Source organism: Mangrovibrevibacter kandeliae, assembly GCF_024519155.1.
GTDB classification, from domain to species: Bacteria; Pseudomonadota; Alphaproteobacteria; order Rhizobiales; family Rhizobiaceae; genus Mangrovibrevibacter; species Mangrovibrevibacter kandeliae.
Window position 1 is genome coordinate 1 of record NZ_JANIFJ010000006.1, and the last position, 56680, is coordinate 56680.

The following is a 56680-nucleotide window of genomic DNA, read 5'->3' on the forward strand; positions in this document are numbered from 1 at the left end:
TGCTCCCTATCAGGGCCGTGGAAGACCACCACGTCGATAGGCCGGGGGTGGACGTGCAGCAATGCATGAAGCTGACCGGTACTAATCGCCCGATCGACTTGATCATTCTCATTCGCCAATGTTCATCGGCTGAGCCGATGACCATTGTCTCATTCTTCTTTCTTTGGCTTCAGTCGCCAGCGCCCGCCTCCGCGGGCTCGGCTCGGCGCCAATGTTCATCACCCCGCGACAGCGCACGCTGTCGTCGGGTCGGCGCGACAGGCGGTTCAAACGAACCGCCGAGAGCGCCCCGGAGCCGAACAGCGCTCCAGAGCAGCGAACATCGTCTCATTCTTCTCCTCGCAATCGCGCCCCGCGCGATTGCGAGACGGCGCGACAGTGGGATCGCACTGCGATCCCGCGAGAGCGCCCCGGAGCCGGACAGCGCTCCTCCTGCCGCGACGGCCCTTGCCCTCGCGCCGAACCAGCTTCTCGAACGCTTGCGATTGGCCGACCTGGTGGTAACAGCGGGGCGGCCGCACCCGATCCCATTCCGAACTCGGCCGTGAAACGCCCCAGCGCCCATGATACTTCGTCTCAAGACGCGGGAAAGTCGGTCGCTGCCAGGTCTGCCAATCGCAAGCCCGCTTCTCTCCAAACCAACACCCCACACCCCCACACAAAACACCGCGCGATGCCGTGTTGTCTTCACGCAGCAGAGCGCACGAGGCAGCGTCAACGCGCCCATCCGCACGCACGCCGGCCGCGCCGATGCATGCCGCACGCTTGCCCGCCCGCCGCAGCGGGCCAGCCCGCCGCGATGGCCGGCCATCTCCGCAGACGCGCGCCTCACGCGGCCCGCTTGCCGCAATGACAGGCAGACACCTCCGCAGACGCGCGCCTCACGCCGCGCGCCCGCCGCAATGGCAGGCCAGTCATCTCCGCAGACGCGCGCCTCACGCCGCGCGGCCACGTGCGGGCCTCCTCGCGTCGCGTCGCAAAGCCCCGACGAGGTTGCCGAAGGGCACATGCCAGACATGCGCGGCAGCCTCTATCCTCCCGCCTTCCTGCGCGTCATCCCATGCCTGCCACAGGACGGACCGGCTGCAGGCCAAAAGGGACGCCATGACCGATCACAACGAGACGACGCAGCTGCTCGAAGCGCTCGAATATCGGCGCGTCGCCGCGCTCGTCGCCGGTGACGGCGCTGCGCTGGATCTCCTGCTGCACGATGGCCTGGTCTTCAGCCATACGGACGGACGCGTCGACGACAAGCCGGCTTATCTGGCAAGGATACGGTCGGGTGCCGTTCGCTACTTCGATGCCGTCCATGTCGTGCGGCAGGTGCGCGTCGTCTCCGATGCGGCGGTGGTTCTGGCGCATCTGACCATGCGCGCGGAGCTCGCGGATGGTCCGCGGCAGCTGAACGTCGTCACGCTCACAGTCTGGGCGCACGCCGAGGGGCGGTGGCAGATGATGGCGCACCAGCCGACCGTGGTCGACGTCCGACCCGATGACGCGTGAAGTGTGGGACGTTCTCGTCGGATCGAAGCCCTCGATCCGACGACGGCGCAGTGGAAGTGCGGTGCGCCAGTCCCGCTGCCTGCGGCCTGTGCAGGTCGATGACCTGCATGGATTGACGGCAGTTCGCTTCGGTGATCGTATCGATCGCGGCGTGTGCCCGGAGATCCGACCATGGCAGAGGACAGAAGCATCGCGTACCGCACGGCCGAGGCCGGCTACTTCGAGAAGCGCGGCCTGAAGGCCTATGCCGGCGTCTGGTCGCTCTGGGCGCTCGGCGTCGGGGCGGTCATCTCCGGCCACTATTCCGGCTGGAATCTCGGGCTCGCCTCGGGTGGCTGGGGCGGCCTCTTCATCGCAACCGTGCTGATCGCGATCATGTATCTCGGCCTCACCTTCTCGATCGCGGAGATGTCCCCGGCGCTGCCGCACACCGGCGCGGCCTACTCCTTCGCCCGCACCGCGATGGGACCGTGGGGCGGCTTCGTCACGGGCCTCTGCGAGAACGTCGAGTACGTGCTGACGCCCGCCGTCATCGTCTTCTTCATCGGCTCCTATCTCGGCGCCATTTTCGAGACACCCGCCGCGTTCCAGCCGGTCTGGTGGGTGCTCGGCTACGTCCTCTTCGTCGGGCTCAACATCATCGGCGTCGAGCTGTCGTTCAAGGTGACGGTGGTGGTGACGCTGATGGCGCTCGCCGTCCTCGTGATCTTCTGGATCTCGGCCTTTCCGTCGATCGACTTCGCCGCCAACGCTCTGAACATCGGCGCGGACGGGGCGCCGCTGCCCGGCGGCCACGGGCCGTTCCTGCCCTTCGGCATCACCGGCATCTTCACCGCGCTGCCCTTTGCGGTGTGGCTGTTCCTGGCGATCGAACAGCTGCCGCTCGCGGCCGAGGAGTCGGTCGATCCGAAGCGCGACATGCCCCGGGGCATCATCCTCGGCATGGCGACGCTGATCCTCTCCGCCTTCATGATCCTGTTCCTCAACCCGTCGTTGCCGGGCGTCGGTTCGGCCGAGCTCGGCGCATCCGGCGAGCCGCTGCTCGACGGCTTCAAGGCGATCTACGGCGAGGGGCTCGCCAAGCTCCTCGCCTTCGTCGCCATCATCGGCCTCGTCGCCTCCTTCCACACGATCATCTTCGCGCAGGGGCGGCAGATCTACTCGCTGTCGCGCGCCGGCTACTTCCCGCCGGCCCTCTCGGTCACGCACGACACGCGCAAGACGCCGCACGTGGCGATGATCGTCGGGGCGCTGGTGGGCCTTGCGATCATGCTCGTCCTCTTCGTCGGCCTCGGCGCCGAGGCCGGCTCGGCGGTGATCGGCGGCACGCTCCTCAACATGGCGGTGTTCGGGGCGATGTGCTCCTACATCGCGCAGGCCGCCTCCTTCATCCTCCTGCGGAGGAACAAGGCGCACATCGCGCGACCCTTCCGCAGCCCCTTCGGCGTCCCGGGCGCGGCGGTGACCATCGTGATCGCCGTGGTGACGCTGGTGTTCCAGCTGTCCGACCCAACCTACCGGGTGGGCGTCGTCGGCGTCGCGATCTGGTTCGCGCTCGGCATCGCCTATTTCGCACTCGTGGGACGCCACCGGCTGATCCTGTCGCCGGAGGAGGAGTTCGCGCTGGAGCATGCGGAGAAGCGCGAGGGGATCGTCGGCGGCCCTGCGACGGCCTGACGGTCTCGCGCGGCGCGCGGCCGTCCGGTCGGGTCTTCGTCATGCGCTACGGCGTGATCGAGCGCCCGCCGGAGACGTCGAGGATGGCGCCGGTGGAATAGGCGGCCGCGTCCGAGGCGAGCCACAGGATCGCCTCCGCCACCTCCTCGGCAGTCCCGGCGCGCCGCATCGGCAAGGTGCCGGCGATCTCGGCAACCCGGCCGGGCTCGCCGCCGCTCGCATGAATCTCGGTGTCGATGATCCCCGGCCGCACGGCGGTCACCCGAATGGCCTCGTCCGCGACCTCCCGGGCAAGGCCGACCGTGAAGCTGTCGATGGCGCCCTTGGCTGCGGCATATTCGATCCGCCCGCCCGGCGCCCCGAGCTTGGCCGCGGCGGAGGAGAGGTTGACGATGGCACCGCCGGCACCGCCGCGGCTGCGCGCCATGCGCCGCACCGCCTCGCGGGCGCAGAGGAGGCTGCCCGTGACGTTGATGCGCATGACGCGCTCGATGCGCGCCGCGCTCATGTCGGCGAGGACGCCGGGGGCGTCGACGACGCCGGCATTGTTGACGAGGACGGCCAGCGGGCCGAGGCGATCGGCCGCCTCGAACAGCGCCACGACGTCGGCCTCGACGCCGACGTCGCCCGCGACCGCGAGGCCGCGACCGCCCGCCGCTTCCACCTCGGCAACGACGGCGGCGGCCGCTTGCGCGTCGCTCCGGTAGCCGACGACGACGTCGTAGCCCCTCCGGGCCGCCAGACGGGCGGTCGCCGCCCCAATGCCGCGCGAGCCGCCGGTGACGAGCATGATGGGGCGCATGGCCGATCTCCTGGAGATGGGTGGAAACGACACCGCCCGCGGATCGTGTCGATGCGCGGGCGGCCGGGATCGCTGACTTCGCCCGAAGGCGTCGGGGTCAGAGGTCGAGGACGAGGCGCTCCGGATCCTCCAGGCTGTCCTTGACCCGCACCAGGAAGGTCACGGCCTCCTTGCCGTCGACGATGCGGTGGTCGTAGGAGAGCGCCAAATACATCATCGGGCGGATCACCACCTGGCCCCCGATCGCCATCGGCCGCTCCTGGATCTTGTGCATGCCGAGGATGCCGGACTGCGGGGCGTTGATGATCGGGGTCGACATCAAGGAGCCGTAGACGCCGCCATTGGTGATGGTGAAGGTGCCGCCCTGCATGTCCGACATCGCGAGCTTTCCGTCACGGGCTGCGAGCGCCAGGCGCGACAGCTCCTTCTCGACCTCGGCGATGGTCATCTGGTCGGCGTCGCGGATCACCGGGACGACGAGGCCCTTGTCGGTGCCGACGGCCATGCCGATGTGGCAGAAGTTCTTGTAGACGATGTCGGTGCCGTCGATCTCGGCATTGACCGCCGGGATCTCCTTCAGCGCGTGGCAGACGGCCTTGGTGAAGAAGCCCATGAAGCCGAGCTTGACCCCGTGCTTCTTCTCGAAGAGGTCCTTGTACTTCTTGCGCAGGTCCATCACCGCGCTCATGTCCACCTCGTTGAAGGTGGTCAGCATGGCGGCCGTGTCCTGCGCGTCCTTGAGGCGCTTGGCGATGGTCTGGCGCAGGCGGGTCATCTTCACCCGCTCCTCGCGGGCCGCATCGCCCGCAGACGAAGGCGCGCGTGCCACCTGCGGCGCCGACTTCTCCTGCGGGCTCGACGGGGCGCCGCGGGCGACGGCGGCGAGGACGTCGCCCTTCAGCACCTGGCCACGCTTGCCCGAGCCTTCGACGTCGCCGTCGGCCAGACCCTTCTCGGTCATCAGCTTCTGCGCCGAGGGCGCCGCCGGCATCGCGCCGCCGGACGGGGCTTCCGCCTTGGCCGGGGCCGTGCCGTTGCTACCGTAGCCGGCCGAGGCCGCCGCGGCGGTCTCCTCGCGGGCGCTCTGCTGGGCGGTGGAGGCGGCGGCCGAGGCGGAGGCCGAGGCCTGCGGCTTGGCGGCGCCGGCGCCGGACCCGGCGCCCTCGCCGATGGTGCCGAGCACGGCGCCCGGCTCCACCGTCTCGCCCTCCTTGAAGGCGACCTCCTGCAGCACGCCGGCGGCGGGTGCGGGGACCTCGACGGTCACCTTGTCGGTCTCGAGCTCGGCGATCGTCTCGTCCTGCTCGACCCGGTCGCCCGGCTTCTTGAACCACTGGCCGATCGTGGCCTCGGTGACGGATTCGCCGAGCGTCGGAACTTTGATTTCGGTGGCCATCTGTTGCGTCTGTCCGTGTCGCGTGGGCCGGCGAAGCCGGCGGAAGGGAGAGAGGGAGCCCGGCGTCAGCCGCCGAGCGCGTCGTTGAGGAAGGCCTCGAGCTGCGCGAGGTGCTTGCCCATCTCGCCGACCGCAGGCGAAGCCGCGGCCTGGCGTCCGGTGTAGCGCACCCGCCGCTTCTCGGCGCCGATGTGGTCGAGCACCCACTCCAGGTAAGGGTCGATGAAGGACCAGGCGCCCATGTTCTTGGGCTCCTCCTGGCACCAGACCATCTCCGCCTGCTTGAAGCGCGACAGCTCGTTGATCAGCGCCTTGGCCGGGAACGGGTAGAGCTGCTCGAGGCGCAGGAGGTAGACGTCGTCGACCCCGCGCTTCTCGCGCTCCTCCAGAAGGTCGTAGTAGACCTTGCCCGAGCACATCACGACCCGCCGCATCTTGGCGTCCTTGACGAGCTTGATCGGGCCGTCCTTCTTCAGCTCCGCGTCATCCCACAGCAGCCGGTGGAAGCTCGTCTCGCCAGCCATCTCCGACAGCTCCGAGACCGCCCGCTTGTGGCGCAGCAGCGACTTCGGCGTCATCAGGACGAGCGGCTTGCGGAAGTCGCGCTTCAGCTGGCGGCGCAGGATGTGGAAGTAGTTCGCCGGCGTCGTGACGTTGGCGACCTGCATGTTGTCCTGCGCGCACTGCTGGAGGTAGCGCTCGAGGCGGGCGGAGGAGTGCTCCGGACCCTGGCCCTCGTAGCCGTGCGGCAGGAGCATCACCAGGCCCGACATGCGCAGCCACTTGGCCTCGCCGGACGAGATGAACTGGTCGACCACGACCTGCGCGCCGTTGGCGAAGTCGCCGAACTGCGCCTCCCAGAGCGTCAGGGCGTTCGGCTCGGCGAGCGAATAGCCATACTCGTAGCCGAGCACGGCCTCTTCCGAGAGCATCGAGTTGATGACCTCGTAGACGGCCTGCCCCTTGGCGATGTTCTGCAGCGGGATGTAGCGGTTCTCGGTCTCCTGGTCGTAGAGCACCGAGTGGCGCTGCGAGAAGGTGCCGCGCTCGGAGTCCTGCCCCGAGAGCCGCACCGGGTGGCCCTCGCCGACGAGGGTGCCGAAGGCAAGGGCCTCGCCGGTCGCCCAGTCAATGCCTTCGCCGCTCTCGATCATCTTGGCGCGGTTGTCCATGAAGCGGCCGATGGTGCGATGGACGTTGAAGCCCTCCGGCACCTCGGTCAGCTTCTTGCCGATCTCCTTCAGCGTCTTCAGGGGCACGCCGGTGACGCCGCGGCGCGGCTCGTCGCCCTCGTCGGCGCGGCGCAGGCCCGACCATGCCCCGTCCAGCCAGTCGGCCTTGTTCGGCTTGTAGGCCTGGCCCGTGTCGAACTCCTCGTCGAGCGTCTTGCGCCACTCCGCCTTGCGCGCCTCGACCTCGTCCGCCGTGACGACGCCCTCGGCGACGAGCTTTCTGGCGTAGATTTCCAGCGTCGTCTCGTGCGCGCGGATGGTCTTGTACATCAGCGGCTGGGTGAAGGCCGGCTCGTCGCCCTCGTTGTGGCCGAAGCGGCGATAGCAGAACATGTCCACCACCACCGGCTTGTGGAAGGTCATGCGGAACTCGGTCGCCACCTTGGCGGCATAGACCACCGCCTCCGGATCGTCGCCGTTGACGTGGAAGATCGGCGCCTCGACGGTCTTGGCGACGTCGGACGGATAGGGCGAGGAGCGCGAGAAGCGCGGATTGGTGGTGAAGCCGATCTGGTTGTTGATGATGAAGTGCACCGTGCCGGCGACGCGGTGGCCGCGCAGCTGCGACAGGCCGAAGCACTCCGCCACGACCCCCTGGCCGGCGAACGCGGCATCGCCGTGAATGAGCAGCGGCAGGATGTTCTTGCGCACCTCGAGCGGCACCACCTCGTTGCGGGTGCGGCCGACAAGCTGGTCCTGCTTGGCGCGGGCCTTGCCCATCACGACCGGGTTGACGATCTCCAGGTGCGAGGGGTTGGCGGTCAGCGACAGGTGGACCTTGTTGCCGTCGAACTCGCGGTCGGACGAGGCGCCGAGATGGTACTTGACGTCGCCCGAGCCCTCGACGTCCTCCGGCTTGTAGGAGCCGCCCTTGAACTCGTGGAAGATCGCCCGGTGCGGCTTGGCCATCACCTGGGAGAGCACGTTCAGGCGGCCGCGATGGGCCATGCCGAGCACGATCTCCTTGAGCCCCATCGAGCCGCCGCGCTTGATGATCTGCTCGAGCGCCGGGATCAGCGCCTCGCCGCCGTCGAGGCCGAAGCGCTTGGTGCCCTTGTACTTGACGTCGAGGAACTTCTCGAAGCCCTCGGCCTCGATCAGCTTGTTAAGGATCGCGCGCTTGCCCTGCTCGGTGAAGAAGACGCCCTTGTCCGGCCCCTCGATCCGCTCCTGCAGCCAGGTCTTCTCCTCGGGATTGGAGATGTGCATGAACTCGACCCCGATGGTCGAGCAGTAGGTGCGCTCCAGGATCTCGACCATCTCGCGGATGGTTGCGAACTCCATGCCGAGCATGTTGTCGATGAAGATCTTGCGGTCGTAGTCGGCCGCGGTGAAGCCGTAGCCCTCCGGCGACAGCTCGTTGTAGTCGTTGTCGGCGGGCGTCGCGATGCCGAGCGGATCGAGCTTGGCGTGCAGGTGACCACGCACCCGGTAGGCGCGGATCAGCATGATGGCGCGCACGGAATCGCGCGCCGCCTGCATCACGTCGGCCGGGTTGAGGTCGACGCCGGCCTTCTGCGCCTTCTCCTTGAGCTTGGTCTCGACGCGCTTCTCGACCTGGCCCCAGTTGCCGTCGAGGGCGGACACGAGTTCGCCATTGGCCTCGATCGGCCAGTTGGCCCGCTTCCAGGACGGCCCCTCGGCATTCTTCAGGACGATGCGCTTCTCGTCCTTCAGCTCCTTGAAGAAGTCGGCCCACTCGCCCTCGACCGACGCCGGGTCGGTCTCATAGCGGGCGTAGAGCTCCTCGATGTAGTCGGCATTGCCGCCATAGAGGAAGGAGGTGCTGGCGAAGAGGTCGTTGGCCTGGTTGCGTGCCATCTGGGGTCTTGCGGCGCCACGTGCGGGTCGCCGCCTCCGTATGAGTGTCGACGAGGGCGCCGCGCCCCCGCCAGTGTGCGTGTTGCCGCTCGAAGGCGGCGCGCCTCAGCCCTTCAGGACCTCGACGAGCGTCTTGCCGAGCTGGGCCGGCGAGGGCGACACGCGGATGCCCGCCGCCTCCATCGCCGCGATCTTGTCCTCGGCGCCGCCGGTGCCGCCCGACACGACCGCGCCGGCATGGCCCATGGTGCGGCCCTTGGGCGCCGTGCGACCGGCGATGAAGCCAACCATCGGCTTCTTGCGGCCCTTGGCGGCTTCGTCCTTGAGGAACTGCGCCGCCGCTTCTTCGGCCGAGCCGCCGATCTCGCCGATCATGATGATCGACTTGGTCGCCTCGTCGGCGAGGAACATCTCGAGGACGTCGATGAACTCGGTGCCCTTGACCGGATCGCCGCCGATGCCGACCGCGGTGGTCTGGCCGAGGCCCTCGTTCGAGGTCTGGAAGACCGCCTCATATGTAAGCGTTCCAGAGCGCGATACGATGCCGACATTGCCCTTCTTGAAGATCGAGCCGGGCATGATGCCGATCTTGCACTCTTCCGGCGTCAGGACGCCGGGGCAGTTCGGGCCGAGGAGGCGCGACTTCGAGCGGTCGAGCTTGGCCTTGACGCGGACCATGTCGAGCACCGGGATGCCTTCGGTGATGCAGACGATGAGGCCGATCTCGGCGTCGATCGCCTCCTCGATCGCGGCGGCGGCGCCCGCCGGCGGCACGTAGATCACGCTGGCGTCGGCGCCGGTGCGGTCCTTGGCCTCGGCGACCGAGGTGTAGATCGGCAGCGCGGCGGCGCCGTCGAGGCCGCTCGTCCAGGTCTCGCCCCCCTTCTTCGGGTGGACGCCCGCGACCATCTGCGTGCCGTAGTAGGCGAGCGCCTGCTCGGTGTGGAAGGTGCCGGTCTTGCCGGTCAGGCCCTGCACGATGACCTTGGTGTTCTTGTCGACGAGAATGGACATGGGATCGCTCCGGCTTCGCTCGGCCCTGGCAGCCGCTACTTGAATGGATTGATGACGCGGACCGAGCCGTAGCTCTGCCCGTGGCTGAGGTCTTCGGTGTACACCGTGTGGGCGCCGAGCCGTTCGGCTGCCGCGAGAATGGCTCCGTCCCAGTAGGAAATCTGGTAGCGGCGGGAGAGGGCGACTCCCGACCTCACCACCTCGGCATCGACGGGCTGGCAAGGCTTCCTGGCCAGCACGCGGACCCATTCGGCGGCGCGCTCGGCCGTCAGTGGCGGTGTCCCCTTCTTCTGGACGTTGACATAGAACTCGGCGAGCACCTGACTGGACGTGCAGTAGTCTTCCATCAGCACGATTCTTCGAGCGGTCTCGAAGCGATGCTGCTCGTCCTCCTGACCAAGGGCTGCATAAATGAGGATGTTGGTGTCGAGGAAGACATCAGCGCCAACGGTCAAAGCGGGGCTCGCCGGAATACGTCTCCTCTCGAGACGGACGCCAGTCGCCAAGGCGACCTTCTGACTCGTCCATCAGCCGCAGCAGCTCCTCGCGCGCCTCGTCCCGGCCCTTCTCCTCTTCGATCGTGCGGCGCAGAAACTCGCGCACCATCTCGTTGACGCTCGTGCGCCGCATCGCGGCAAGCACGCGCGCCTTGTCGAGCAAATCGTCGTCGATGGAGAGGGTCAGGTTCTTGGCCATGAGAAGCCTACACGGATTACGTGAAGCACATATCCTGTGTGGATTGGTGGGTCAATGCCGAGTACAACGGGCCCGCCGTCCGACGCATGCCGGAGTCGTTCCGGCACGCGCGGACAGAATGGCCGGCGGTCCTCACCCGATCGCGGCGACGATCTTCTTGGCCGCGTCGTCGAGGTCGTCCGCCGCGGTGATGGCGAGGCCGCTCTGGTTGAGGATGGCCTTGCCCTTGTCGACGTTGGTGCCTTCGAGGCGCACCACCAGCGGAACCTTGAGGCCGACCTCCTTCACCGCGGCGACGACGCCCTCGGCGATGACGTCGCAGCGCATGATGCCGCCGAAGATGTTGACGAGGATCCCCTGCACCGCCGGATCGGCGGTGATGATCTTGAAGGCCGCCGCGACCTTTTCCTTCGATGCGCCGCCGCCGACGTCGCAGAAGTTCGCCGGCTCCTTGCCGTAGAGCTTGATGATGTCCATCGTCGCCATGGCGAGGCCGGCGCCGTTGACCATGCAGCCGATGTTGCCGTCGAGTGCGACATAGGCGAGGTCCCACTTCGAGGCCTCGATCTCCTTGGCGTCCTCCTCGGTCTCGTCGCGCAGCGCCTTGATGTCGTCGTGGCGGAACATCGCGTTGCCGTCGAAGGAGACCTTGGCGTCGAGCACGCGCAGGCGACCGTCGGTCATGACGATCAGCGGGTTGATCTCGAGCAGGCTCATGTCCGTCTCGGTGAACGCCTTGTAGAGGATCGGGAAGAGCTTGAGCCCGTCCTCGCGCGCCGCGCCGTCGAGCTTCAGCGCGTCGCAGAGCTTGCCCGCCGCCTCGGCGGTGACGCCGGCCAGCGGGTCGATCGGCAGCGTCAGGATCTTCTCGGGCGTGTCGTGCGCCACGGTCTCGATGTCCATGCCGCCTTCGGTCGAGGCGACGAAGGCGATCTGGCCGACCGAGCGGTCGACGAGCAGCGACAGGTAGAGCTCCCGGTCGATGTCGGCGCCGTCCTCGATGTAGAGGCGGTTGACCTGCTTGCCGGCGTCACCGGTCTGCGCGGTGACCAGCGTGTTGCCGAGCATCTCCTTGACGTTGGCGACGACCTCGTCGATCGAGCGGGCGAGGCGCACGCCGCCCTTGGCCTCCGGACCGAGCTCCTTGAACTTGCCCTTGCCGCGGCCGCCGGCATGGATCTGGCTCTTCACGACGTAGAGCGGGCCGGGCAGCCGCTTCGCCGCAGCCTCCGCTTCGTCCGCCGACGTGATCGCGACGCCTTCGGCCACGGGTGCGCCGTAACCCTTCAGGACTTGCTTGGCCTGATATTCGTGGATGTTCATCGGATGTCTCTCAGTTGGCGGGAGCTCGGCATGAAAAAGGGCCGGGTCGCCCCGGCCCGTCGGCTCATTTCAAATTCGGGGCGATGGCGGCGCAGGCTTCCATCAGGCCGCGCACGGCGCCGACCGACTTCTCGAACTGCGCCTTCTCCTCGCTGTCGAGGTCGATCTCGATGACGCGCTCGACGCCGTCCGCGCCGATGACGCAGGGCACGCCGACATAGAGGTCCTTGAGGCCGTACTCGCCCTTCAGGTTGGCGGCGCAGGGCAGCACGCGCTTCTTGTCCTTCAGGTAGCTGTCGGCCATCGCGATCGCCGAGGCGGCCGGGGCGTAGTAGGCCGAGCCCGTCTTGAGGAGACCGACGATCTCGGCGCCGCCGTCGCGGGTGCGCTGGACGATCTCCTCGAGCCGTTCCTTGGTGACCCAGCCCATCTTGACGAGGTCGGTGAGAGGGATGCCGGCGACGGTCGAGTAGCGGGCGAGCGGCACCATCGTGTCGCCGTGACCGCCGAGAACGAAGGCGGTGACGTCCTCCACCGAGACCTTGAATTCGTCGGCGAGGAAGTGGCGGAAGCGCGAGGAGTCGAGCACGCCGGCCATGCCGACGACCTTGGACTTCGGCAGGCCCGAGAACTTCTGCAGCGCCCAGACCATCGCGTCGAGCGGGTTGGTGATGCAGATGACGAAGGCGTTCGGCGCGTACTTGGCGATGCCGGCGCCGACCTGTTCCATCACCTTGAGATTGATGCCGAGCAGGTCGTCGCGGCTCATGCCGGGCTTGCGCGGCACGCCGGCGGTGACGATGCACACGTCCGCGCCTTCGATCGCGGCATAGTCGTTGGCGCCCGACAGGTGCGCGTCGAAGCCCTCGACCGGACCGGACTGCGCGATGTCCAGCGCCTTGCCCTGCGGGGTGCCTTCCGCGATGTCGAACAGGACGACGTCGCCGAGCTCCTTCAGGCTGGCGAGGTGCGCCAGGGTGCCGCCGATCATGCCGGAGCCGATGAGTGCGATCTTGTTGCGAGCCATGAGCCTTGTGGTCCTTCCTCAGCGCCGCGGCACCTGAACGCAGCGGCAACTCCCGGTTCTCGAACGGCGCGCGCCGCCGCTCGGGCTCGGGACATCCGGTTGCGCCGGCGCAAAGCAAGTGCAGCAAATGGCCCGTGTCGCAGCGGGCTTAGACTCGACCGGTAAAAAATTCAATACGTCGAAGCACCGCCCCAATATGTTCAAACGGTTAGTATGTTTTGCACTTACGTAAACGTAAGAGATATTCCACTTGCAGATCAACGCATAGGTGCGAGGTCGCATGCAGCGCGCTTCGTTCGCATGTCGATCCGGTGACGGACGTCCTCGACTTTGACGGGTGAGGACGCAGGGGCCGGCGAGCGCTCAGGCCAGCTGTTCGGGACGGGCGGCCGCCTCAGCCGCTTCGAGGTAGGCGTCGGAGCGCATCTCCACGAGACGCGACGCCGTCCTGTCGAACTCGAAGGCCTCGGCACCGGAGCGCCCGCGATAGAGGCTCTCGGCCGGCGCCTCGGCCGAAACCAGGATGCGCCGGCCCGCATCGTAGAGCGTGTCGACGAGGGCGATGAATCGCTTGGCCTCGTTGCGTTCGGCCTCCGCCATCACCGGCACGTCTTCCAGAAGGATCGTGTGGAAGCGTTGCGCCAGCGCGAGGAAGTCCTGCGCACCGAGCGGCCGGCGGAGCAACTGCTCGAATCCGAACCGCGCCGCGCCGTTGCCGGCGCGCGGCACCTGGACGATGTGCCCCTTCACCGAAAGCGAGGCCGGCCGCTCCTTCTCCGTGCCGAGCAGAAGCTGCCAGGCCTCGTCCATGCGCGCTCGCGCCTCGGCGCCGAGCGGCGTCAGGTAGAGGTGCTCGCGGCCGAGACGGATCAGCCGGTAGTCGGTCGCCGCGTCGAGGCGGACGACGTCCGCGTGGTCCTTCAGCGTCGCGACGAAGGGGAGGAAGAGCGGCCGGTTGAGGCCGTCCTTGTAGAGCCCGTCGGGCGCCACGTTCGAGGTCGCGACCAGCACGACGCCCTCAGCGAACAGGGCACTGAACAGGCGCGACAGGATCATCGCGTCGGCGACGTCGGTCACCGCGAACTCGTCGAAGCAGAGCAGGCGCGCGCTCTGCGCGATGTCGGCCGCCACCGGCGGCATCGGGTCGTCGCCCCGCGCCGTGCCGGCCTTCACCGCGGCGCGATGCGCGCCGATCCGCTCGTGCACCTCGGCCATGAAGGCGTGGAAGTGCACGCGGCGCTTGGCCGGCACGCTGCTCGCGCGGAAGAACATGTCCATCAGCATGGTCTTGCCGCGGCCGACCGAGCCCCAGATGTACAACCCGCGCACGGCCTCGGGCCTCTTCGCCCGGCCGAAGAGCCAGCCGAGCGAGCTGTTCTTGACGCCGAGGCTGGCGGCAGACAGCGCCGCCTCGAGCCAGTCGAGACGGCTGGCGAGGTCGAGCTGCGCGCCGTCCGCCTCGATGTCGCCGGCCGCGATCATCCGGTCGAGCGCGGCGCGCACGTGCCCGGGACGCGCCCGCCCCGGTTTCGGTTCGGGCGTCATGCGGGTGCGCGCTCGTGCGGTCGAACGCCGCTCAACGGTAGAGGCTGATCGCCTGGCCGGCGCTGGTGGAGCCGTCGTAGCGCGTGCCGCCGGACGAGTTCAGCGTGGCAACGGTGGTCCCGCCGGAGTCCTTCAGCACGACCTGGCTGCCGGAGACATCCCAGGCTGCGACGTCGGCGACCTGCCCCGGGCAGCCGCGGGAGGCGGCGCGATAGCCGCCGGTCCACTTGGTCAGCGCCATGAAGATCTGACAGCTGCCGCCGCCGGAGGTCACCTTCCACGCGCCGACGAGGCTTTCGCGCGTCACCGGGGCGGCCGAGGCGGTCTGGGTCGGGGCACTCGAGCTGGGCGCGCCGGCGCCGGGCTGGTCGATGATCGGCGAGCCCGCGGGCTGCGCGTAGGGATCGTTCGCAGCGACCTCGGCAGAGGGCGGCGGGGGAGGCGGTGGCGGTGGCGGCAGGCTGCTCGACGCCACGCGGCCGGAGGGCGCTGCCGCGATGGGCGACGCGGCCCGGTCGCTGATCGTGGGCATACTGCGCGTGCATCCTGCCGCCGCAAGCAGCAGGGCCAGCACCAGGCCCGTCTTCGCTGTCCGCATCATTCGTGAAATCCCCAACGCCTCGTTCACCATGTTGCTTCGCGTGCGGCTGCGCAGAACACGCATCCGCAGTGCGAAGTGCCCGCTTCGGGTCACACGATGGCGGTCGAGACACATTCGTCAAGCCGGTTCGGGTCCGGAACGGCCCGAAAGGTGTGAACCGTTGCAACGAGGCCAGCGGCGGCGCCGCGGTCCGGCCGAACCCCGCGGCGTCGTCCGTGGGCGGGCGGAACCGCCGGCATGCGCCGCAGGCGAGGGGCTGCGTCCGTTCCGGTCCTCGGCTTTTCAGGGCCGCTCGAAGTCGCCGGTCTCCGGGTCGAGCGTCCAGAGTTCTCCGGTCGAGATGTCGAACCAGGCGCCGTGCAGCTGCAGTTCGCCGGAGGCCTCGCGCGCGGCGATGTAGGGGAAGCTGCGCAGATTGGCGACGGAGTAGCGGATGGAGATGCGCTCGAGCGAGGTCTGCCGCTCGCCGTTGGTCATGTGGCCGTTGGCGGCGACCGCCTTGGCGGCCGGATTGATCAGGCTCATCCACTTGCCGATGAAATCGTCCGCCTCGAGCGGCTTTGCGTCCGGCGAGAGCGCAGCCTTGATGCCGCCGCAGCGGCCGTGGCCGAGGACCAGGACGTTCTTCACCTTCAGGCCGAGAACGCCGAACTCGATCGCCGCCGAGGTCGAATGGTAGTCGCCATCGGGCTGGTAGGGAGGCACGAGATTGGCGACGTTGCGCACCACGAACATTTCGCCGGGCAGCGTGTCGAAGATGGTCTCCGGGGCGGCGCGGGAGTCGCAGCAGGCGATGACCATCACCTCCGGCGTCTGGCCTTCGCGCGCCAGCTGTCGATAGCGCTGCTCCTCGGCCTGGTAGCGGCCGTTCATGAACGAGCCGTAGCCCTTGAGAAGATGGTCGGGAAAGCCCGTCACACAAACCTCCAGAAGATCGTCCGTCTGCCTCTGCAGAGGGTGTTCACAGAGCTAAAGCAGAGCTCTTAGATTCCCCTGAACAAGGCTGGTTCACTCTCGGTTGAAATATGTCCGCAAAACATCCGCGATCGTGCCCGCCGCCGTGGGTGGATCGGTCAGGCTCGCCGGTCGCCGGAGGGATAGGCGAGGCGGCGCATCTGCACCATGGCCATCGGATGCTTCAGGCTTTCCGCATCGGTTTCGAGCGTCAGTTCGTCGGCGCCCCGTTTGGTGGAGCGGGCGAGGATCTCGTAGACGGCCGCGGTGGCGGTCTGCAGCGCCTTCTCTCCCGCCATGCCGGACAGCATGCGGGCGAGGAAGACCGCGCCCGTCAGGTCGCCGAGACCCTGCGGCGCCCGTTCGATCAGCCGGTGCTCGGCCAGCAGCGCCTTGTAGTCGGCGACGAGGAGGTTGCCGGTGCCGCCTCGCAGCAGCGGGAAGGCCGAGGTCACGAGCACGCTCTCGGGACCCAGTGCGACGGCGGCCTCGATGAGATGCGTGTTGTCGGAGAACTCGAGGCCGGTGAGGAGTTCGAGCTCGAAGCGGTTGGGCGTGACGATGTCGGCGAGCGGCAGCAGCCGGTCGCGGATTGCCGCGACCAGCGCCTCCGGCTGGTAGAGGCGGCCGCCGTCGCCGAGGATCGGATCGCAGAGATAGACCGCGCCGGGGTTCGTCCGTTTCACGGCTTCGATCAGGCGCGCCACGGGCTCGATCTGCTCGGTCGTGCCGAAATAGCCGGTGATGACCGCCCCGACCTCGGGCAGCCAGCGCGCACCGGCAAGGTCATCGACGAGCGCGGCGAATTCGCCGTCTGCGGGCGCGATGCGCGTGCCCGGCCCGTGTCCCGGGTGCCAGGGCAGCATGACGGTCGGCACGGACCAGACGGGAAAGCCGAGCGACTCCAGCGCCAGCACGACGGCGCGGTTGCCGACCGTCCCGCGCGCAACGTGGCTCGAGATCGCGATCACGGCAGGCTTGTCGCCCCTGGCGGAAGAGGTCGTTTCGGTCATTCGGCCGTCAGCTGCGGGTGAGGAAGGCGAACAGCGAAGCCGCAAGCAGGACGAATGCGACGAAGCCGAGGAGGCGGCCGATGCGGGTGCCGGCGACCTCGACGCGGTCGTCCTGGTCGACGTCGCTCGCCGAGAAGTGGTCGCGGGTCCGCAGGATCACGCGGGTGAGGTCGCCACCGATCTGCGGCTCCGTTTCCTGGCGCACACGCTCCAGGATCGCCCGCGCCTCGCGCTGATTGTCGTCGTCTCGATCATGCCGCTGCATCGCCTCGAAGCCTTACCGAAAACCCCGCGAAGGGCAATACGGAAGCGGAGCTCGGGAGGACCGGCGCCGGCTTCGCACGGTCGAGAGAGGCGATCGGCAAGGCGCCGCGCAGCCGGAGGAAGCGCGTACCCTGTGTCGTGCTGTGGCGCTGCGGCTCCGCCGCGCTGTCGTCTACCTGTCGCCTTGCCCTGCGCTAGATGAGCGCATGCCGCCGCTTCGGGCCGGCCGCATCGGGGGATGCCATGCCAAAGTCTCGTGTCGCACGCCTGGGTACCGCGCCATTTGTCCACGCGCTTTGTCTTCTGGCGCTGCTGGTGCCGCTTCTGTCCGGCTGCGGCGTCAATTCGATCCCGACCTACGAGGAGCAGGCCAAGGCCGCCTGGTCGCAGGTCGAGAACCAGTATCAGCGCCGGGCCGATCTCATCCCCAACCTCGTCGAGACGGTGAAGGGCTATGCGGCGCAGGAAAAGGACGTGCTCACCGCCGTCGTCGAGGCGCGGGCCAAGGCGACACAGGTGAACGTCTCGGCCGACCAGCTGACCGACCCGGCGGCGGTGCAGAAGTTCCAGGCGGCGCAGGACAGTCTGTCCGGCGCACTGTCGCGCCTGCTCGTCACCGTCGAGCGCTACCCGGACCTCAAGTCCAACCAGAACTTCCTGGCGCTGCAGAGCCAGCTGGAGGGCACCGAGAACCGGATTGCGGTGGCGCGGCGCGACTACATCGAGGCCGTGCGGGTCTACAACACCGAGCTGAAGACCATACCGGGCCGCTGGTGGGCGAGCTGGTTCTATCCGGAAGCCGAGCCGATGCAGCCCTTCACCGCGACGGCCGGAAGCTCGACACCGCCGACCGTCGATTTCGGCAAATGAGACGCGTCCGGTTGCCGCCCGTTCCGCCAGCCCGGCCGGCCTCCAAGGCGGGTGTCGGGCTGCTTCTCGGCGTCCTGGCGCTGCTCCTCGTCGCCGGGATGGCGCCGGTTCGGGCGCAGCAGTTCCCGCAGCTCACCGGGCGCGTCGTCGACACGGCCGACCTCCTGTCGCCGGCCGCGGAAGCCGCGCTGACACAGAAGCTCGAAGCATTCGAGACGGCCTCCTCCGATCAGGTGGTGGTGGCGACCGTGCCCGACCTGCAGGGCTATGCGGTGGAGGACTACGCCAATCGGCTGGCGCGTCAGTGGGCGCTCGGCCAGGCGAAGGAGGACAACGGCGTCCTGCTGCTGGTCGCGCGCGACGACCGCAAGGTGCGGATCGAGGTCGGCTACGGCCTCGAGGGCACGCTGACCGACGCGCTGTCGCGCACGATCATCGACGGCGACATCCTGCCGGCCTTTCGAGGCGGCGATTTCGCCGGCGGCATCGCGCGTGGGGTCGACGGCATCCTCGCCGTCCTCTCCGGCAACGCGGCCGAGCTGAAGGCGCGGGCCGAACGCAACAGGCAGTGGAGCGGCGACGAGATGCCGTCCTGGCTGTTCTTCACGATCTTCGCCGCCGTCTTCCTGTTCGTCGCCGGGACGTTCGTGCTCACCCAGATGGCACGCCTGCGCGGCCGGCGGGTCGGCCCCAACCGCTACCGGTGGCTCGGCACCACCTGGGTGCTCGGCGGCGGCTATCCCGGCTCGCGCGGCTCCTCGGGCGGCGGCTTCTCCGGTGGCGGCAGCTTTTCGGGCGGCGGCGGATCCTTCGGAGGCGGCGGCGCCTCGGGGAGCTGGTAGATGGCCGGCGTCGCCTTCACCCCCGAGGAACACCGCCGTATCGCGCAGGCCATCCGGACGGCCGAGGCGACGACGCGCGGCGAGATCTACTGCGTCTTCGCGCGCCGCAGCGACCGCTACGGCTTCGTCTCGGCCTGCGTGGTGCTGGCTCTGGCTCTCGCCGCCGGCTGGCTCGCGGTTCTGGTCGCCGCCCTCGCCGGACTGCCTGTCACCGCGCTCGAGGTCGTGGCGGGCCAGACCCTCGCGGGGGCTTTGCTCTACGCGGTCGCGGCCGCATCGCCGTCGTTGCGCATGATGCTGGTGCCGCGCGCGGGGGGCGCGCCCCCCGCGGGCCAGCTGGCGCGGGTGCAGTGCCAGTCGCCCCGCATCCACCCGACGAGCGAACGGACCGGCGTCCTCATCTTCGTCTCGGCCGAAGAGCACCATGCCGAGATCGTCGCTGACGAGGGCATTGATGCGAAGGTCCCTCAGGAGGACTGGAACGCAATCGTCGAGGCGCTGGTCGAGGCCGCGCGCGGCGGCCGCTTCGCCGAAGGCTACGAGGACGCCATCGCGCGGGCAGGGGCGCTCCTGTCGCGGCACTTTCCCGGCGGGAGCGACAACCCGAACGAGCTGCCCGATCGCCTCGTCGAGCTCTGAGCGCGGCAAAGGCGCAGGCACGCGCCGTTGCGTCAGCCGCGCGCCACGTGTCACAAGAGCCGCCGCGTCGCCCCGTGCCGCACGCGGTCTGAAGGTTGGGGAAGCCGGACCTGACACCGGGGAAGCGGCGGCCGGTTCCAGGTCGAGCGAAACCGCACGGGGGAGTGCGGCGCGAGGAGGGCAGTCATGGACGCCGACGTGAGTTCGAAGAAGCCGATCATCCGTGCCGTGGTGGCCGAGCTCGGAGACGGAGCCGCCGCCGCATTGGCGCCGCTGCTTCTCGCTCGTCCGCCGGCGGACGATCTCGACGCCTTCGAGCCGGCCGCGCTGACCGCGGCCATCCGCCGGGGTGTCGCAGCGCTCGAGGAGCACAAGAGCGGCGAGCCGCTGGTGCGGGTCGAGCAGCCGGAGGGCTTCACGCTCGACGGTGCGCCCCTGACCCTGGTGTCCGTCGTCAACGACGACATGCCCTTCCTGTTCGATTCGGTGATGGGCGAGATCGCCGAGACCGCGGCGACGATCCGCTTCATCTCCCACCCGATCCTCGACGTCACCCGCGACGCGGCGGGCGCGCTCGACGGCTTCGCCGCGACGACGACGCCGGGCGGGCGGGGCGGCGAGCGCCTCAGCCTGATCCAGGTCGCGCTCGACCGGCCGGCGAATGCCGGGGCGTCGCTGGAGGCGCGGCTGCTCACCGTCCTGACGCAGGTGGTGCGGGCCAATCTCGACTTCGATGCCATGCGCAGCCGCGTCGGCGAGGCGGTCGAGGGGCTGCGCCGCTATGCCGCCGAGGCGGAGGACGTGGAGGGCGTGGTCGCCGTCGGCGAGGCGGCCCAGTTCGTGGAATGGCTGCGCGACGAGAACTTCACCTTCCTCGGGTGCCGCGAATTCGACTATGCGGGGCCGGACGCCGACGAGGTGCTGGTGCCACGCGAGGAGGTGGGGCTCGGCATCCTGCGCGACCCCGACATGCGCATCCTGCGGCGGGCCGGTCAGGCGACGACGACGACGCCGGAGCTGCGCGCCTTCCTGGAGGGGCCGGACCCGCTGATCGTCACCAAGGCGAACACCCGGTCGGTGGTGCATCGCCGCGCCTACATGGATTACATCGGCATCAAGCGCTATGAGGACGGCCGCTTCGTCGGCGAATTGCGCATCGTCGGCCTCTTCACCTCAACCGCCTACACGCGCTCGATCCTGGCGATCCCCTATCTCCGGCTGAAGGCCGAGACGGTGATCGGCCGCTTCGACCTGCGGCCAGGCTCCCATTCGGCCAAGGCGCTCCTCAACGCGCTCGAATCCTATCCGCGCGACGAGCTCTTCCAGATCGACGTCGACACCCTGGAGGGTTTCATCGGCACCGTGATGGAGCTCGGCGAGCGGCCGCGCGTGCGTGTCCTGCCGCGCATCGACCGCTTCGACCGGTTCGTGTCAGTCCTCGTCTTCGTGCCGCGCGAGCGCTACGATTCCCGCCTGCGCGAGCGGATCGGCCTGCTTCTCGCCGAGCGCTACGACGGCCACGTCTCGGCTTACTATCCGGCCTTTCCGGAAGGGCTCCTGACCCGCGTCCACTTCATCATCGGACGCACCGAGGGCAAGACGCCCGAGGTCGATGCGCGCGCGCTCGAGGCGCGAATCGCGGCGATGGCCCGCAACTGGGAGGACGCCTACGGCGCCGCCGCGACGCAGACGCCGGAGCTCATGCGCTATGCGCCGGGCATGCCGGAGGGCTACCGCGACGCCGTCGACCCGCGCGAGGCGGTGGCGGACGCCGGCGCGATGGCCCGGCTCGGCGACGACCGCCGGCTGATCGCCGACTTCTACCGCCGGCCGGGCGATGCCGACACGCTCCTGCGCCTGAAGCTCTTCCATCTCGGCCCGGCCGTCGCGCTCTCGACCCGCGTGCCGATCCTGGAAAACATGGGCTTCGACGTGTTGTTCGAGCGGACCCACCGGCTGACCCGGCCAGACGGCACGACGGTCCACATCCACGACATGGATCTCGCCGACCGCAAGGGCGCGGCCATCCCGCTCGCCGACGAGGGCGCCGCGCTGGAATCGACCTTCGGCGCGGTCTGCGCCGGGCTGATCGAGAGCGACGGCTTCAACGCGCTGACGCTGGAGGCGGGGCTCGACCACCGCCAGGCCAACGTCCTGCGCGCCTATGCGATGTACCTGCGCCAGACCGGCCTTGCCTACTCGCCCGACTACTTCGCCGCGGTGATGGCGCGCCAGCCGGCGATCGCGCGGCTGCTGTGGCAGCTCTTCGACGACTCGTTCAACCCGCGGAAGGCCGACCGGCGCGACCTGCCGGAGGCGGGGTCGACCGACAGCTTCGAGCCGGAGGACCGCCAGCGCCGCGCCGCCGCCGAGCGTGGCAGCCTGGAGACGCTGCAGGCGATCCTCTCGGCGCTCGACGCCGTCGAGAGCCTCGACGACGACCGCATCCTGCGGCGCTACCTCGCGGTGATCCTGGCGACGCTGCGCACCAACTACTACGCCGTGCCGACGCTCTCGGCCGCGCCGCGCTCGACGCCGGACGAGGTGCATCCGGCGCTCGCCTTCAAGCTCGATTCCGCCCGCGTCGAGGGCCTGCCGGAGCCGGTGCCCTTCCGCGAGATCTTCGTGTTCGACGCACGGGTGGAGGGCGTCCACCTGCGCTTCGGCACGGTGGCGCGCGGCGGGCTGCGCTGGTCCGACCGCGCCCAGGACTACCGCACCGAGGTGCTCGGCCTCGTCAAGGCGCAGCAGGTCAAGAACGCCGTGATCGTGCCGGTTGGCGCCAAGGGCGGGTTCTACCCGAAGCGCCTGCCGCCGGCCGCCGCCGACCGCGACGCCTGGTTCGAGGCCGGGCGCTCGGCCTACATCGTCTTCGTCGCCTCGCTCTTGTCGATCACCGACACGCTCGCGGGCGACTCGGTCGTGACGCCCGCGGACGTCGTGCGCTTCGACGGCGAGGACCCCTATTTCGTCGTCGCCGCCGACAAGGGCACGGCGACCTTCTCCGACACCGCCAACGCCATCGCGCAGGCCGAGGGCTTCTGGCTGGACGACGCCTTCGCCTCCGGCGGCTCGGCCGGCTATGACCACAAGGCGATGGGCATCACTGCCCGCGGCGCCTGGGAGGCGGTGAAGCGCCACTTCCGCGAGATCGACCACGACATCCAGGCGGTCCCCTTCACGACCGTCGGCTGCGGTGACATGTCGGGCGACGTCTTCGGCAACGGCATGCTCCTGTCGCAGGAAACCAGGCTCGTCGCCGCCTTCGACCACCGCGACATCTTCATCGACCCGAACCCGGACACGGCGGCCTCCTTCGCCGAGCGCAAGCGGCTGTTCGACCTGCCGCGTTCGTCATGGGCGGACTACGACCGGGCGAAGATTTCCGCCGGCGGCGGCGTCTTCTCGCGGCGCGAGAAGCTGATCCGGCTGTCGCCGGAGGCAGCCGCGGCGATCGGCTGGGACCGCACCAGCGGCACGCCCGCGGAGATCATCTCGGCGATCCTGAAGGCGCCGGTCGACCTTCTCTGGTTCGGCGGCATCGGCACCTATGTGCGCGCCTCGAGCGAGCAGAACGCCGAGGTCGGGGACCGTGCCAACGATGCGCTGCGCATCACCGGGGCGCAGGTCCGCGCGAAGGTGGTGGGCGAGGGCGCCAATCTCGGCGTCACCCAGAAGGGCCGCATCGAATATGCCCGGGCCGGCGGGCGCATCAATTCGGACGCCATCGACAACTCGGCCGGCGTCAACACCTCCGACGTCGAGGTCAACATCAAGATCGCCCTGAAGGGCGCGATGCAGGACGACCGCCTGACGCGGCCGGACCGCAACGTGCTGCTCGCCTCGATGACGGCGGAGGTCGCCGACCTCGTTCTCGCCAACAACTACGAGCAGACGCTGGCGCTGTCGCTCGACACGGCGGAGGGCCCGGCGGCTCTGCCGCTGCAGGCGCGCTTCATGGCGACGCTCGAGGCGCGCGGCATCCTCAACCGTGAGGTCGAGACCCTGCCGGGCGAGGCGGCGCTGACGGCGCTGCGCGGCGCCGGCAACGGCCTCACCCGGCCGGAGAACGGCGTGCTCCTCGCCTATTCGAAGATCACGCTGTTCGACGAGATCCTGGCGAGCGGCCTGCCGGACGACCCCTACTTCGCCGGGCGGCTGTTCGGCTATTTTCCGAGCGCCATGCGCGAGGCCTTCGCCGTCGACATCGAGCGGCACCGGCTGCACCGCGAGATCGTCTCGACCGTCCTCGCCAACGAGGCGGTCAATCATCTGGGCGCGACCTTTGCCACTGCCGTGCGCGACGCCACCGGAGCCTCGGCGGGCGAGGTGGTGCAGGCCTTCGTCGCCGCCAAGGACGGGCTCGGCGCTGCCGAACTCTACGCGGCCGTCGATGCGCTCGACGGCAGGATTCATGGCGAGACGCAGAACCGGCTTTATGCCAGCCTGCGCGGCTTCCTGCGCCAGGGCACCCGCTGGTTCGTGCAGAACGCGCGCTCCGGCCAGCCGCTCGGCGAGACGGTCGAGCGCTTCGCCGCCGCCCGCACCGAGCTGAAGCCGCGGCTGCTCGACCTGTCGAGCGAGGAGTCGCGCGCGGCCTTCGAGCGCCGCCGCGACGCGCTGACGGCCGAAGGGGTGCCGGAGGGCCTTGCGGGCGACATGGCGCTGCTGCCGCTCGTCGCGCTGGTCCCGGACATCGCGGCGATCGCGCGCGACACGGTGATGCCGCTGGATCAGGTGATGGCCTGCTACTTCGCGGTGACGCGGCTGTTGCGGATCGGCCGGCTGGAGGCGGCGCTCGGCGCGGTGACGCCCGCCGACTACTACGAGAACCTCGCACTGGAGCGGGCCGGCACCCAGATCGCCGGCGCCCGCCGCCAGCTGACGCGCGACGCGCTCACCGGCTTCGGCGGCGAGAGCGACCCGGCTGCGGCCTGGGCCGAGAGCCGAGTGACGGCGGTGGAGCGGGTCGGCGGGCAGCTCGAGAGCCTGGTCGCCTCGGGCGAGACCTCGGTGGCGCGGCTGACGGTGGCCGGCGGTCTCCTGGCAGATCTGACGGGCTGACTGACGGCCGACTCCGCCGCCGGGAACCCGCTTTCGCGCCGAGGCTTCCTCCTTCTCAACGAGAAGGAGGGGCAGATGATCGTCGTCACTGGCGCGACCGGCCAACTCGGCACCGCCGTCGTGCGGCATCTTCTGGAACGCCTGCCCGCCGGCGACCTCATTGCCAGCGTGCGCGATCCGGCAAAGGCGACGGCGCTCGCCGAACGGGGCGTCACGATTCGCGCCGGCGACTTCGACGATCCGCAGAGCTTGCGGTCGGCCTTCGCGGGCGCGACGCAGGTGCTGATCGTTTCGGCTGACAAGCTCGGCACGGAGGCGCTGCGAATGCATCGCAACGCGATCCAGGCGGCCGCGGCGGCCGGCGCCCGCCGCGTGCTCTACACCAGCCATGCGGGCGCCCGCGCGGATTCGCCGTTCGCCCCGGCCGAACAGCATGCCGGCACCGAGGCCGACCTCCAGGCCGGCGAACTCGCCTTCACCGCGCTGCGGCACGGCTTTTATGCCGAAAGCTGTCTCCACATGATTGGCGATGCCCTGAGGTCGGGCGAACTGCGCGTGCCGGAGGACGGTCCGGTTGCCTGGACCGCGCGCGACGATCTCGCCGCCGCCGATGCCGCGATCCTTGCCGAGGAGGGCCGGATCGACGGCATCTCGCCGCCCATGACTGCCGCCGAGGCGCTGACCATGGCCGACATTGCGGCGCTCGCTTCCGAAGCGAGCGGGCGCCCGATCCGCCACGTCACGGTGTCGGACGAGGCGTGGCGCGCCGCCAAGGTGACGGCCGGCATGCCGGCGATCTACGCCGGCATGCTGCTCGGCACCTTCCGCGCCGCCCGTCGCGGCGATTTCGCGCGCGTCGACCCGACCCTGCAATCGCTCATCGGCCGCCCGCCCCGCGGGATGCGCGCGATATTGACGGCGTTCTTCGAGAAGAGGTGAGGGCGGTGTAAGCTGCTGAGTCCGCAGGCGCTGATCCTCTCCCGGCAAGGGAGAGGGGGAATGCAAGCGTCAGCTCGCGGTTGGGTGAGAGTTTGGGGGCACGACGAGAGGAGCGGCGCCCTCACGCCCGCGCCGCCTTCCGGCATGTTCCCTCGGTGGGGGAGAAGACCGCCGCGGCGTCGCGACCTTCCCCCGCGAGGCCTCGCTCGCGCCGTCAGTCCGCGAGGTACGCCGCCACCACCGCGTCGCCCATGGCCGCGGTCGTCACCGTCGCCGCGCCTTCGGGCGCGAGATCCGGCGTACGCAGGCCGCTGGCGAGGACGCGCGCGATCGCCCGCTCCAGTCGGTCGGCCTCCTCGATCATGTTGAACGAGTAGCGCAGGCACATGCCGAAGGAGGCGAACATGGCGATCGGGTTGGCGACGCCTTTGCCGGCGATGTCCGGCGCCGAGCCGTGTACCGGCTCGTACATGGCGCGGCGCATCCCGGTGGTCGCGTCAGGCGCGCCGAGCGAGGCCGAAGGCAGCATGCCGAGCGAGCCGGTCAGCATGGCGGCGATGTCCGACAGAAGGTCGCCGAACAGGTTGTCGGTCAGGATGACGTCGAACTGCTTCGGCCGGCGCACCAGCTGCATGCCGCCGGCGTCGGCCAGCATGTGCTCGAGCTGGACGTCCGGATACTCCTCGCGATGGATGCGCGTCACGACCTCGTTCCAGTAGAGGCCGGACTTCATGACGTTGCGCTTCTCCATCGACGTCACCTTGTTGCGGCGCGTGCGGGCGAAGTCGAAGCCGGCGCGGGCGATGCGCTCGATCTCGTAGGTGTCGTAGACTTGGGTGTCGATCGCGCGCTTCTGGCCGTTGCCGAGATCGCGGATCTCCTTCGGCTCGCCGAAATAGACGCCGCCGGTGAGTTCGCGCACGATCAGGATGTCGAGCCCGTCGACCAGCTCGCGCTTCAGCGACGAGGCGTCGGCGAGCGCGGGGTAGCAGATCGCGGGGCGCAGGTTGGCGAAGAGCTGCAGCTCTTTGCGCAGGCGCAGGAGGCCGGCCTCGGGCCTGTGTTCGTAGGGAATGCCGTCCCACCGGGGGCCGCCGACCGCGCCGAACAGGATCGCGTCCGCGGCATGCGCGAGCGCCATGTCCGCGTCGCGCAGGGACACCTTGTGGGCCTCCCAGGCTGCACCGCCGACGAGCGCGGTCTCGGTCTCGAAGCCGGTGGCGTGCTCCCGGTTCATCGCCGCGATCAGCTTCTCGACCTCGGTCATCGTCTCCGGACCGATGCCGTCTCCGGGCAGAAGCAGGAGCTTGCGCGTCGCCATGTGTTTGTCCTCCGTCGTCAGTCGGGCATGGCTTTACACGATCGGACCCGCACGAACAGGCCCCGGCGCATCGCGAGGCCGTCGGTGCCGGGAGGCGTGGCATGGCGCCGCAGCGTCAACGGCTCGTTAAGCGCTCTCGCCTTAGCTTGAGCGAAGCTGACCTATGAAGGGTGAGGGGACCACGAGCGGGCAGGACGGCAGGGCATGAACGGCAACCAGATCATCGGCGCGCTGCGGCAGGGCGCAGCTCTGGAGATCCTGCAGGACGGCAGGACGCGGTTGCGCAATTCGAGCTCGCTCGCCCGCACCGGCGCGACAGGCACGGTCTACAAGCTGCAGCCCGGCCAGGCCGAGACGCCGCGTCCGGTGACCCCGGTTCGTCCGCGCGCCGAGGAGCGGCCGGACTTCTCCAGGCGGGTGCGCTTCGACGCGCTGTTCTCGGTCGATTTCGCGACGGCGATGGGCGAGGAGCCGACACGGCTCGACGAACTCGCCGGCCAGATCGCCTACGGGCAGGCCGCCAAGGACCAGCGCTACTGAGACGGTCGCACGGATCGTGAGCGCGTGGATCCGGAAGCGCTCCAGGCGCCACGGGTAATCAAGATCAGATCGGCTGCAACGGCCCCGAGGCGACCACCGGCCCCGTCGGCTGGCCGGTCGGCGAGCCCCCCTTCGGCTCCAGCGAGATCGCGAGCGCCATTGCGCTCCCGCTGAGCGAGGCGAAGTCGTCGGGCAGCTGCACCTGTTGGGCCTTGTCGGTGGCGACCACGCCGAGCGAGATCGGCTTGTCGCCTTGCGGCAGCAGCCAGAGTTCGGTGACGCGCCCTTGCGCGTCGGGGCTCACCCCGGCGGGGACCAGCGTCGCCGAGTTCGATCCGGGATCGATCACCGCGGTGAACAGCGGCGCGCCGCCATCGGGGCCGAGGCGCACGGCGGCGAGCCGCGGCAGGTTTTCGGTCGCCACGAGATTGTAGACGACGAGCGCGAGGCAGGCGGCCGTGATCGTCATCGATCCGATCGCCAGCCAGCGCCACAACCGCCCCGCGTCCCGGCGTGGAGCCGCCCCGGCCGACGGGCGCGCCTGGCCATGCTGCGCGGACCGTTCGGCTGCCCGGCGCTGCATCCGGTCGAGGTCGCCCTCGATCGCCTCCCACACGGCCGCCGGCGGGGCCACCGGCTCGACGACCGTCAGCATCGGCGCCAGTCGCTCTTCCCAGGCTGCGACATCGGCGTCGAAGGCCGGATCGCGATCGCGCCGGCGCTCCACCGAGCGCCGGTCTGCGGCGCCCAGCAGGCCGAGCGCATACTCGGCGGCGAGATCTTCGCCGGGTTCGTTGGGGCTCTCGCTCATGTCTCGAGGCATCCCTTGAGCTTGGCCAGTCCGCGCCGGATCAGGCTCTTCATCGTGCCGAGCGGCACGGCGGCCCGGCTCGCGACCTCCTCGTAGGTGAGCCCGCCGAAGAAGGCCGCAGCGATCGAGTGGCGGGCGCGTTCGTCGAGCGTGCCGAGGCATTCGCGCAACCGGCGCGTCTCGTCGGCGCTCTCCAGCCGCTGCAGGGCATCCGGGCTCTGATCCGGCACCGTGTCGGCCTCGGCCAGTTCACCGCCCGCGACCCGGCTGCCCAGCGCGCGCCGGCGATCGATCGCGCGGTTGCGCGCGATCGCGGCGAGCCAGGTGATCGGGCTCGCGATCGCCGGGTCGAACCGGTCGGCCTTGTTCCAGATGGTCAGATACACGTCCTGCAGCACGTCCTCGCTGTCCTGCCTGTCGGACAAGATACGCAGGCAGATGCCGAATAGCTTCGCCGCGGTGCGATCGTAGAGCGCACGGTGCGCGGCGCGGTCGCCGGCGGCGACCGCGCGCAGCAGCCGGACGAGCTCGGCGCGAGCCTCTTCGTCGTGCAGGACAGCCTCCCTCTCTCGTCCGGCGCCCGTCGGACGAGCGCAGGCGACAATAGTCGATCTCGCGCGCTGCTCAAGCGGCGCCCGGACGAACGCCGCTCAAGCGAGTCAGATCCCGATCGGCGCCGCCCCCGGCAGAGCGAGGGCGCGCTCGTCCAGGTCGTAGTCGAACAGCGGGTTCGGATAGGCGGCCAGCTGCGGCAGGACCACGCGCCAATCGACATCCCGCGTCGCCTCGACGAGCCAGGCGATGGTCGGCGCGATGCCGTCGGCATACGTCCGCAGCCGCGGAACGGAGGAGGCGCAGACCATCGGCTTGGCGACGGACCAGGGCGTCATGCCGAGTCCCGGCGGATGCGTGGGGGTATCGGGCAAGCCGACGAGCTCCGCCTGCCGATCCATCAGGTCCATGATCGTGCGGCCGATCTCCGCGACCGTCGGCGCGTCGGCATCGACTGCGTTCAGCACCTGACAGCCGCGTCCGTCCAGCCCGTGGAGCAGCGCATCGACGACGCCTTCGGTCGAAGTCGTCTGGAACCGGCTGAGGCCGCGATAGGCGAGGGGGATGCGCTTGCGCCCGTCGAGGAGGCGCTTGACGAACCACCATTCGCGCGTGTCGCGGCCATACGGGCCGTGGATCGCTCCAGGGCGCAGGATCGTCACCGGCACGCGCGCGCGATCCCGGAGCCGGCGCTCGAGCGCCACCTTGCCGGCCGCGTAGCCCTCGGGGCCGGGCTCGACCGTCGGATGGTCCTCGGGGATGGGCACGGGAAAGTCCGGAAAGCCGCGCTCTGCAGCCGTTCCGAGGCTGCGACCTGCCGCGTCGCGGTAGACGCCCATGCTGGAGACGACGGCGAGGCGTCCGATCCGGTCCTCGAGCGCGAGGAGCTGGTCGGCATGGGTGTCGTCGAAGGCGATGCAGTCGAGGACGAGATCCGCGCCGTCGCCGAGCCCCTGCTGCAGCGAATCCTCCTCGTTGCGCTCCACCCGGATCTGCCGCCAGGGACCATCCGGAGCCGCGGTCGACCGGCTGGCCAGCGTCACGCTCCAGCCGTCGCCGGCCAGCCGTGCGGCTGCCGCACGGCCGATCTGGCCGGTTCCGCCGAGGATGAACGCTGTGGGCATCGGTGCCTCCCGTCTCGCTCAGGCGGTGCGACTCAGCGCAGCTGCCGAAAAGCTTAGAAATAAATCGTCCGCCTTTGCATCCGTATCCCGCCCGCATCCGTAGCTCCGGCCAGCTTCGCCAATCCGAAGCCTAGACGGGAAGGAGAATTCACGATGCTGAAGCTCACCAAGACCGCGTTCGCGCTCGCTGCCGCCTGCAGCCTGTCCGCCGGCGTAATGACGCTGCCGGCTTACGCCCAGGACCAGGTGATGGTCGGCGGGGCGCCGATGTACTCGAACAAGACGATTGCCGAGAACGCGCCGAACGCGCCGAACCTGACGACGCTCGTGGCTGCCGTGAAGGCCGCCGGTCTCGTCGACACGCTCGCCGGCAAGGGCCCGTTCACGGTCTTCGCGCCGACCAATGCTGCGTTCGAGAAGCTGCCGGCCGGCACGGTCGACGGGCTCCTGAAGCCCGAGGCGAAGAAGCAGCTGACTGCCGTCCTGACCTATCATGTGGTCGCCGGCGACTACACCGCCGAGAAGCTGATGGCGATGGTCAAGAAGGACGGCAGCGCCACGCTGACGACCGTCGAGGGCGCGCCGATCACCGTCAAGATGGACGGCGACAAGCTCGTGGTGATCGATCAGTCCGGCGGCGGCGCGGTGATCCAGACGCCCGACGTCATGCAGTCGAACGGCGTCGTGCACGTCATCGGCAGCGTGCTGATGCCGAAGATGGGCTGACCCCAGTCTTCGATCTGGCTCGACGAGGCCCGGTGCAGACGACGCTGCACCGGGCCTTTTCGCGCGGGTCCTCCGGGAGTTCCGGATTGTCAGTCGGACTTATCTGCGGAATCCTCGCCCTCCGCGGTGCCGGCCGCCGAGTCGTCCGGACTGCCCGACCCGAACAGGATCCCGCCCGCCATGACCACGCTTCCGCCCTTCCGCACCGGCGCCCGTCGCGCCGAGACCGGTACGGTCACACCCATCGAGGGGATCGAGATCCCCTACGCCGTCATCGAGGGCGCCGAGCCGGGCCCGTGCCTGCTTGTGACCGCCGGCGTGCACGGCTCGGAATTCTGCTCGATCGAGGCAGCGTTGCGGCTGATGCGCACCTCGCCGGATGCCATCCGAGGCTCGCTCGTCGTCCTGCCGACGCTCAACGTCGAGGCGTTCTTCAAGCGCGCCATCTACGTGATGCCGCAGGACGGCAAGAACCTGAACCGCCAGTTCCCGGGCCGCGCCGACGGCACCTTGAGCGAGCGTCTGGCGCACTGGCTGACGGGCGAGGTCTTCCCGCAGGCCGACGCCTATATCGACATGCATGGCGGCGATCTCGACGAGTCGCTCGCGCCCTTCACGATCTTCCCGCACAACTGCGAGCGCTCCCGCAGGATGGCCGAGGTCTTCGGCCTCGACATCGCCATCGCCTCCAGGGGCGGCGGCTACAGCGTGGCGGCGGCGCACGAAGCGGGGGTGCCGGCGATCCTGCCGGAGGTCAGCGGCAACGGCCTGTGGGACGACGCTCTCGTCACCCGGCTGACCGACGGCGTGGCGCAGGTGATGGCACTGCTCGGCATGACGAACGGGGAGCCGAAGCCGACGCCCGCGCCCGACTATGTGACGATGTGGGTGCCCGCCGCGCCGGTGGCAGGGCTCTGGTATCCGGCGAAGGGGCTGCGCGAGCCGGTCGCCGCCGGCGAGACGCTCGGCGTGATCCGCGACTTCTTCGGCGCCGATCTCGCGACCGTCACGTCGGAGAAGGAGGGTTACGTCCTCTACACGCTGACGAGCCTCTCGGTGAATGCCGGCGAGGCCCTGCTCGGTGTCGGCTCGCTTTGGGAAGGCGCCCCGGCCTGATCTCGTGGCGATCGGCTCACTGAGGTAACTTACGAATTTGTAAGGCGTTTCCCTCTGGTGCCGGCGTCGGCGGCGCTATCTCAGGAGACGGCGCCGCGCGATGGCGTCGTCCCGGAGCCGCGTTCCATGAACCGCCGTGAGTTCCTTCGCACCAGCGCCGCCGGCGCGCTCGCCACCGCCGCGCTGCCCACGGTCGGGCGCGCCGACCGACGCCCCAACATCCTCTACGTCTTCAGCGACCAGCATCGCGCCGTGTCGCTGCCGGGCGAACCGCACAACGAGGCGCAGGCGCCCCATCTCGCCCGGTTCCGCAGCGAGAACCTCTCGATGGAGCGCTGCGTTTCCAACTATCCGCTCTGCACGCCCTATCGCGGCATCCTGATGAGCGGGCGCTGGCCGCAGCAGACCGGGCTCCTGCACAACAACATCGCGCTCGGCACCGACGAGTATTCGCTCGGCCGCGCCTTCCGCGATGCCGGCTACCGCACCGCCTATGTCGGCAAGTGGCACCTGCAGGGCGGTCATATCGACTTCATCCCGCCCGGCCCGGGGCGCCAGGGCTTCGACGACTGGCACGTCTGGGTGAAGACCAACGCGCATTATCGCAGCTGGACCTTCGATCCGGTCACCGGCGAGACGATCCGCCCGCGCGGCTGGAACTGCACGCTGATGACCGACCAGGCGATCGGCTTCCTCAAGCGCCAGCGGGGCGCCGACACGCCCTTCTTCCTGGCGCTCTCGTGGAACCCGCCGCATCCGCCCTTCAACCCGCCGCCGCGCGTCGCCAAGCGCTATCGCACCGGCCGGCTCGGCACGCGCCCGAACGTCCACCTCAACGCCGTGGCGCATCCGGCCGGCGAGGAGAAGGCGCTGCAGTCCGATGCGGCGCTGCAGACGGCGATGGCCGGCTATTACGGCGGCATCACGGGGGTGGACGTCGAGTTCGGGCGGCTGCTCGATGCGCTCGACGCGACCGGGCTCGCAGAGGACACGATCGTCGTCTACACCTCCGACCACGGCGAGATGCTCGGCTCGCACGGCCGCATGGCCAAGCAGGTGCCCTTCGAAGAGTCCTGCCGGGTGCCGTTCTTCGTGCGCTGGCCAGGCCGCACCGTCGCCGGCGGCGCGCCGCAGCAGCTCTTCGCCACGGTGGACATCTATCCGACGCTGTGCGGCCTTGCCGGCGTGCCGGTGCCGGAGCATTGCGTCGGCCGCGACCATTCGGCCGTCATGCGCGGCGACAGCGTTGCACCGAGCCCGCACGCCTTCCTGATGAACCAGGTCGGCACGCTCGAAGGGATCGAGGACGACGGGCTCGTCGACGCGATCGAGGGCACGGGCAAGCGCGGCAAGGCCGGCCGGCGCCGGCCGCGGCGCCACAGCGGTCATGCCGCGGCGCGCCAGTTCATGAACGAGCCGACCTATCGCGGCGTGCGCACCGACACCCACACCTATGCCGTTGCCGAAAGCGGGCGCTGGTGCCTCTTCGACAACCGGGCCGATCCGTTCCAGACGAACAATCTCGTCGGCGACCCGGCGCAGAAGCCCCTGATGGACGAGCTGGACAAGGCGATTTCCGCTTGGCTGACGTCGGCGGGTGACGCCTTTCTCTATGCCGAGGCGATCGGCAAGACCTCGGGCTTTCCGACCTGAGGCCGGCGCCCGGACGCTGCGCTCGTCGTCAGCTCGCCGCGCGCCGGCGTGCCGTGATCTCGATCTCGACCTTCATCTCGGGCGTCAGGAGGCCGCAGATCATCAACGTGGCGGCCGGCCGAATCTCGCCGAAGGCGCGGCCGGTGGCGGCGAAGAGGCCCTGTGCATGGGCGGCGTCGGTGACGAGGTAGCGCGCCCGCACGACGTCGGCGAGCGCGAATCCGGCCTCCTCCAAGGCCTTGGCGATGGTGCCGAGCGCGCGCTCGGCCTGCGCCTCCGCGCTCTCGGGCATCGTCATCGTCGCATAGTCGTAGCCGGTGGTGCCGGACACGAAGCACCAGTCGCCATCGACGACGGCGCGCGAATAGCCCGCCTGCCGCTCGAAGGGCGAGCCGGTCGAGATCAACTGGCGCGTCATGCGGTCGTCCTCGGTCGGGCGCGTCAGGCCCAGGGCCGGCTTTCGGCGAGCCTGGCCTCGTAGGCGTCGATCGCGCCGCGCTTTTCCATCGTCAGGCCGATGTCGTCGAGGCCTTTGAGGAGGCAGTGCTTGCGGAAGGGGTCGATGTCGAAGCGGATCGTGCCGCCGTCGGGGCCCTGGATCGTCTGCGCCTCGAGATCGACGGTCAGCGTCGCATTGGCACCGCGTTCCGCGTCGTCCATCAGCATCGCCAGTTCCTCGGGCGAGACGCGGATCGGCAGAATGCCGTTCTTGAAGCAGTTGTTGTAGAAGATGTCGGCGAAGGACGTGGAGATCACGCAGCGGATGCCGAAGTCGAGCAGCGCCCAGGGGGCGTGCTCGCGCGAGGAGCCGCAGCCGAAATTGTCGCCGGCAACGATGACCTGAGCCTTTCGGTACGCCGGCTTATTCAGAACGAAGTCGGGATTTTCGCTGCCGTCCTCACGATAGCGGATGTCGGCGAAGAGGCCCTTGCCGAGGCCGGTGCGCTCGATCGTCTTCAGGTAGTCCTTCGGGATGATCATGTCGGTGTCGACATTGACCACCGGCAGCGGCGCGGCGACGCCGGTGAGCGTGGTGAACTTCTCCATGATCGAGCCTCGCGGATTGCGGATGAGCGAAGGACGTCGATTAACACCTTCGACGCAGGCGGGCAAAGCCGAGGACGCGTTGCGCCGGACCCCGATTTGCGGCACCCATCGGCGATGCCGCACGCCCCGCTCCTCTGCCGCTCCGCCCTCTTCGTCCCGGCCGCCAATCCACGGGCGCTCGAGAAGTCGGCCAGCCTTGCGGCCGATGCGCTGATCTTCGACCTCGAGGATTCGGCTGCGCCGGAGGCGAAGGCGGCGGCGCGGGCGCGGCTCGTCGCCCATCTCGGCACCGCGCGCCCGTCCGGGCTGCGGGTGGTGCGCATCAACGCGCTCGACGGCGAGGACGGCCAGGCCGATCTCGCGGCGATCGGCGAGGTCGCGCTCGACGCGATCCTGCTGCCGAAGGTGGAGCGGCCGGATACGGTGGCCGACGCCGCGGCGGCGCTGTTCTACGGGGCGCGCAAGCCGGCCTTCTGGGCGATGATCGAGACGCCGCGCGGCATCCTGGAGGCGCCGCGGATCGCCGAAGCCGGGCTCGCGCACGGCCTTTCGACGCTGGTGGTCGGCCCGAACGACATCGCGCTGGCGACCGGCGTGTCGGTGTCACCCGGGCGCCCGGAGCTGGTGCCCTGGCTCATGCAGATCCTGCTGGCCGCGCGCAGCACAGGGCTTGCGGTGCTCGACGGCGTCTACAACGACTTTCGCGACACCGAGGGCTTTGCGGCCGAGTGCCGGCAGGCGCGCCGGCTCGGCTTGGACGGCAAGACGCTGATCCATCCGACGCAACTCGAGCCGGCCAACGCCACCTTCGCCCCGTCGCCGGAGGAGGTGGCCGGTGCCCAGCGCATCGCCGACGCCTTCGCCGCGCCCGAAAACGCCGGCCGCGGCGTCATCGAGATCGACGGCCGCATGGTCGAGCGCTTGCATCTTGTCGCCGCCGAACAAATCTTGGCGCGGCACGACGCCATCACCAACCGCGAAGACCCCGCATGAAACTCTACCGCCTCCTCACCGGACCCGACGACGCCAGCTTCTGCCACAAGGTCAGCGCCGCCCTGAACAAGGGCTGGGTGCTGCACGGCGATCCGACCTACGCCTTCGACGAAGCCAATCAGACCATGCGCTGCGGCCAGGCCGTGGTGAAGGAGGTCGAGGGCCGGGACTACGATCCCGAGATGAAGCTCGGGGAGCAGTGAGGCGTCGACCGCGCCAGCGGCGGCTGCGCCGGTTCGGGCTCGCCGTCCTGGCCGTTCTGGCCGCGGCGGCTCTCGCCGTCGGGCTCGGCACCCTCCTCCCCCGGCAGGGCGATCGCCTTGCTGGGGCTCGCGCTGAAGCCGGACCCGAGCCTGTCCGCCACATTCTGGTGCTGGCCAACCCGATCCACACCGACATTGCCTTGCCGCTCGACGCGGCGACGCGCGCGCGCTTTTCGTTCCTGCGCGATGCCGGCCTGCTGCTCGACCATCCGCAGGCGCGCTGGCTGGTCATCGGCTGGGGCGGCCGCAGCTTCTACATTGAAACCCCGACCTGGGCCGAACTGAAGCCGCTGCCGCTCCTGCGGGCACTGGCCGGCGATCGCTCGGTGCTGCATCTGGCGCTGGCCGGCGTCATCGACATGGACGATCCCACCCTGCGGGGCATCGATCTTGGCGACGCGGCCTATGAGCGCCTCCTCGATGCCGTCACAGCCACCTTCGCGCGCGGTGCCGACGGGCGCTACCAGCCGATCGCCGACGCCGGATACGGGCCGTTCGACCGCTTCTACGAAGCCGAGGGGCGCTTCCAGGCCCTGCTTGGATGCAACACCTGGACGGCCGCCGTGCTGCGCCGGGCCGGCGTGACCACCGGATGGTGGACGCCGCTGCCGCAACTGCTGTTCCTGTCGCTCGACCTGCATGCCGGCGGTGCAACGGGCTGACGGCGGCACCGCTCAGTCGGCGCTTGCCTCCAGCGCCTCCATGTCGGCGTCGGACAGGCCGAAATGGTGGCCGATCTCGTGCACCAGCACATGGGTGACGATGTCGCCGAGGCTGTCCTCGGTCTCGGCCCAGTGGTCGAGAATCGGCCGCCGGTAGAGGAGGATGCGGTTCGGCAACTGGCCTGTGAAGCCGCCGGCTCCGGCGCTGAGCCCGATCGGTGCGCCTTCGAACAGGCCGAGGATCTCGAAATTGTCCTCGAGCGCCATCTCCTCCATCACCGCATCGTCGGGAAAGTCGGCGACGTGGAAGCGGATCTCGCCGGTGAGGGCACGAAAGCTTTCGGGCAGGGAGGCGTAGGCCTCGATCGCCAGAGAGGTGATCTCGTCGAGGCTGGGGGCCAGCCTGTCCTTCCAGTCGCCGCTCTGGTCGAGCTGTGCCATCCCGTGCCTCCCGCCGATCACGCCGGACGATCTTAGCCCTCGCGGCGCCCCGTGTCCCTCCCGACGGATCCATGCGCGGTGAAAGACGGGGTTCCTCATTGTGGTGTCGAAGCCGGACTTGGTTCCTGCACGACGGAAAAATATCTCTTCGGCGAGTCCGCTTGACTCCTCCGGAGGGCTCTGGAATCCATTAGAACATATCAGGAACAAGGCCTCCGGGAGAGGCATGAACGGGCATGCGGCTGTCATGCGCCGGCGGAGCTTTTGCATGTCGATGTCTCGCCATTCTGCGGCCGGGCCGATGCCGGAGGACCGAGCCGCCGGACCTGCCGGCCGCGTGACGCGGCTGGCGGCGCTGCGGGCGGCGGTCGCCCGGATCGAGGGGGAGCCCGTCCATCGGCTGGAGGAGCCGGGGGCGGCGGCGTCGGGGCGCCGCGTGGCGCAGATGCAGCCGCTCGGCGTGCCGGAAGCGGACCGGGCGCTGGCCGGCGGCTTTCCGACCCGCGGCCTCACCGAACTGCATGTCGAGGAGACCCGCGGCGGCGGCACGGGCGTGGGCTTTGCCCTGGCGCTGGCGGTCCTCTTGGCCGACTCCCGCCCGGCGCTCTGGATCGGGGAGACGCGGGCCTTCCGTGAGGCGGGACTTCCCTATCTGCCGGGCCTTGCAGGCTTCGGCCTCGACCCGTCGCGCCTCGTCCTGGTGCGGGCCCGGCGGCTGGCCGACGCGGCCTGGGCCGGCGAGGAGGCGGCCCGCTCGCGGGCGCTGTCGCTGATCGTCCTGGAGGTGCGCGGCAACCCGGCGCTCCTGTCGCTGGACGGCACGCGCCGGCTGCACGTGCGGGCCTGCGAGGCCGGGGTGCCGCTCCTGCTCCTGCGCCAGCACGGCCAGCCGCAGGCGACTGCCGCGCCGCTGCGCCTGCGCATCCGGCCGGGACCGGCCGCGACCGTCCCCGATCTCGCCGACCAGGCTAAACTTCTCGGCCACCCCGTGTTCGACGTCGCCGTCGAGAAGGCACGGGACGGCCGCCTGCAGCGCTTCCGTCTGGAGTGGAATCCCCATGAACGCCGTTTTCAAGCCCTCGACCGCCGCGAGCCGCATGCTGGCGCTGTGCCTCACCCGGCTCTCCACCGACCGGGTGCGGCGCGAGCGGCTGGGGCGCTCCTGGCGCTGCACCGCGCCTGAGGGGCGGGCGGCGGACGGCGGGGACGGAGCGCCGGCGCCGCTGGCGCTCTATCGCACGGTTGCCAACGCCAACCGGCTGACCGCGCTCTGCGAGACGGCGGAGGCCGGAGGGCTTGCGCCGGGGCTCGGGCTCGCGGAGGCCAAGGCGCGCTTTCCGGGGCTCGAGGTGCTGGAGGCCGATCCGGCCGCCGACCGTCGGCTGCTGGAAGCGGTGGCCGACTGGTGCGACCGCTACACGCCGCTGGTGGCGCTCGATCCACCGCATGGGCTGGTGCTCGACATTTCCGGCTGCGCCCACCTTTTCGGTGGCGAGCGGGGACTGCTCGACGACCTCCTGGCGCGCCTGTTCCATCAGGGGTTCGCCGCCTCGGCGGCCATCGCCGGGCATGCCGGAACCGCGCTGGCGCTCGCCGCCCATCGCCCCGGTCTCATGGTCGGCGCGGGCGCGGAGATTGCGGCCATCGGGGATCTGCCGGTGGCGGCGCTCCGGCTCGAGCCGGAGCTTGCGGCAACGCTCCTGCGGCTCGGCCTGACGACGCTCGGCGCGCTTCTGGCGCTGCCGCGCGCCGCGCTCGCCCGCCGATTCGGGGCCGACCTCCTGCTGCGGCTCGATCGTGCGGCGGGCCGGGCGGACCGGCCGATCGGCCCGCGCCGGCCGGTGCCGCTCCTGATCGCCGAACGGCGGCTGTTCGAGCCGGTCAGCCGGACGGAGGACGTGGAGGCGATCCTGCTCGCGCTCGCCGAGCGGCTGCGCGGCGATCTCGAGCGGCGGGGCGAGGGGGCGCGCCGGCTGGAGCTGTCGCTCTTCCGGGTGGATGGCCAGGTGGCGCGCCTGACGGTGGGCACCTCCGAGCCGCAGCGCGATCCGAGGCGCATCCAGAGCCTCTTCCGCGAGCGGCTGGCGGCCGTCGGCGACGAGCTCGACGCCGGCTTCGGCTACGACCTGGTCAAGCTGACCGTGCTGCAGGCCGAAGGGCTGGCCGACCGGCAGGAGGATCTGTCGCGCCCCGATGCGGACGACCGGACGGTCGGCACCCTGCTCGACCGGCTGGGCGCGCGGCTCGGCGAGGCGAGCGTGCTGCGGCTGTCGCCTGTCGCCAGCCACTGGCCGGAGCGGGCGCAGGACCTGGCGCCGGCCGTCGCTGGCCCGGCGGCTGCGGCAAGCGGAGAGGACGAGCGGCTCTGGCTGTTCACCGCGCCGCGCCCGTTGCGCCTCTTGGCCGATCCCGAGCCGGTCGAGGCAGTGGCCGAGGTGCCGGAAGGGCCGCCGATCCGCTTTCGCTGGCGCCGGGCGCTGCATGGGGTGCGCCGGTCGGAGGGGCCGGAGCGGATCGAGCCGGAATGGTGGCGCGCGAGCGGGGCGGCGGCGCGCGACTATTTCCGCGTCGAGGACGAGGAGGGCCGTCGCTACTGGCTGTTCCGCGAGGGGTTCTATGGCCGGGGCGAGGTCGAGCCGGCCTGGTACCTGCACGGCTTCTTCGCCTGAAGGGACAGGATCCGTGCGCCGTCTCCCCCTCGTCTCGCGCAGCCGGCCGGACGTCGCGCCGGGCTTTGCCGAATTCGGCATGGCCAGCAACTTCTCCTTCCTGCGTGGCGCTTCGCACCCGGAGGAGCTGGCGGTCGCCGCCGCGCGGCTCGGCCTCGCCGGCTTCGGCCTCGCCGACCGCAACTCGGTCGCCGGGGTGGTGCGCGGCCATCTGGCGGCCCGGGAGGCCGGCCTCGCCTTCGCGCCGGGCGCCCGCCTGGTCTTCGCCGACGGCGCCCCCGACGTCCTCGCCTACCCGCGCGACCGGGCCGGGTGGGGCCAGCTCTGCCGCCTCCTGACGCTCGGCAACCTGCGCGCCGAGAAGGGCGACTGCCGGCTCGGCTTCGAGGATCTCCTGGCCTGGGGCGCGGGCATGTCGCTGGCGCTGCTCGTCCCCGACGCGCTCGGCGGGGCCGACGCGGCCGCGGTGGAGGCGGCGGTGGCCGAGCGGCTCGAGGCCCTGGCCGGGGCGTTCACGGGTGCCGTCTGGCTCGCCGTCGCGCCGCGGCACGACGGGCTCGACCAGCGCCGGATCGAGCGGGCGAGCCGGCTTTCGGCCCGCTGCGCGACGCCGCTGATGGCCACCAACGACGTCTTCTACCATGAGCCGGAGCGGCGGGCGCTGCAGGACGTCGTCACGGCGATCCGCGCGCACGTGCCGCTCGCCGAAGCGGGGTTTCTCCTGTCGCGCAATGCCGAGCGCCATCTCAAAAGCCGGGCCGACATGGCGCATCTCTTCCGCGCCTGTCCGGATGCTGTGCCCGAGACGCTGCGCTTCCTGGAGACGCTCGGCTTCTGCCTGACCGAGCTGAAGCACGTCTATCCCGAGGAGTCGGCGGGCGAGAGCGAGACCCCGCAGGCCGAGTTGGCGCGGCTCGCCTATGCGGGGGCCGAGGAGCGCTATCCGGACGGCGTGCCACAGACGATCCTCGACCAGATCGCCCACGAGCTCGAGATCATCGCCGCGCTCGACTATGCGCCGTACTTCCTGACGGTCCATGACATCGTCCGCTTCGCCAGGTCGCGCGGCATCCTGTGCCAGGGGCGCGGCTCGGCGGCCAACTCGACCGTCTGCTACTGCATCGGCATCACCGCGGTCGCCCCGGAGATGGCGGGGCTCCTGTTCGAGCGCTTCATTTCGCCGGAGCGGCGCGAGCCGCCCGACATCGACGTCGATTTCGAGCACGAGCGGCGCGAGGAGGTGATCCAGTACGTCTTCCGGAAATACGGGGCGGAGCGGGCCGGGCTGACCGCGACGGTGATCACCTACCGCGCCCGCTCGGCGGCCCGCGAGGTGGGCAAGGCCTTCGGCCTGTCGGAAGACGCGGTGGCGGCGCTGTCCGGCTCGATCTGGGGCTACTCGGAGTCCGATCTCGGCGAACGGGAGGCGAAGGCGGCCGGGCTCGCCATGGAGGACCGCACGACCCTCGACGTCCTGCGGTTTTCAGCCGAGCTCTCCGGCTTTCCGCGCCATCTGTCCCAGCATGTCGGCGGCTTCGTCATCACCCACGACCGGCTCGACGAGGTGGTGCCGATCCTCCATTCGGCGATGGACGGACGGACCATCGTCGAGTGGGACAAGGACGATCTCGATGCGCTCGGGATCCTCAAGATCGACGTCCTGGCGCTCGGCATGCTGTCCTGCCTCAGGCGCGGCTTCGCGCTGCTGGAGGCGAGCTATGGCGAGGAGGTGCGGGCGCTCTGCGGCGGCCGTCCGCCGACGCTCGCGACGATCCCCCCGGAAGAGGGCGCCGTCTACGCCATGATCCAGCGGGCCGACACGCTCGGGGTCTTCCAGATCGAGAGCCGGGCGCAGATGACCATGCTCCCGAAGCTCAAGCCGAAGGAGTTCTACGACCTCGTCATCGAGGTCGCGATCGTGCGCCCCGGCCCGATCCAGGGCGACATGGTGCATCCCTATCTGCGCCGGCGCATGGGGCTGGAGCCGGTGGTCTACCCGAAGGAGGAACTGCGCGCCGTGCTCGGCAAGACGCTCGGCGTGCCGCTCTTCCAGGAGCAGGCGATGAGGATCGCCATCGTGGCGGCCGGCTTCACGCCCGGCGAGGCCGATCGCCTGAGGCGGGCGATGGCGACCTTCCGGCGGGTCGGCACGATCCACACCTTCCGCCAGAAGATGATCGAGGGCATGGTCGCGAACGGCTACGAGGTGGCCTTCGCCGAGCGCTGCTTCAAGCAGATCGAGGGGTTCGGCGAGTACGGCTTTCCGGAAAGCCACGCGGCCTCCTTCGCCCTTCTGGTCTACGCCTCCTGCTGGCTGAAATGCCACTTTCCCGACGTCTTCTGCGCCGCGCTCCTGAACGCCCAGCCGATGGGCTTCTACGCGCCGGCTCAGATCGTGCGCGACGCGCGCGAGCACGGGGTGGAGGTGCGGCCGGTCGACGTCAACCGGTCCGACTGGGACTGCACGCTGGAGCCGGCGCCCTTCGAGCCCCGCCGCATCGCCCGGCGCCACGCGCAGATGCAGGACGTAATCCGGACGAAGGCGGCGGTGCGGCTCGGCTTCCGCCAGATCAAGGGCCTGGGGCAGGCCGACCTGGAGCGGCTCGCGGCGCGGCGCGGTGCGGGCTACGATTCGGTGCGCGACGTGTGGCTGCGCTCGGGCCTCAAGCGGTCGGTGATCGAGCGGCTGGCCGAGGCCGATGCCTTCGCCGGGCTGGGACTGTCGCGGCGGGATGCGCTCTGGGCCTGTCGGGCGCTCGATCCGAACAAGGCAGCCGAGCGCCTGCCGCTGTTCGATGGGGTCGCAGAGGCCGACCTCCAAGCCGAGCCGGACGTGCACTTGCCCGCGATGCCACCGGGCGAGGAGGTGCTCGCCGACTATCGCTTCCTGTCTCTCTCCCTGAAGGCGCACCCGGTGTCCTTCGTGCGCGGAGCCTTGGCCGGGCAGGGCATCGCGCCGACCGAGAGCCTGGAGACGACCCGCTCCGGCCGGCGCGTCACGGTGGCCGGCCTCGTGCTGATCCGGCAGCGGCCGGGCTCGGCCAAGGGAGTGATCTTCATGACGATCGAGGACGAGACGGGGGTGGCCAACATCATCGTCTGGCCGAAGATCTTCGAGGCCTTCCGGCCGCTCGTGCTGGGGGCTCGCTTCGTCAAGGTGACCGGGCGCATGCAGGCCGATCACGGCGTCATCCACGTGGTCGCCGAGACCATCTCGGACCTGACGCCGCTGCTGATGCGCCTCGCCTCGGGCTTGCCGGTGCCGGCGGTGGCAGCGCCCGCCGACCATGTGCGCAGCCCGCTGCGCTACCACGGCAACGCACGCCGACCGCAGGCGGACGCGCCGGATTCGCCCGTCATCGCGCAAGCGGCCGCGGCGCTGGCCGCGGCGCTCGCACGCACCGACGAGGTGCGTCGTCCGGTCGACGAGACGCGCGCGAACCCGCTGCAGCGGAGGCTGCGGCTGGCCGCAAACGCCAATGCCGCGGGTCTGCCGGATCGCGAGGCGCGCGCCGTGCTGCCGAAAGGGCGGAACTTTCAGTGATGTCAGACGGACGATTCGTATCGGACCGAGCGGCGGTCGGGACGCGGGCAGCCTTCGCGATCAGTCGGCGGTGTCGGCCGGCCCCATTTTAGGTACGATATCGCCTCGCGGCGCAGCACGCTCCTCGATGCGGTTGACCACCCGCTTCAGGCTCTGCATCGACGCCGTCACATTGGCGCAATCGTGCATCGCATCCTTGAGCGCATCGACATCCACCGGTTGCCCCGGCTGGATGTCGTGCAGAAACTCGCAGATCTCCGTCACCCGCTCGCCCATCTGGTCGATCGCGGCATCCAGACTCCGGCTCATGCTCTCACCCCTCGAACATCCAGCCCCCTGCAGCACTCCTAACCGATCTGCAACGGCGGTCAAGAACACTTCGAGCGACCGATTGAAACGCCCTGAGGAAGAGGCGAATTAAATCAACTCAAAATAGAAAATAACAAAAAGCTTCAGACAAGCTTACGATCGCATTTTGCCTGCCAACGGCGACGCAGACCGTCGACCGCAACTCGATAGGGCGCAGCTGTCTTACCCCTCCAACTGGCTGCGCCCTTTCTTTTCCGCTTCCGCAGCACGGCGCCGCGAAGCGCCTGGCGCGGCGTCGACATTACTTCAGGTTGCAGCGCCGCATCGACCGCCGGAGGACGGCTACACCTGCGTCAAGGCCTCATCCTGCGCTTTACCCCATCCGTCCGGCACCGCACGCAATGCGCCCGATCTTCTCATTCGGGCGGAGCATGTGCGCTCCCGCACCGCCTGCCGAAGGGCGCCGGAGGCGATCGTCGTGCTACGGGACCCGCCCGACGCGAACGCTAGGGGATGTCGCCGGCCCGGAGCGGGGGCATCCGGCAAAGCCTTCGGGATCGCCGGTGTCGCAGAGGCGTTCCGCACCGGCCTGCGACCTTGAGGCCGAGCCGAAGCCGTGCGCCCGTCGTGGGACGGCGCCTGCGCGTCAGGCGGATGACGGCCCGTGCGTATTGGGCTTGCGCCGCGCAACGCGCGCATACCACCGGGTGAAGGGGGCGGCACTGAGGCCGTGCACCACGATCGAGCCGAGTGCGATCATGCTCGCGATTTCGAAGATGCGCGGGTCGTGAAGCTCGCGGTGCGCCGTCGCCGCATAGAAGATCGCCGACAGGCCGATCGGGCCGAACCAGCCATAGAACCAGAAGTCGCGCGGCGCCCGGAAGGGCCGCGGGTCGACCCCGCGCCGGTGCTGTGCCTCGTCGGAAGGTGGCGCCGCGCCCGCCGGAGCGCGCAGCACCGCATAGAGCGCGGCGATTGCCGGCAGCCGGCGCAGCAGCAGGATCAGCAGCACCGCGGCCAGTCCGACCGGCCACTCATCCCGCCAGGCGTCGAAGGGCAGCGCCATCGCGAACAGGAGCAGCGCCGGCACCATCATCAGGTTGTTTCCGCCCTCCTGGAACTCGTCCGACGCCTCCCGTACGTCCCCCGCAAGGACGGAGGTGAAGGCGAGGCCGGCGAGGAAGGCCGCCCAGACGCTGTCGACGGCGATGAGCTTCATCAGACCGAGCAGGGCGGCGGTCAGCGTCAGGCTCGCCAGCATCACCGACCGCTCGCCGATCTGCCCGGCCGCCCGCGCGCGCGCCGCGAGGCGACCGGCGCCGTAGCCGAGAGCCACCGCGATCACCCCGGCGGCCACGATCTTCCAGAGGCCGACGTCGAGCAGCCACGGACGCCAGCCCTCCGCGCCCTGTTGCAGCAGCAGGATCGGCAGGTAGAGGAACGGGAACCCCAGACCGTCGTTCGCGCCCGATTCGAAGGACAGCATCTGCCGCAGCCGACCTGGAATGTGCGCTTCGGCAAACGGACCCGTCGCGATCGATGATGCCACGACCGGGTCGGTCGGCGTGACGATGGCCCCGATCACCGCGGCGGTGAGCAGCGGAAGCCCGAAGAGCGCCATGACGACGACGGTCGAGACGGCCCACATGGCGAGCATGGCGACCAGCACGATCACCGACCCCAGCGGCAGGAGGTTGCGGATGTCGACGCTGCGCAGGCGCAGGGCGATCGACATCACGCCGAAGCCGACCGCGAACCAGGCGACGACCTCCAGGTCGTGCAGGAGCGCCTCCTGCGGCGCGATGCGGCCGACGACGAGGCGATAGAGGAGCCCGATCGCGAGCACGACGAGCGGCGGCGCCACGTAGGCCTTCATCGCCTTGCTCGTCAGGCTGAGGCTCCAGACCGTCGCGGCTGCGACGAAGACGAAGCCGTGGAAGGCCGTCATGCTCATGGCGTGCTCCTTCGGGTTCGGGTTCGGGTTCGGGTGGCGGGCCGGCGCCGGACAGGGGGCCTGCACCGGAAAGCTAGGCGCATCGACGCGCTGTCCAGCGGGTCGTGCTGCCGTCACCGCCGGGAAGACGACGGCGGGAGACCCGGCCGCTTGACGCCGCCGATCTCCTCCGCGAGCGTGCGCGCGGCAGGGCGGGGGCCGAGGCATGACGCGGAGCGCAGACGAGGAGAGCCTGGGACCGGCCGCGGTTCCGGCGGTCGTGCCGTTGCGGGTCGCTGCGCGGCTGTGGGCCCGGGTGGCGCTTCTCTCCTTCGGCGGGCCCGCCGGCCAGATCGCCGTCATGCATCGGCTGGTGGTGGACGAGAAGCGGTGGGTCGCAGAGGACCGCTTCCTGCACGCCCTCAGCTTCTGCATGCTGCTGCCCGGCCCGGAGGCGCAGCAGCTCGCCACCTATCTCGGCTGGCTGCTGCACGGCGTGCGGGGCGGCGTCGTCGCCGGGACGCTGTTCGTGCTGCCGGGCGTCGCGGCGCTCCTCGCGCTCAGCATCGTCTATGCCCTCTACGGTGCGCTCGGGGCCGTGGCCGCGCTGTTCTACGGGCTGAAGGCGGCGGTCCTCGCCGTGGTGCTGCAGGCGCTGGTGCGGGTCGGCGCGCGCGCCCTCGGCGGCCCGGCCGCCTATGCGATCGCGAGTGCCGCCTTCCTGCTGATCTTCTTCTTCGCCGCGCCATTTCCGGCGATCGTCGTCGCAGCCGGGCTTGCCGGCGTCCTCGCCGCCGCAGCCGGCGACCGGACCGGCCGCCCGGCCGATGGCGCGGCGCCGGTCGTCGCCACGGGGCGCGACGGCCTGGAGTGGAGAGACGCGGCAGAACCACGCTCGGTCGCCGCGGTCCTGCGCGTCGGCCTGATCTGCCTCGTCCTATGGCTGCTGCCCGTCGCGCTCCTGCTCGCGCTGCTCGGTCCCGACACCGTCTTCAGCCGCATCGCGACGTTCTTCGCGACCATGGCCGTCGTCACCTTCGGCGGCGCCTACGCGGTGCTCGCCTACGTCGCCCAGCAGGCGGTCGCGACCTATGGATGGCTGTCGCCGCACGAGATGCTGGACGGCCTCGGCATGGCCGAGACGACGCCCGGCCCGCTGGTCATGGTGCTGCAGTTCGTCGGCTTCATGGGCGCCTACCGCGATCCCAGTGCGCTGCCGCCGCTCCTCGCCGGAACGCTCGGCGGCCTCCTCGCCACCTGGGTGACGTTCCTGCCCTCGTTCCTGTTCGTCTTCGTCGGCGCCCCGTTCGTCGAGGCGCTGCGCGGCAACGAAAGGCTGCGCGCGGCGCTGTCGGCGATCACCGCGGCGGTGGTGGGCGTGATTCTGAACCTCGCCGTCTGGTTCGCGCTGCACGTCCTGTTCACCGCGACCAGGCCCGTGCGCGGCTTCGGTCTTGGCTTCGACGCGCCGTTTTTGGCGAGCCTCGACCCGGCGGCCCTCGTCCTGTCGCTTGCGGCGCTCGTCGCGGTCTTCCGCTTCCGCACCGGGACGATCGCGACCTTCGCCGGCTGTGCGCTCGCCGGCCTGGCGCTCTACGGCGCCGGGCTGATCGCCCCGATCCGCTAGGCCGCGCGGCACCGGACCGCAGGGTTTTGCGGTGTGTCAGCGCCAGCCGAGGGCCGGCGCCACGTGCGTCAGGATGGTCTCGATGACGTGGGCGTTGTAGTCGACGCCGAGCTGGTTCGGCACGGTGAGGAGCAGCGTGTCGGCTTCGGCGATCGCCTCGTCGGCGCGCAGCTCCTCGACCAGGGCGTCCGGCTCGGCCGCATAGGAGCGGCCGAAGATCGCGCGCATGTTGTCGATGACGCCGATCTGGTCGCCGCCGCGGTCGCGGCCGAAATAGGCCCGGTCGCGGTCGTCGACCAGCGCGAAGATCGAGCGCGATACCGAGACGCGCGGCTCGCGTCCGTGTCCGGCGGCCGCGAAGGCTTCCCGATAGGCGCGGATCTGCTTGGCCTGCTGCACGTGGAACGGCTCGCCGGTCTCGTCCTCCTTCAGCGTCGAACTCTGCAGGTTCATGCCCATCTCGGCCGCCCAGACGGCGGTCGCGTTCGAGGCCGAGCCCCACCAGATGCGCTCGCGCAGGCCCTCCGAATGGGGCTCGAGGCGCAGGAGGCCGGGGGGATTGGCGAACATCGGGCGCGGGCTCGGCTCGGCGAAGCCCTCGCCGCGCAGGACGTCGAGGAAGACCTCGGCATGGCGGCGCCCCATGTCGGCGTCGCTCTCGCCCTCGGCCGGCGCATAGCCGAAGTGGCGCCAGCCCTCGATCACCTGCTCCGGCGAGCCGCGGCTGATGCCGAGCTGCAGCCGCCCGCCGGCGATGAGGTCGGCCGCGCCGGCGTCCTCGGCCATGTAGAGGGGGTTCTCGTAGCGCATGTCGATGACGCCGGTGCCGATCTCGATACGCCGGGTGCGCGCGCCGACCGCCGCGAGCAGCGGAAAGGGGGAGGCGAGCTGACGCGCGAAATGATGCACGCGGAAATAGGCGCCGTCCGCGCCGAGCGCCTCGGCCGCGACGGCGAGGTCGATCGACTGGAGGAGCACGTCGCTGGCCGAGCGGGTGGCCGAATGCGGCGAGGGGGACCAGTGACCGAAGGACAGGAAGCCGATCTTCTTCATGGCGCGATCCTTTCGCGAGGCTTCGACGGCTGCGCACCATGGCGCTGCGGTTCCACGTCTATATGCGCGCCCGCGTCGGGCTTCGCCATCGCCGGCTGCCGGCGCGAGCCGCCCGCGCAGGCGACGGTGCGTTCACCGGAGCGGCTTCCCGAGACGCCGTCGCGCCCGTCAGGCGAGCGCGTCGATCGCCTGGCGCAGCGCGCGGACCGTCGCGGCGTCCGTCCGTCGGGGCTCGGCCGGCGCGAAGCCGAACGCCGTCAGCACGGCGGGCACGTCGGACCGCGCCGCCGAGGCCGAGGCATGAACCGCGCGCGCGCCGGAGCGGCGGAGCACGGCCGCGACGTTGTCCGGCCGGATGCCGCCGCCCGGCATGACCGCAAGGCCGGGCGGAGCCGCCGCGACCTGCGCCGCGAGGTCTTCGAGTCCGGCGAGGGCCGCCGTCGCGCCGCCCGAGGTGAGCACGCGCTCGAAGCCGAGTGCGGCGACATCGGCGAGGACCGGCGTACGCGCCGGGAGGAGGTCGACCACCCGGTGCAGCGTGCGCCCGAGCCCTTCGGCCGCCTGCGAGAGCCGGGCGAGGGCGGGCATGTCGAGCGCGGTGCCGGGGGCATCGGCAGCGGCGCCGAGGACGACTCCAGCAAGGCCCAGCGCGCGCACGCGGGCGATCTCGGCCGCCATCGCACCGAGCTCGACTTCGCTCCACAGGAAGTCGCCTGCCCGCGGCCGGACCATCGCATAGACCGGCACGGGACAGCCGCGCGCGGCTTGCAGCAGCGCCTCGGACGGGCTGAGGCCGCCGAGCGCGAGGGCGGCGCAGAGCTCGATCCGGTCGGCGCCCCCCGCGACCGCCGCGTCGAGACCCGCGGCATCGTCGACGCAGATTTCGAGGATCACGCGCCGCGCCCGATCTGCCGCGCCAGGATCGCGGCGCCGACCAGCGCCGCATTCTCCAGCCGGCCGGGCGTCAGGAGCGGCGTGTCGAGCCGGCGCAGGATGCGGGCCCGCACCTCCCGGTCCAGCAGCGCGACAAGGGTGGGGTCGCTCCCGAGCCCGCCACCGGTCGGGACGATCGAGGCGCCGGTGAGGTTGATCGTCAGCGCCAGCGGCTCGCACAGGAGCTCGGCCCAGAGCGCCACCGTGCGCCCGGCTGCCGGCTCGCCCGCCGTCCAGGCGGCGACGATGGCGTGGCTGTCGGCCGCCGGGTGGCCGAGCGCGAGATGCAGGCGCTCCAGCCCGCGGGCGCCGCCGAAGGTGTCCGCGCAGCCGACCTGGCCGCAGCCGCAGGCCATGCGCGGGAGCGGGCCGTCGGCGGCCTTCGGCAGCGGATTGGCGATCGGTCCGTGGCCCCACTCGCCGGTGAAGCCGCCGGCGCCCCGCACGAGGCGCCCGTCGACGACTAGCCCGCCGCCGACGCCGGTGCCGAGGATCGCGCCGAAGACGATCCGCTGGCCGCGCCCGACACCGGCCGTCGCTTCGGCGAGCGCGAAGGCGTCGGCGTCGTTGATCAGCCCCACCGGTCGTCCGAGCGCGGCCGACAGGCGCTCGGCGACGGGCTCGCCCGTGAAGCAGGGGATGTTCGCCGCGAGCGCGAGGCCGTTGTCGGGATCGACGATGCCGGCGGTCGCGAGCGCCAGCGGCGCGTCCCTGCCGATGCCGGTCGCCGTCTCCAGCTCGCCGATCAGTTCGCCCAGAGCGTCGGCGAAGCCGGTGAGGTCATCGGCCGGCGTCGGACGGCGCTTCACGGCGCCGACGTCGTCCGCCCCGCCGACCGCGGCCATGCGAATGAAGGAGCCGCCGACATCGGCCGCCAGCACCCGCCGCTCCGCTGCTCCACCGTCCGTCGTCATGTCCGCTCCGCTGCCCGCTCGTCCGTCCTGTCCCTGCTATGTCACGCGCGCGGCGCAGCGTCGACGCGCCCCTGCGCGCAGGTTCATCCGATGGCACGGAGCCGCGCTGCCAAACCGTCCGCGTCGGCTGCAAGATGGTATTCTGCCGCAGGGTCACCCTCGTTGATTGCAACACTGAGCTCGCTCTAGACTGCCCTTCGGGAAGCCCGGCCTCGCCGGTCCCCGGGGGGCAATCACATGCGCAGGAGTCTCGCTGTCGCGGCGTTCGCCGTCGGCCTCGTCGGGCCGGTGGGCGCGCAGGGCGTGGATCAGACCGACATCGCCTTCTGGCAGTCGGTGCAGGCGAGCCAGAGTCCGGCCGAATATCAGGCCTACCTCGCCGCATTCCCGAACGGCGTGTTCGCCGAACTCGCCAAGCTCCGCCTGCAGCAACTCGGCGGCAGCGCGGCCGCGCCTGCCGTCGCCAGCCCGCCCCCCGTTGCCGCCGCGCCGGTGCCTCCGGCGGTGCCCGCTGCCCCGCCGGCGACGGCGAATGCCGCTCCGGCCGCGGATCCGGCGATTGCCGCCGCACCCGAGCCGCAGCCCGACCCCGACGCGCCCTTGAGCGACGCCACCCTGACCGTCACCCCGGCCAAGGCGCGCGTCGGCATGAAGATGAAGGTCTATTTCGCCGATCTGCCGACGCCCGGGAGCACCGATGTGTCGGTCGTGGTGCCGGCCGGCTCGCCCGCCTCCGCCGGGACCTCTGCAGGGGACACGCCCCTGGCGACCCTCTACATGTACAACGAGACATCCTTCGCCAACGGCTGGGAGATCGGCCCGTTCGCGCCGGGCAGCTACGAGGTGCGCTGGCTGTCGACGCTCTACAACAATGAGAAGCGCTTCGAGATCGCCGCAAAGACCACCTTCCAGGTCGGCCGGTGAGCGCTCGGCTCGGACTCCTCCTTCTCCTCGCCTGGCTCGTCGCGAGCCCGGCCGCCGCTGGTCCGAATGCCGATCTCGTGTTCTGGCAGAGCATCCGGGCGCCGGGGACGGTGGCCGAGTATCGAGCCTATCTCGACGCCTTTCCAAACGGGACCTTCGCGGCGCTGGCGCGCATCCGGATCCAGGCGCTGACCCCGGCTGAGCCGTCGAACGCCGCGCCGGTGCCGGTCGCGCCGATCGCATCCCTCCCGGCCACGGCGGCGCCGGCTGCTCCGCGAGAGGCTGCGGCGCAAGCGATTCTGACGGTACTTCAGCCGCAGGTGCGGGCGATCGACCGCATTCCGGTCGATCTCGACGCGCGGCCGCTGAGCGGCGGCTCGAACTTCCGCCTCGTCACGGTGCCGGCCGGCACGCCCGACGCGCTCGATGCGGAGACGATCGACGCGCTGGGTCTGCCTGTCGGGCCGAAGCGATTGCGCCTGACGCTCGGCCCGGCCGACCACGCGGGCTCGAACGAGGTGCGGCTCTACGAGATCCCGCGCTACGCGGCGGCCTTCACGATCGCGGCTCGCGCAAAGGTGGAGGTCGCCCCCGCCGCAGCCGGCTCGGTCGTCGTGGCGAGCCTCGTCCGGGAGGCTCGCGCGCTCGGTGCCGTCGGCTTCGAAGCGAAATACCGGGACCGGTCGCTGCGGGTGGACGGCCAGTTCCTCCGTCTGGTGTCCGGAACCGCCAGCGCGGATCTCGCCGATCTGCTGCGCGGCACCTGGCACGATCCGACGCGCTACGTGATCCTCTACCTCGGGCATCTCGGCACGCCCAGCGCGAGTGGCAGCGGGCCGGCGGAGGTCGCATGCGTCCTGCCGGCCGAGGATCGTCGGGTGCTCGAGCGGATCGCGGCGCTGCGTCCGGGCAGCGAGGTCGTGGTGGACGGCAGCGGCACCACCTGGGGCGCTTTGCGCGGCGACGAAGCGGTGCTGCTCGATCCGTGCCGGCTGGCGTCCTGAGCGCCGGCCGGGGCGGGAAATGAAGGCCGGCCGTCGCCGGCCGTGACATGCCGCTCGGATTGCTCCCGCGGGGCGGTCCGACGGCTGCAAGGCGCGTGTCCCGCCTCCGAGCGAGGCCTGATGGGGGAGGTGTGTCGTGGGAAGCTTCGTCGGTCGGATCAGCGTGTGGGTGCTCCTGGCGGCAATCACGGGAGCGGCAGCCGCCCCGGGCGCGAAGGCGGGGTCGCCGGGCGGCGGGGCGCCCGTCATGCTGGCGGCGGCGTCCGACCCCTGCGCCGATGCACGCACCCATTTCGACATCGCGCACGAGCTCGGGACCCGCGAGGCGCTGCAGCTGCACATCGACGCCTACCCGAACTGCCCGTTCGCGCCGCTGGCGAAGATGCTGATCGACAAGCTGCCGCCGGAAGCGGCCCCCGCGCCTGGCCCGTCGCCGGCGGTCGAGGCGGCCCCGCCGGCTCCGCCGGCCGTCGTGCCGGCGCCGCCCGCGACCGACGCGGCGCGGGCGGCGGCGGATGATCTGCTGAAGCGCCTCGCCGATGCGATGCGGGTGCCCGCCGGCGCGGTGAGCTTCGACTATGGGGATGCGAGCCTGACCGGCGACGCGCTGACGATCCGCGCGCTGAAGGCCGAAGGCAATCGCGATCAGGGCTACACCGACCGCGTGCTGGTGGAGACGGTCACCGTCGCCGGCCTGCAGGAGGGCGACGGCGACGCCGTCGCGGCCGACCGGATGACGCTCTCCGGCGTCTCGACCGAACACTATGACGGGGCGACGCAGGACTGGGTTCCCTACCGCTCGGCCGAGGAATACGGCGGCATGACCCGGGATTCGGATCGCCCGCAGCTTCTGGTCGACACGCTGACGCTGGATCATCCGCGGTTCGCAGGCGCGGCGCCGGATCCCGATCTCGTCGGCGGCCTCGTCGGTCTGCAGGGCCTTTCGGCCGGCACCATGAAGGTGCAGTTCGCCGGGAAGGACGCGGTGACTCTCAGCGACGTCGCGCTGACGGCCGGCCCGATGGCCGGCGGCGTCCCGACGAACTTGAGCATCGCGTTCCGTCTGGCGGTGGACGGCGCGATGATCAGCGACCAGAATTTCGATTTCGCCAAGCTTGGCTATCCGACCGTCGCACTCGGCGTCTCGGTCGCGCTCTCCTCCGATCCGCAGAGCCGGACGCTCGGCCTCGACCGGCTGTTCCTCACCCTCGACGACGGCTTCCGCCTGTTCGGCGAGGCGCAGCTCGGCGGCATCGATCCGGCCACCCTCGCGCCGGCGCTCGCCGCCGGCGACCCGCAGGCGCAGACGGCGCTTCTCGGTGCCACGCTTGGCCGAGCCACGCTCTCCTTCACCGATACCGGTTTCTCCGGCAAGGCGCTGCGCTTCATCGCCGCGAGCCTGAACACCGATCCCGGCACGCTGCCCGCCCTTGCGGGATTGGGAACGCAAAGCTGGCTGCTCGGGACCTTCGGCAACGCGCCCTTCGCCGCCGACGCGAGCATGGCCGTGCAGGCTCTGCTCCAGAAGGCGGGGGGAAGCGTCGCGGCGGAGTTCAAGCCGTCGACACCGGTTCCGGTGGCCGACATCGTGCAGGCCGCGGGAGGACCGGTGGAACTCGCCGCACTTCTCGGCCGCAACGGAACGACGGTGACGATCAACGGCAAAGTCCTCGACCTTGCCGCGCTTGCGGTGGCGCCGGCCGCGCCATCGAGCGCGCCGGCCGCTCCGACGGCTCCTTCGGCCGCCCCGCCGGCCCTGGCGGCGCAGCTCGATCCGGCCTCGCAGGCGGCTGTCGACACCTGCGACGCGCTCGCATCCGATCCCGACGATCCTCTGCAGCCGGCCGGCGTGGCCGGCGAACGCAACCCGGCGCAGGTCGATTTCGCCAAGGCCGTGCCGGCCTGCGAGGCCGCCCATGCCGCCTTGCCGAACGATGCGCGCCTCGCCTTCCAGCTCGGCCGCAGCTACTTCGCGGCCGGCCGCCCGGAGGATGCGACGCGCCTCTACAAGACGGCGGCCGATGCCGGCGAACCGCTGGCGACCTACGAATATGCGGGCGCGCTCTACAGCGGCAGTGGCGTGCCCGTGGACAAGCGCGGGGCGGCGGCGGCCTATGACGGGATCACCGACGCCGTGCCGCTGGCGCGCGACCAGCTCGCCGAGATGCTGTTCTACGGAGACGGCGTGCCGGCCGATCAGGCCCGCGCCATCGCGCTGTGGACGGCGGGCGCGGAGGCGGGCGACGCGATCGCCCAATACAATCTCGCCGTCCAGTACGTCCTCGGGACGGCGGTGCCGGCCGATCCGCACAAGGCCGAAGAGAACTTCCTCAAGGCCTCGCAGCAGGGCGACGCGGACGCCATGGCCGAGCTCGGCAAGCTCTATTTCCGTGGCATCGACGGCACGTCCGACCTCCCGAAGGCATACCGCTTCCTGTCGCAGGCCGCCGATGCCGGCAGCACCGCCGGTCTTGCCAACCAGGGCATGATGCTGGCGCTCGGCCTCGGCGCGCCGCAGAAGGACGAAAAGGTGGGTGCCGACAAGATGATGGCGGCGCTCGCGCGGCAGGATCCGGACGCGAGCGCGTATCTCATCGAGGAAAAGGCGGACCGCTTCGGGGCCGCGACGCGGCGGGAGGCGCAGCACCTTCTTCGCGACGCCAAGCTCTACAAGGGGCCGGCGAACGGCATCTTCAACGACCGGACATTGGCCGCCCTGCGAAGCTATGCGGAGCAGGGGGCGCAGTAACGCGCCTTACGGAACGAGGCCTCCGGCCGGCGACGACGCTTCCCCCCGACCGACGGCCGCCGGCATGCGGTGCGCGGTGGCGAAGCCGCTATAACGGCTCGCCCGTGGGGCCTTCGAGCCGTCGCTCGTCGAGGCGCATCCGCTGCGGTCAGCGCTTCCGCGTCCGATCCACGACCGCTTACAGGGGGCTGGTGCTGCCGGCCGTCGGGGCGGTCCCGCTCGGCCATAGCCCGGCGGCCGTCAGCCTTGCACGCGCGGATGAACGGAGGCCGGCAGGAACGGCGCGAGGCGCGTCTCGATCTCCTTTTGCAGATGACGGCGACAGTTGACCGCGAGGTTGCCGGGAATGTCCGCGAACTCGCCGGGGCGTGCGACCAGGTTGATCTTGCGCACGAGAACGGGCGGCGGCAGCGCAATGACGTCGATCTCCCGGTGGTCGAAGAACGGGTCGAGGACCATGAAGGGCGTCGAGATCGCCCAGCCCTGACCCCCGCCGACCGAGGCGAGCGCCGACGAGGCCTGGTCGGTCTCGATGCTGCGCGTGACGGTGACGCCCTGCTGCGCGAGGTAGGCGTCGGCCAGCTTGCGCAAGGGGCGGCGACTGTTGGCGAAGCGGATCATCGGCAACCGGCCGGCGAGCGCCTCGAGATCCACCATGGTGTTCTTCGCGATCAGGCCCTTCGGCGCGAGGATGACGAGCGGCTCGTCGACGATCGGATAGATATCGTACCTGGCGTCGTCGAACTCGTAGGCGGTGATCAGAAGATCGATGGCGCCGCTCTCGAGGTCTTCCGGATGGCTGTAAGTCACGGCCGCGCGGATCCGGATCTGCTCGACCACCGGTTCCAGCGTCTGCACGAGCGTGCTCATCAGGTTCTTGCCAAGCGTGTTGAGGATGCCGACGGAGATCTCGGGATAGTTGATGTTGGAGAACGTCCGCATCGCCCGTTCGCACTCGCGCAACTCGTCGACGACCTTCTGGGCGTGGAACCGCAGGTTCCGGCCCGCGGACGTCAGGCTCACCTCGCGTCCGGTGCGTTGCAGCAGGGTGAGCGAAAGCGTCTTTTCGAGGCGCCCGATCCGCTGGGAGATCGCGCCCTGCGAGACGCCGAGCCGTCGCGCCGCCCCCGTCATGCTGCCGCTCTCGCAGACGGCGAGGAAGGTTCCGAGCAGGTCGGAATCCAGGCGTCCCGCAGCGTGTGTCCCGGACATGTCTGTCGTTCTTCCATTCGCCTCCCGACTATAAGAGCCCCTTCTTGTGCTCTGCACAATGCCGCTTCGGTTGTCGTCGGGGCGGCGGGGAGGCTGCAGGACCGGGAGAGACCCGGAGCCTCCCGGACGCTCAGGCCGAGAAGAGGTCCATCGTCCAGTTCGCGAGCGCGAACAGGCTGGCGTCCTCGTCGACGCGCCCCATCAGTTGCAGGCCCAAGGGCATGTCGCCGTCGGACAGCACGGGGAGCGACAGCGCGGGGACGCCGAGAACCGAGGCCGGGATATTGAAGCCGGCATCGCCGGTGCTCTCCAGCCCGACGGGCGCCGCACCGGTCGCGGCAAGGGTGACCACAGCGTCCGCACCTTGAAGCAGCGACGCGTAGCGGCGGCGGAGCGCAGCGCGGTCGTCGAGGGCCGCGCGATAGTCGTCCTGCGTGAGCGACCGGTTGCGCTCGATCCGCTCCCGCGTCAGCGGATGGAGCTTCTCCGCGTCGGTCCTGGCGTAGCCGCCGACCGGCCAGCGCCCCTCCCACCCGAGGATGGTGTCCGATAGCGAGCCGACCTGCGCGATTGCCGCGTCCATCGCGTCGAGCTCGGCATCGGCCCCGCGGGTCACGATCGTCACCCCGGCCGCCTGCAGCCTGTGGCAGGCGGAGGCGAAGGCCTCCCGGGCGCCCGGTGCGGCGCGGCTCCATCCGTCGGTCTCCAGGACGACGAGCGTCCGGGGCGCTGTCGCGGCAGGCAGCGCTTCCGGGCCTGTCACGCCCGGATAGCCTGGATCGCCTCCGGTCCGCGCCACGAGGGCCTTTGCCGTCAGCCAGATGTCGTCGAGCGTGGTCGCGATCAGGCCGGTGCAACTGTGGCTCAGATAGTCGTAGGAGCCGCCGCGATTGAAACCGCCGATGCTCGGCTTGTAGCCGATGACGCCGCAGTAGCTCGACGGCCTCAATGTGGAGCCGACCACCTGCGTGCCGAGGGCCAGGGGCACGAACCCGGCGCCGACCGCCGCGCACGAGCCCGAACTCGAGCCGCCCGGCGTGCGCGTCGGGTCGTGGGGATTGGTGGTCTCGGCGAACTGCGGGCGTGAGGCGAATTCCGTCGTCGCCGTCTTGCCGAGGATCAGCGCGCCGGCATCGCGCAGCGCCTGCACCGAGGCGCTGTCGCGCCGGGTTTCGAAGCCTTCCCAGAGGGGCGACCCCTGGCCGGTCGGCATGTCCGCCGTCTCGAGGATGTCCTTGATGCCGACGGGCATTCCGTCGATCGGCGACAGCGGCTCGCCGCGCCTCCAGCGCGCTTCGGACTCCGCGGCCTCCGCCCGGGCCCGTTCGATCGCCATCG

Annotated in this window: 48 protein-coding genes and 2 rRNA genes (1 of these 50 cut by a window edge); 23 read left to right on the top strand and 27 right to left on the bottom strand. The window is 70.4% G+C overall.

All coding sequences use genetic code 11. The annotated features are described in order from the left end of the window. The 4 genes from NPA30_RS15320 to NPA30_RS15335 form a co-directional block, all read left to right on the top strand. A 23S ribosomal RNA gene (locus NPA30_RS15320) occupies positions 1–106 on the top strand; the annotation flags it as partial. A gap of 387 nt (positions 107–493) precedes the next feature. Beyond that, positions 494–608 (top strand): 5S ribosomal RNA (gene rrf / locus NPA30_RS15325). Positions 609–1104: 496 nt separating this feature from the next. Further along, the gene (locus tag NPA30_RS15330; RefSeq protein WP_256803623.1) at positions 1105–1503 is read left to right on the top strand and encodes a nuclear transport factor 2 family protein; all 399 of its coding nucleotides are present in this window, start codon (positions 1105–1107) and stop codon (positions 1501–1503) included. A 171-nt stretch (positions 1504–1674) separates the two neighbouring features. Beyond that, positions 1675–3180: an amino acid permease gene (locus NPA30_RS15335; protein WP_256803624.1), complete on the top strand. Its 1506-nt coding sequence runs from the start codon at positions 1675–1677 to the stop codon at positions 3178–3180. Between the two features lie 46 nt (positions 3181–3226). Here NPA30_RS15335 and NPA30_RS15340 read toward each other — a convergent pair whose 3' ends face one another. The 13 genes from NPA30_RS15340 to NPA30_RS15400 form a co-directional block, all read right to left on the bottom strand. Continuing rightward, the gene (locus NPA30_RS15340) at positions 3227–3982 is read right to left on the bottom strand and encodes an SDR family oxidoreductase (protein WP_256803626.1); all 756 of its coding nucleotides are present in this window, start codon (positions 3980–3982) and stop codon (positions 3227–3229) included. Between the two features lie 97 nt (positions 3983–4079). After that, entirely contained in the window at positions 4080–5378 is a 1299-nt protein-coding gene (gene odhB, locus NPA30_RS15345) for a 2-oxoglutarate dehydrogenase complex dihydrolipoyllysine-residue succinyltransferase (RefSeq protein WP_256803628.1), read from the bottom strand. A gap of 65 nt (positions 5379–5443) precedes the next feature. Next, positions 5444–8431, bottom strand: a complete 2988-nt coding sequence (locus NPA30_RS15350; protein ID WP_256803630.1) for a 2-oxoglutarate dehydrogenase E1 component — start codon at positions 8429–8431, stop codon at positions 5444–5446. Between the two features lie 105 nt (positions 8432–8536). After that, complete coding sequence (sucD, locus tag NPA30_RS15355) at positions 8537–9445, bottom strand: succinate--CoA ligase subunit alpha (RefSeq protein ID WP_256803632.1); 909 nt, start codon at positions 9443–9445, stop codon at positions 8537–8539. Between the two features lie 35 nt (positions 9446–9480). Then, entirely contained in the window at positions 9481–9900 is a 420-nt protein-coding gene (locus NPA30_RS15360; protein WP_256803634.1) for a PIN domain-containing protein, read from the bottom strand. Then, positions 9884–10141, bottom strand: a complete 258-nt coding sequence (locus tag NPA30_RS15365; protein WP_256803636.1) for a DUF6364 family protein — start codon at positions 10139–10141, stop codon at positions 9884–9886. Before NPA30_RS15365 ends, NPA30_RS15360 begins: the two co-directional genes overlap by 17 nt. 132 nt (positions 10142–10273) lie before the next feature. Further along, on the bottom strand, positions 10274–11464 hold the full coding sequence (sucC, locus tag NPA30_RS15370; RefSeq protein ID WP_256803638.1) for an ADP-forming succinate--CoA ligase subunit beta: 1191 nt from the start codon (positions 11462–11464) through the stop codon (positions 10274–10276). 64 nt (positions 11465–11528) lie between these two features. Beyond that, entirely contained in the window at positions 11529–12491 is a 963-nt protein-coding gene (mdh, locus tag NPA30_RS15375; RefSeq protein ID WP_256803640.1) for a malate dehydrogenase, read from the bottom strand. Between the two features lie 363 nt (positions 12492–12854). Then, positions 12855–14036, bottom strand: coding sequence for a cell division protein ZapE (zapE, locus tag NPA30_RS15380; protein ID WP_256803646.1), 1182 nt, complete (start codon positions 14034–14036; stop codon positions 12855–12857). Between the two features lie 31 nt (positions 14037–14067). Continuing rightward, positions 14068–14568: a protease inhibitor Inh/omp19 family protein gene (locus NPA30_RS15385; protein ID WP_256803648.1), complete on the bottom strand. Its 501-nt coding sequence runs from the start codon at positions 14566–14568 to the stop codon at positions 14068–14070. A 351-nt stretch (positions 14569–14919) separates the two neighbouring features. Beyond that, on the bottom strand, positions 14920–15510 hold the full coding sequence (locus tag NPA30_RS15390; protein ID WP_306228951.1) for a carbonic anhydrase: 591 nt from the start codon (positions 15508–15510) through the stop codon (positions 14920–14922). 200 nt (positions 15511–15710) lie between these two features. Beyond that, positions 15711–16604 carry a pyridoxal kinase PdxY gene (pdxY, locus tag NPA30_RS15395; RefSeq protein WP_256803652.1) on the bottom strand — a complete coding sequence of 298 codons (894 nt, stop codon included), beginning with the start codon at positions 16602–16604 and terminating at the stop codon, positions 15711–15713. 7 nt (positions 16605–16611) lie between these two features. Further along, positions 16612–16869, bottom strand: a complete 258-nt coding sequence (locus NPA30_RS15400; protein ID WP_256803653.1) for a hypothetical protein — start codon at positions 16867–16869, stop codon at positions 16612–16614. Between the two features lie 242 nt (positions 16870–17111). Between NPA30_RS15400 and NPA30_RS15405 the strand changes: the two genes are divergently transcribed. The 5 genes from NPA30_RS15405 to NPA30_RS15425 all read left to right on the top strand — a co-directional run bounded on the left by NPA30_RS15405 (position 17112) and on the right by NPA30_RS15425 (position 25222). Further along, positions 17112–17738, top strand: coding sequence for a LemA family protein (locus tag NPA30_RS15405; protein WP_256803654.1), 627 nt, complete (start codon positions 17112–17114; stop codon positions 17736–17738). Further along, the gene (locus NPA30_RS15410) at positions 17735–18580 is read left to right on the top strand and encodes a TPM domain-containing protein (protein ID WP_256803655.1); all 846 of its coding nucleotides are present in this window, start codon (positions 17735–17737) and stop codon (positions 18578–18580) included. The genes NPA30_RS15405 and NPA30_RS15410 overlap by 4 nt, the downstream gene beginning before the upstream one ends. After that, positions 18581–19219 (top strand): TPM domain-containing protein, encoded by a 639-nt coding sequence (locus NPA30_RS15415; RefSeq protein WP_256803657.1) that lies wholly within the window; start codon positions 18581–18583, stop codon positions 19217–19219. It abuts the gene before it with no gap. A gap of 186 nt (positions 19220–19405) precedes the next feature. Then, the gene (locus NPA30_RS15420; protein ID WP_256803659.1) at positions 19406–24283 is read left to right on the top strand and encodes an NAD-glutamate dehydrogenase; all 4878 of its coding nucleotides are present in this window, start codon (positions 19406–19408) and stop codon (positions 24281–24283) included. A gap of 75 nt (positions 24284–24358) precedes the next feature. After that, on the top strand, positions 24359–25222 hold the full coding sequence (locus tag NPA30_RS15425) for an NmrA family NAD(P)-binding protein (RefSeq protein ID WP_256803661.1): 864 nt from the start codon (positions 24359–24361) through the stop codon (positions 25220–25222). A 214-nt stretch (positions 25223–25436) separates the two neighbouring features. Here NPA30_RS15425 and leuB read toward each other — a convergent pair whose 3' ends face one another. After that, the gene (gene leuB / locus NPA30_RS15430; protein ID WP_256803662.1) at positions 25437–26543 is read right to left on the bottom strand and encodes a 3-isopropylmalate dehydrogenase; all 1107 of its coding nucleotides are present in this window, start codon (positions 26541–26543) and stop codon (positions 25437–25439) included. A 204-nt stretch (positions 26544–26747) separates the two neighbouring features. Here leuB and NPA30_RS15435 point away from each other — a divergent pair, with 204 nt between their 5' ends. Continuing rightward, positions 26748–27083 (top strand): hypothetical protein, encoded by a 336-nt coding sequence (locus tag NPA30_RS15435; RefSeq protein ID WP_256803663.1) that lies wholly within the window; start codon positions 26748–26750, stop codon positions 27081–27083. Between the two features lie 64 nt (positions 27084–27147). On the opposite strand, the gene NPA30_RS15440 is transcribed toward NPA30_RS15435, so the two are convergent. The 3 genes from NPA30_RS15440 to NPA30_RS15450 are packed head-to-tail and all read right to left on the bottom strand — an operon-like array spanning position 27148 to position 29570. Further along, on the bottom strand, positions 27148–27894 hold the full coding sequence (locus NPA30_RS15440; protein ID WP_256803664.1) for an anti-sigma factor: 747 nt from the start codon (positions 27892–27894) through the stop codon (positions 27148–27150). After that, a complete protein-coding gene (locus NPA30_RS15445) occupies positions 27891–28499 on the bottom strand; it encodes a sigma-70 family RNA polymerase sigma factor (protein WP_372338842.1) in 609 nt (202 codons plus the stop codon). Before NPA30_RS15445 ends, NPA30_RS15440 begins: the two co-directional genes overlap by 4 nt. Before the next feature lie 54 nt (positions 28500–28553). Further along, positions 28554–29570, bottom strand: coding sequence for an NAD-dependent epimerase/dehydratase family protein (locus tag NPA30_RS15450; RefSeq protein ID WP_256803665.1), 1017 nt, complete (start codon positions 29568–29570; stop codon positions 28554–28556). Between the two features lie 153 nt (positions 29571–29723). Here NPA30_RS15450 and NPA30_RS15455 point away from each other — a divergent pair, with 153 nt between their 5' ends. The 3 genes from NPA30_RS15455 (at position 29724) to NPA30_RS15465 (ending at position 33065) form a co-directional block, all read left to right on the top strand. Continuing rightward, positions 29724–30296 carry a fasciclin domain-containing protein gene (locus tag NPA30_RS15455; protein ID WP_372338831.1) on the top strand — a complete coding sequence of 191 codons (573 nt, stop codon included), beginning with the start codon at positions 29724–29726 and terminating at the stop codon, positions 30294–30296. A 180-nt stretch (positions 30297–30476) separates the two neighbouring features. Next, positions 30477–31412: a succinylglutamate desuccinylase/aspartoacylase family protein gene (locus tag NPA30_RS15460; RefSeq protein ID WP_256803666.1), complete on the top strand. Its 936-nt coding sequence runs from the start codon at positions 30477–30479 to the stop codon at positions 31410–31412. 126 nt (positions 31413–31538) lie between these two features. After that, positions 31539–33065, top strand: coding sequence for a sulfatase family protein (locus NPA30_RS15465; RefSeq protein ID WP_256803668.1), 1527 nt, complete (start codon positions 31539–31541; stop codon positions 33063–33065). Positions 33066–33093: 28 nt separating this feature from the next. Here NPA30_RS15465 and NPA30_RS15470 read toward each other — a convergent pair whose 3' ends face one another. Further along, a complete protein-coding gene (locus NPA30_RS15470) occupies positions 33094–33483 on the bottom strand; it encodes a RidA family protein (protein WP_256803669.1) in 390 nt (129 codons plus the stop codon). Between the two features lie 23 nt (positions 33484–33506). After that, positions 33507–34112 carry a 3-isopropylmalate dehydratase small subunit gene (leuD, locus tag NPA30_RS15475; RefSeq protein ID WP_256803670.1) on the bottom strand — a complete coding sequence of 202 codons (606 nt, stop codon included), beginning with the start codon at positions 34110–34112 and terminating at the stop codon, positions 33507–33509. Positions 34113–34226: 114 nt separating this feature from the next. Here leuD and NPA30_RS15480 point away from each other — a divergent pair, with 114 nt between their 5' ends. Genes NPA30_RS15480 through NPA30_RS15490 form a run of 3 tightly spaced genes read left to right on the top strand, consistent with a single transcriptional unit; the run spans position 34227 to position 36030 of the window. Beyond that, the gene (locus tag NPA30_RS15480; RefSeq protein ID WP_256803671.1) at positions 34227–35105 is read left to right on the top strand and encodes an HpcH/HpaI aldolase/citrate lyase family protein; all 879 of its coding nucleotides are present in this window, start codon (positions 34227–34229) and stop codon (positions 35103–35105) included. After that, the gene (locus NPA30_RS15485; protein WP_256803672.1) at positions 35102–35308 is read left to right on the top strand and encodes a DUF1737 domain-containing protein; all 207 of its coding nucleotides are present in this window, start codon (positions 35102–35104) and stop codon (positions 35306–35308) included. Before NPA30_RS15480 ends, NPA30_RS15485 begins: the two co-directional genes overlap by 4 nt. Then, positions 35305–36030, top strand: coding sequence for a TIGR02117 family protein (locus tag NPA30_RS15490; RefSeq protein WP_256803673.1), 726 nt, complete (start codon positions 35305–35307; stop codon positions 36028–36030). Before NPA30_RS15485 ends, NPA30_RS15490 begins: the two co-directional genes overlap by 4 nt. A 12-nt stretch (positions 36031–36042) precedes the next feature. Here the strand turns inward: NPA30_RS15490 and NPA30_RS15495 are convergent, their stop codons facing one another. Beyond that, on the bottom strand, positions 36043–36471 hold the full coding sequence (locus tag NPA30_RS15495; RefSeq protein WP_256803674.1) for a metallopeptidase family protein: 429 nt from the start codon (positions 36469–36471) through the stop codon (positions 36043–36045). A gap of 268 nt (positions 36472–36739) precedes the next feature. On the opposite strand from NPA30_RS15495, the gene NPA30_RS15500 reads away from it, so the two are divergent. From NPA30_RS15500 to NPA30_RS15510, 3 genes are all read left to right on the top strand, one after another. After that, on the top strand, positions 36740–37654 hold the full coding sequence (locus NPA30_RS15500) for an ImuA family protein (RefSeq protein WP_256803675.1): 915 nt from the start codon (positions 36740–36742) through the stop codon (positions 37652–37654). Next, positions 37569–39140 carry a Y-family DNA polymerase gene (locus NPA30_RS15505; protein ID WP_256803852.1) on the top strand — a complete coding sequence of 524 codons (1572 nt, stop codon included), beginning with the start codon at positions 37569–37571 and terminating at the stop codon, positions 39138–39140. Before NPA30_RS15500 ends, NPA30_RS15505 begins: the two co-directional genes overlap by 86 nt. Positions 39141–39219: 79 nt before the next feature. Next, a complete protein-coding gene (locus NPA30_RS15510; protein ID WP_456238257.1) occupies positions 39220–42684 on the top strand; it encodes an error-prone DNA polymerase in 3465 nt (1154 codons plus the stop codon). 60 nt (positions 42685–42744) lie between these two features. On the opposite strand, the gene NPA30_RS15515 is transcribed toward NPA30_RS15510, so the two are convergent. Beyond that, complete coding sequence (locus tag NPA30_RS15515) at positions 42745–42993, bottom strand: hypothetical protein (RefSeq protein WP_256803677.1); 249 nt, start codon at positions 42991–42993, stop codon at positions 42745–42747. A 646-nt stretch (positions 42994–43639) separates the two neighbouring features. Then, on the bottom strand, positions 43640–44947 hold the full coding sequence (locus NPA30_RS15520; protein ID WP_256803678.1) for a cation:proton antiporter domain-containing protein: 1308 nt from the start codon (positions 44945–44947) through the stop codon (positions 43640–43642). Between the two features lie 205 nt (positions 44948–45152). Here NPA30_RS15520 and chrA point away from each other — a divergent pair, with 205 nt between their 5' ends. Beyond that, complete coding sequence (gene chrA, locus NPA30_RS15525; protein WP_256803679.1) at positions 45153–46553, top strand: chromate efflux transporter; 1401 nt, start codon at positions 45153–45155, stop codon at positions 46551–46553. A 36-nt stretch (positions 46554–46589) separates the two neighbouring features. Here chrA and NPA30_RS15530 read toward each other — a convergent pair whose 3' ends face one another. The 3 genes from NPA30_RS15530 to NPA30_RS15540 form a co-directional block, all read right to left on the bottom strand. Further along, a complete protein-coding gene (locus NPA30_RS15530) occupies positions 46590–47606 on the bottom strand; it encodes an LLM class flavin-dependent oxidoreductase (RefSeq protein WP_256803680.1) in 1017 nt (338 codons plus the stop codon). Between the two features lie 168 nt (positions 47607–47774). Then, positions 47775–48500 (bottom strand): copper homeostasis protein CutC, encoded by a 726-nt coding sequence (locus NPA30_RS15535; RefSeq protein WP_256803681.1) that lies wholly within the window; start codon positions 48498–48500, stop codon positions 47775–47777. Further along, positions 48497–49453, bottom strand: coding sequence for an ROK family protein (locus NPA30_RS15540; protein ID WP_256803682.1), 957 nt, complete (start codon positions 49451–49453; stop codon positions 48497–48499). Before NPA30_RS15540 ends, NPA30_RS15535 begins: the two co-directional genes overlap by 4 nt. A gap of 237 nt (positions 49454–49690) precedes the next feature. Between NPA30_RS15540 and NPA30_RS15545 the strand changes: the two genes are divergently transcribed. From NPA30_RS15545 to NPA30_RS19645, 3 genes are all read left to right on the top strand, one after another. After that, positions 49691–50377: a hypothetical protein gene (locus NPA30_RS15545; protein ID WP_256803683.1), complete on the top strand. Its 687-nt coding sequence runs from the start codon at positions 49691–49693 to the stop codon at positions 50375–50377. Then, complete coding sequence (locus NPA30_RS15550) at positions 50374–51381, top strand: hypothetical protein (RefSeq protein ID WP_256803684.1); 1008 nt, start codon at positions 50374–50376, stop codon at positions 51379–51381. Before NPA30_RS15545 ends, NPA30_RS15550 begins: the two co-directional genes overlap by 4 nt. A 136-nt stretch (positions 51382–51517) precedes the next feature. Next, complete coding sequence (locus tag NPA30_RS19645; RefSeq protein WP_256803685.1) at positions 51518–54130, top strand: tetratricopeptide repeat protein; 2613 nt, start codon at positions 51518–51520, stop codon at positions 54128–54130. 240 nt (positions 54131–54370) lie between these two features. Here NPA30_RS19645 and NPA30_RS15560 read toward each other — a convergent pair whose 3' ends face one another. Together NPA30_RS15560 and NPA30_RS15565 are read right to left on the bottom strand one after the other, a co-directional pair. Further along, positions 54371–55342, bottom strand: coding sequence for a LysR family transcriptional regulator (locus NPA30_RS15560; protein ID WP_256803686.1), 972 nt, complete (start codon positions 55340–55342; stop codon positions 54371–54373). A gap of 130 nt (positions 55343–55472) precedes the next feature. Continuing rightward, a protein-coding gene (locus NPA30_RS15565) for an amidase (protein WP_256803687.1) crosses the window boundary here: on the bottom strand, positions 55473–56680 show its 3' portion. The gene runs 130 nt beyond the window's last position; 1208 of the gene's 1338 nt are visible here — the last part of the coding sequence; its start codon lies beyond the right edge, outside the window — the gene reads right to left on this strand; its stop codon occupies positions 55473–55475.

Excerpts from the sequence above, each read along its gene's own strand:
- NPA30_RS15330 (WP_256803623.1), top strand. The coding sequence starts at position 1,105 with ATGACCGATCACAACGAGACGACGCAGCTGCTCGAAGCGCTCGAATAT.
- NPA30_RS15335 (WP_256803624.1), top strand. The coding sequence starts at position 1,675 with ATGGCAGAGGACAGAAGCATCGCGTACCGCACGGCCGAGGCCGGCTAC.
- NPA30_RS15340 (WP_256803626.1), bottom strand. The coding sequence starts at position 3,982 with ATGCGCCCCATCATGCTCGTCACCGGCGGCTCGCGCGGCATTGGGGCG.
- odhB (WP_256803628.1), bottom strand. The coding sequence starts at position 5,378 with ATGGCCACCGAAATCAAAGTTCCGACGCTCGGCGAATCCGTCACCGAG.
- NPA30_RS15350 (WP_256803630.1), bottom strand. The coding sequence starts at position 8,431 with ATGGCACGCAACCAGGCCAACGACCTCTTCGCCAGCACCTCCTTCCTC.
- sucD (WP_256803632.1), bottom strand. The coding sequence starts at position 9,445 with ATGTCCATTCTCGTCGACAAGAACACCAAGGTCATCGTGCAGGGCCTG.
- NPA30_RS15365 (WP_256803636.1), bottom strand. The coding sequence starts at position 10,141 with ATGGCCAAGAACCTGACCCTCTCCATCGACGACGATTTGCTCGACAAG.
- sucC (WP_256803638.1), bottom strand. The coding sequence starts at position 11,464 with ATGAACATCCACGAATATCAGGCCAAGCAAGTCCTGAAGGGTTACGGC.
- mdh (WP_256803640.1), bottom strand. The coding sequence starts at position 12,491 with ATGGCTCGCAACAAGATCGCACTCATCGGCTCCGGCATGATCGGCGGC.
- zapE (WP_256803646.1), bottom strand. The coding sequence starts at position 14,036 with ATGACGCCCGAACCGAAACCGGGGCGGGCGCGTCCCGGGCACGTGCGC.
- NPA30_RS15385 (WP_256803648.1), bottom strand. The coding sequence starts at position 14,568 with ATGCCCACGATCAGCGACCGGGCCGCGTCGCCCATCGCGGCAGCGCCC.
- NPA30_RS15390 (WP_306228951.1), bottom strand. The coding sequence starts at position 15,510 with ATGAACGGCCGCTACCAGGCCGAGGAGCAGCGCTATCGACAGCTGGCG.
- pdxY (WP_256803652.1), bottom strand. The coding sequence starts at position 16,604 with ATGACCGAAACGACCTCTTCCGCCAGGGGCGACAAGCCTGCCGTGATC.
- NPA30_RS15400 (WP_256803653.1), bottom strand. The coding sequence starts at position 16,869 with ATGCAGCGGCATGATCGAGACGACGACAATCAGCGCGAGGCGCGGGCG.
- NPA30_RS15405 (WP_256803654.1), top strand. The coding sequence starts at position 17,112 with ATGCCAAAGTCTCGTGTCGCACGCCTGGGTACCGCGCCATTTGTCCAC.
- NPA30_RS15410 (WP_256803655.1), top strand. The coding sequence starts at position 17,735 with ATGAGACGCGTCCGGTTGCCGCCCGTTCCGCCAGCCCGGCCGGCCTCC.
- NPA30_RS15415 (WP_256803657.1), top strand. The coding sequence starts at position 18,581 with ATGGCCGGCGTCGCCTTCACCCCCGAGGAACACCGCCGTATCGCGCAG.
- NPA30_RS15420 (WP_256803659.1), top strand. The coding sequence starts at position 19,406 with ATGGACGCCGACGTGAGTTCGAAGAAGCCGATCATCCGTGCCGTGGTG.
- NPA30_RS15425 (WP_256803661.1), top strand. The coding sequence starts at position 24,359 with ATGATCGTCGTCACTGGCGCGACCGGCCAACTCGGCACCGCCGTCGTG.
- leuB (WP_256803662.1), bottom strand. The coding sequence starts at position 26,543 with ATGGCGACGCGCAAGCTCCTGCTTCTGCCCGGAGACGGCATCGGTCCG.
- NPA30_RS15435 (WP_256803663.1), top strand. The coding sequence starts at position 26,748 with ATGAACGGCAACCAGATCATCGGCGCGCTGCGGCAGGGCGCAGCTCTG.
- NPA30_RS15440 (WP_256803664.1), bottom strand. The coding sequence starts at position 27,894 with ATGAGCGAGAGCCCCAACGAACCCGGCGAAGATCTCGCCGCCGAGTAT.
- NPA30_RS15450 (WP_256803665.1), bottom strand. The coding sequence starts at position 29,570 with ATGCCCACAGCGTTCATCCTCGGCGGAACCGGCCAGATCGGCCGTGCG.
- NPA30_RS15455 (WP_372338831.1), top strand. The coding sequence starts at position 29,724 with ATGCTGAAGCTCACCAAGACCGCGTTCGCGCTCGCTGCCGCCTGCAGC.
- NPA30_RS15460 (WP_256803666.1), top strand. The coding sequence starts at position 30,477 with ATGACCACGCTTCCGCCCTTCCGCACCGGCGCCCGTCGCGCCGAGACC.
- NPA30_RS15465 (WP_256803668.1), top strand. The coding sequence starts at position 31,539 with ATGAACCGCCGTGAGTTCCTTCGCACCAGCGCCGCCGGCGCGCTCGCC.
- NPA30_RS15470 (WP_256803669.1), bottom strand. The coding sequence starts at position 33,483 with ATGACGCGCCAGTTGATCTCGACCGGCTCGCCCTTCGAGCGGCAGGCG.
- leuD (WP_256803670.1), bottom strand. The coding sequence starts at position 34,112 with ATGGAGAAGTTCACCACGCTCACCGGCGTCGCCGCGCCGCTGCCGGTG.
- NPA30_RS15480 (WP_256803671.1), top strand. The coding sequence starts at position 34,227 with ATGCCGCACGCCCCGCTCCTCTGCCGCTCCGCCCTCTTCGTCCCGGCC.
- NPA30_RS15485 (WP_256803672.1), top strand. The coding sequence starts at position 35,102 with ATGAAACTCTACCGCCTCCTCACCGGACCCGACGACGCCAGCTTCTGC.
- NPA30_RS15495 (WP_256803674.1), bottom strand. The coding sequence starts at position 36,471 with ATGGCACAGCTCGACCAGAGCGGCGACTGGAAGGACAGGCTGGCCCCC.
- NPA30_RS15500 (WP_256803675.1), top strand. The coding sequence starts at position 36,740 with ATGTCGATGTCTCGCCATTCTGCGGCCGGGCCGATGCCGGAGGACCGA.
- NPA30_RS15505 (WP_256803852.1), top strand. The coding sequence starts at position 37,569 with ATGCTGGCGCTGTGCCTCACCCGGCTCTCCACCGACCGGGTGCGGCGC.
- NPA30_RS15510 (WP_456238257.1), top strand. The coding sequence starts at position 39,220 with ATGGCCAGCAACTTCTCCTTCCTGCGTGGCGCTTCGCACCCGGAGGAG.
- NPA30_RS15515 (WP_256803677.1), bottom strand. The coding sequence starts at position 42,993 with ATGAGCCGGAGTCTGGATGCCGCGATCGACCAGATGGGCGAGCGGGTG.
- NPA30_RS15520 (WP_256803678.1), bottom strand. The coding sequence starts at position 44,947 with ATGAGCATGACGGCCTTCCACGGCTTCGTCTTCGTCGCAGCCGCGACG.
- chrA (WP_256803679.1), top strand. The coding sequence starts at position 45,153 with ATGACGCGGAGCGCAGACGAGGAGAGCCTGGGACCGGCCGCGGTTCCG.
- NPA30_RS15530 (WP_256803680.1), bottom strand. The coding sequence starts at position 47,606 with ATGAAGAAGATCGGCTTCCTGTCCTTCGGTCACTGGTCCCCCTCGCCG.
- NPA30_RS15540 (WP_256803682.1), bottom strand. The coding sequence starts at position 49,453 with ATGACGACGGACGGTGGAGCAGCGGAGCGGCGGGTGCTGGCGGCCGAT.
- NPA30_RS15545 (WP_256803683.1), top strand. The coding sequence starts at position 49,691 with ATGCGCAGGAGTCTCGCTGTCGCGGCGTTCGCCGTCGGCCTCGTCGGG.
- NPA30_RS15560 (WP_256803686.1), bottom strand. The coding sequence starts at position 55,342 with ATGTCCGGGACACACGCTGCGGGACGCCTGGATTCCGACCTGCTCGGA.